This window comes from Bacillus sp. CPT56D-587-MTF, from assembly GCF_058792335.1.
Genome location: NZ_JBYTEF010000001.1, coordinates 4,290,550 through 4,348,220 on the forward strand (window position 1 = coordinate 4,290,550; position 57,671 = coordinate 4,348,220).

The 57,671-nt window shown below is 36.8% G+C and carries 57 protein-coding genes, 4 pseudogenes and 1 other annotated feature (2 of these 62 only partly in view); of the genes and pseudogenes, 19 read left to right on the forward strand and 42 right to left on the reverse strand.

The features are described from left to right. A protein-coding gene (gene refZ, locus AC3WVZ_RS22115; RefSeq protein ID WP_000814923.1) for a forespore capture DNA-binding protein RefZ crosses the window boundary here: on the reverse strand, positions 1-277 show its start. The gene continues 362 nt to the left of window position 1, outside the view; the window shows 277 of its 639 coding nt (coding positions 1-277); the start codon lies at positions 275-277; its stop codon lies off the left edge, out of view. Between the two features lie 147 nt (positions 278-424). Between refZ and AC3WVZ_RS22120 the strand changes: the two genes are divergently transcribed. Then, a complete protein-coding gene (locus AC3WVZ_RS22120; RefSeq protein WP_000494340.1) occupies positions 425-904 on the forward strand; it encodes a GAF domain-containing protein in 480 nt (159 codons plus the stop codon). Between the two features lie 62 nt (positions 905-966). Here the strand turns inward: AC3WVZ_RS22120 and megL are convergent, their stop codons facing one another. After that, entirely contained in the window at positions 967-2,142 is a 1,176-nt protein-coding gene (gene megL / locus AC3WVZ_RS22125) for a methionine gamma-lyase (RefSeq protein WP_063220471.1), read from the reverse strand. Between the two features lie 399 nt (positions 2,143-2,541). Here megL and rpsD point away from each other — a divergent pair, with 399 nt between their 5' ends. From rpsD to AC3WVZ_RS22145, 4 genes are all read left to right on the forward strand, one after another. Beyond that, positions 2,542-3,144: a 30S ribosomal protein S4 gene (gene rpsD, locus AC3WVZ_RS22130; protein ID WP_000135312.1), complete on the forward strand. Its 603-nt coding sequence runs from the start codon at positions 2,542-2,544 to the stop codon at positions 3,142-3,144. 474 nt (positions 3,145-3,618) lie between these two features. Continuing rightward, complete coding sequence (locus tag AC3WVZ_RS22135; RefSeq protein WP_063220457.1) at positions 3,619-5,043, forward strand: T7SS effector LXG polymorphic toxin; 1,425 nt, start codon at positions 3,619-3,621, stop codon at positions 5,041-5,043. A 15-nt stretch (positions 5,044-5,058) separates the two neighbouring features. Next, positions 5,059-5,739, forward strand: a complete 681-nt coding sequence (locus AC3WVZ_RS22140; RefSeq protein ID WP_000650400.1) for a hypothetical protein — start codon at positions 5,059-5,061, stop codon at positions 5,737-5,739. 164 nt (positions 5,740-5,903) lie between these two features. After that, positions 5,904-6,368: a hypothetical protein gene (locus AC3WVZ_RS22145; protein WP_065381853.1), complete on the forward strand. Its 465-nt coding sequence runs from the start codon at positions 5,904-5,906 to the stop codon at positions 6,366-6,368. A 65-nt stretch (positions 6,369-6,433) separates the two neighbouring features. Here the strand turns inward: AC3WVZ_RS22145 and AC3WVZ_RS22150 are convergent, their stop codons facing one another. From AC3WVZ_RS22150 to acsA, 4 genes are all read right to left on the reverse strand, one after another. Continuing rightward, complete coding sequence (locus tag AC3WVZ_RS22150) at positions 6,434-6,562, reverse strand: hypothetical protein (protein WP_000050940.1); 129 nt, start codon at positions 6,560-6,562, stop codon at positions 6,434-6,436. Between the two features lie 127 nt (positions 6,563-6,689). Further along, positions 6,690-7,946, reverse strand: a complete 1,257-nt coding sequence (gene tyrS / locus AC3WVZ_RS22155; RefSeq protein ID WP_000512086.1) for a tyrosine--tRNA ligase — start codon at positions 7,944-7,946, stop codon at positions 6,690-6,692. Positions 7,947-8,016: 70 nt separating this feature from the next. Continuing rightward, positions 8,017-8,246, reverse strand: a binding site (T-box leader). A 176-nt stretch (positions 8,247-8,422) separates the two neighbouring features. Further along, entirely contained in the window at positions 8,423-8,983 is a 561-nt protein-coding gene (locus AC3WVZ_RS22160) for a maltose acetyltransferase domain-containing protein (protein WP_002026426.1), read from the reverse strand. 84 nt (positions 8,984-9,067) lie between these two features. After that, positions 9,068-10,786: an acetate--CoA ligase gene (gene acsA, locus AC3WVZ_RS22165; protein WP_000862049.1), complete on the reverse strand. Its 1,719-nt coding sequence runs from the start codon at positions 10,784-10,786 to the stop codon at positions 9,068-9,070. 176 nt (positions 10,787-10,962) lie between these two features. On the opposite strand from acsA, the gene acuA reads away from it, so the two are divergent. The 4 genes from acuA to AC3WVZ_RS22185 all read left to right on the forward strand — a co-directional run bounded on the left by acuA (position 10,963) and on the right by AC3WVZ_RS22185 (position 14,463). Beyond that, entirely contained in the window at positions 10,963-11,595 is a 633-nt protein-coding gene (gene acuA / locus AC3WVZ_RS22170; RefSeq protein ID WP_000581388.1) for an acetoin utilization protein acetyltransferase AcuA, read from the forward strand. Between the two features lie 17 nt (positions 11,596-11,612). Next, complete coding sequence (locus AC3WVZ_RS22175; protein WP_000634583.1) at positions 11,613-12,257, forward strand: acetoin utilization AcuB family protein; 645 nt, start codon at positions 11,613-11,615, stop codon at positions 12,255-12,257. After that, positions 12,254-13,420, forward strand: coding sequence for an acetoin utilization protein AcuC (acuC, locus tag AC3WVZ_RS22180; RefSeq protein ID WP_000092832.1), 1,167 nt, complete (start codon positions 12,254-12,256; stop codon positions 13,418-13,420). The genes AC3WVZ_RS22175 and acuC overlap by 4 nt, the downstream gene beginning before the upstream one ends. Positions 13,421-13,575: 155 nt before the next feature. Continuing rightward, positions 13,576-14,463: an alpha/beta fold hydrolase gene (locus AC3WVZ_RS22185; RefSeq protein WP_233935408.1), complete on the forward strand. Its 888-nt coding sequence runs from the start codon at positions 13,576-13,578 to the stop codon at positions 14,461-14,463. Positions 14,464-14,501: 38 nt separating this feature from the next. Here the strand turns inward: AC3WVZ_RS22185 and AC3WVZ_RS22190 are convergent. The 4 genes and pseudogenes from AC3WVZ_RS22190 to AC3WVZ_RS22205 form a co-directional block, all read right to left on the reverse strand. Beyond that, positions 14,502-14,702: pseudogene (locus tag AC3WVZ_RS22190) on the reverse strand (hypothetical protein); the annotation flags it as partial. Positions 14,703-14,819: 117 nt separating this feature from the next. Continuing rightward, entirely contained in the window at positions 14,820-16,223 is a 1,404-nt protein-coding gene (gene tnpC / locus AC3WVZ_RS22195; protein WP_233935410.1) for an IS66 family transposase, read from the reverse strand. A 321-nt stretch (positions 16,224-16,544) separates the two neighbouring features. Further along, on the reverse strand, positions 16,545-17,234 hold the full coding sequence (locus AC3WVZ_RS22200) for a response regulator transcription factor (protein WP_001986686.1): 690 nt from the start codon (positions 17,232-17,234) through the stop codon (positions 16,545-16,547). Position 17,235: 1 nt separating this feature from the next. After that, positions 17,236-18,690 carry a sensor histidine kinase gene (locus tag AC3WVZ_RS22205; RefSeq protein ID WP_233935412.1) on the reverse strand — a complete coding sequence of 485 codons (1,455 nt, stop codon included), beginning with the start codon at positions 18,688-18,690 and terminating at the stop codon, positions 17,236-17,238. Positions 18,691-18,991: 301 nt separating this feature from the next. Between AC3WVZ_RS22205 and AC3WVZ_RS22210 the strand changes: the two genes are divergently transcribed. The 3 genes from AC3WVZ_RS22210 to mscL all read left to right on the forward strand — a co-directional run bounded on the left by AC3WVZ_RS22210 (position 18,992) and on the right by mscL (position 21,205). Next, positions 18,992-19,672 (forward strand): ankyrin repeat domain-containing protein, encoded by a 681-nt coding sequence (locus tag AC3WVZ_RS22210; protein WP_065381852.1) that lies wholly within the window; start codon positions 18,992-18,994, stop codon positions 19,670-19,672. Positions 19,673-19,751: 79 nt separating this feature from the next. Next, positions 19,752-20,678 (forward strand): Gfo/Idh/MocA family protein, encoded by a 927-nt coding sequence (locus AC3WVZ_RS22215; RefSeq protein WP_001039694.1) that lies wholly within the window; start codon positions 19,752-19,754, stop codon positions 20,676-20,678. Between the two features lie 128 nt (positions 20,679-20,806). Next, positions 20,807-21,205 (forward strand): large conductance mechanosensitive channel protein MscL, encoded by a 399-nt coding sequence (gene mscL, locus AC3WVZ_RS22220; protein WP_000267011.1) that lies wholly within the window; start codon positions 20,807-20,809, stop codon positions 21,203-21,205. 49 nt (positions 21,206-21,254) lie between these two features. Here the strand turns inward: mscL and AC3WVZ_RS22225 are convergent, their stop codons facing one another. After that, entirely contained in the window at positions 21,255-21,527 is a 273-nt protein-coding gene (locus AC3WVZ_RS22225) for a DUF3917 domain-containing protein (RefSeq protein WP_000636589.1), read from the reverse strand. Positions 21,528-21,679: 152 nt separating this feature from the next. Between AC3WVZ_RS22225 and dhp61 the strand changes: the two genes are divergently transcribed. The 3 genes from dhp61 (at position 21,680) to AC3WVZ_RS22240 (ending at position 22,658) form a co-directional block, all read left to right on the forward strand. Continuing rightward, on the forward strand, positions 21,680-21,976 hold the full coding sequence (gene dhp61 / locus AC3WVZ_RS22230) for a protein Dhp61 (RefSeq protein WP_016125924.1): 297 nt from the start codon (positions 21,680-21,682) through the stop codon (positions 21,974-21,976). A gap of 81 nt (positions 21,977-22,057) precedes the next feature. After that, entirely contained in the window at positions 22,058-22,294 is a 237-nt protein-coding gene (locus tag AC3WVZ_RS22235) for a DUF3949 domain-containing protein (protein ID WP_000637902.1), read from the forward strand. A 1-nt stretch (position 22,295) separates the two neighbouring features. Then, a complete protein-coding gene (locus AC3WVZ_RS22240) occupies positions 22,296-22,658 on the forward strand; it encodes a DUF4288 domain-containing protein (RefSeq protein ID WP_033693599.1) in 363 nt (120 codons plus the stop codon). A gap of 34 nt (positions 22,659-22,692) precedes the next feature. Here AC3WVZ_RS22240 and ccpA read toward each other — a convergent pair whose 3' ends face one another. From ccpA to AC3WVZ_RS22275, 7 genes and pseudogenes are all read right to left on the reverse strand, one after another. Next, positions 22,693-23,691: a catabolite control protein A gene (ccpA, locus tag AC3WVZ_RS22245; protein WP_001103297.1), complete on the reverse strand. Its 999-nt coding sequence runs from the start codon at positions 23,689-23,691 to the stop codon at positions 22,693-22,695. A gap of 492 nt (positions 23,692-24,183) precedes the next feature. After that, positions 24,184-24,297: pseudogene (locus tag AC3WVZ_RS22250) on the reverse strand (bifunctional 3-deoxy-7-phosphoheptulonate synthase/chorismate mutase); the annotation flags it as partial. Between the two features lie 65 nt (positions 24,298-24,362). Next, positions 24,363-25,070, reverse strand: coding sequence for an IS6 family transposase (locus AC3WVZ_RS22255; protein ID WP_233935413.1), 708 nt, complete (start codon positions 25,068-25,070; stop codon positions 24,363-24,365). A 91-nt stretch (positions 25,071-25,161) separates the two neighbouring features. After that, positions 25,162-25,623 (reverse strand): annotated as a pseudogene (gene aroA / locus AC3WVZ_RS22260) (chorismate mutase); the annotation flags it as partial. Between the two features lie 166 nt (positions 25,624-25,789). After that, the gene (locus AC3WVZ_RS22265) at positions 25,790-26,812 is read right to left on the reverse strand and encodes a CamS family sex pheromone protein (protein WP_233935415.1); all 1,023 of its coding nucleotides are present in this window, start codon (positions 26,810-26,812) and stop codon (positions 25,790-25,792) included. A 118-nt stretch (positions 26,813-26,930) separates the two neighbouring features. Beyond that, positions 26,931-27,257, reverse strand: a complete 327-nt coding sequence (gene ytxJ / locus AC3WVZ_RS22270; protein WP_001057469.1) for a bacillithiol system redox-active protein YtxJ — start codon at positions 27,255-27,257, stop codon at positions 26,931-26,933. Continuing rightward, positions 27,257-27,769, reverse strand: a complete 513-nt coding sequence (locus tag AC3WVZ_RS22275) for a DUF948 domain-containing protein (protein WP_001197720.1) — start codon at positions 27,767-27,769, stop codon at positions 27,257-27,259. Before AC3WVZ_RS22275 ends, ytxJ begins: the two co-directional genes overlap by 1 nt. 187 nt (positions 27,770-27,956) lie before the next feature. Here AC3WVZ_RS22275 and AC3WVZ_RS22280 point away from each other — a divergent pair, with 187 nt between their 5' ends. Beyond that, the gene (locus tag AC3WVZ_RS22280; RefSeq protein ID WP_000654727.1) at positions 27,957-29,072 is read left to right on the forward strand and encodes an aminopeptidase; all 1,116 of its coding nucleotides are present in this window, start codon (positions 27,957-27,959) and stop codon (positions 29,070-29,072) included. 39 nt (positions 29,073-29,111) lie between these two features. Here the strand turns inward: AC3WVZ_RS22280 and AC3WVZ_RS22285 are convergent, their stop codons facing one another. From AC3WVZ_RS22285 to AC3WVZ_RS22365, 17 genes and pseudogenes are all read right to left on the reverse strand, one after another. Then, entirely contained in the window at positions 29,112-29,546 is a 435-nt protein-coding gene (locus AC3WVZ_RS22285; protein ID WP_000709855.1) for a hypothetical protein, read from the reverse strand. Between the two features lie 15 nt (positions 29,547-29,561). Then, positions 29,562-29,744, reverse strand: coding sequence for a hypothetical protein (locus AC3WVZ_RS22290; protein WP_000878355.1), 183 nt, complete (start codon positions 29,742-29,744; stop codon positions 29,562-29,564). Further along, positions 29,741-30,145 carry a PH domain-containing protein gene (locus AC3WVZ_RS22295; protein WP_001010641.1) on the reverse strand — a complete coding sequence of 135 codons (405 nt, stop codon included), beginning with the start codon at positions 30,143-30,145 and terminating at the stop codon, positions 29,741-29,743. The genes AC3WVZ_RS22290 and AC3WVZ_RS22295 overlap by 4 nt, the downstream gene beginning before the upstream one ends. A 77-nt stretch (positions 30,146-30,222) precedes the next feature. Then, entirely contained in the window at positions 30,223-30,714 is a 492-nt protein-coding gene (locus AC3WVZ_RS22300) for a GNAT family N-acetyltransferase (protein WP_074047999.1), read from the reverse strand. Beyond that, positions 30,711-31,277, reverse strand: a complete 567-nt coding sequence (locus tag AC3WVZ_RS22305) for a GNAT family N-acetyltransferase (RefSeq protein ID WP_233935417.1) — start codon at positions 31,275-31,277, stop codon at positions 30,711-30,713. The genes AC3WVZ_RS22300 and AC3WVZ_RS22305 overlap by 4 nt, the downstream gene beginning before the upstream one ends. A 54-nt stretch (positions 31,278-31,331) precedes the next feature. Beyond that, complete coding sequence (gene tnpC, locus AC3WVZ_RS22310; RefSeq protein WP_233935200.1) at positions 31,332-32,735, reverse strand: IS66 family transposase; 1,404 nt, start codon at positions 32,733-32,735, stop codon at positions 31,332-31,334. A gap of 337 nt (positions 32,736-33,072) precedes the next feature. Beyond that, on the reverse strand, positions 33,073-34,383 hold the full coding sequence (murC, locus tag AC3WVZ_RS22315) for a UDP-N-acetylmuramate--L-alanine ligase (RefSeq protein WP_000219468.1): 1,311 nt from the start codon (positions 34,381-34,383) through the stop codon (positions 33,073-33,075). Between the two features lie 252 nt (positions 34,384-34,635). Further along, positions 34,636-35,754 carry a nicotinate phosphoribosyltransferase gene (locus AC3WVZ_RS22320; protein WP_000658370.1) on the reverse strand — a complete coding sequence of 373 codons (1,119 nt, stop codon included), beginning with the start codon at positions 35,752-35,754 and terminating at the stop codon, positions 34,636-34,638. A 61-nt stretch (positions 35,755-35,815) separates the two neighbouring features. Beyond that, a complete protein-coding gene (locus AC3WVZ_RS22325; protein WP_233935419.1) occupies positions 35,816-39,886 on the reverse strand; it encodes a DNA translocase FtsK in 4,071 nt (1,356 codons plus the stop codon). Positions 39,887-40,136: 250 nt separating this feature from the next. Beyond that, positions 40,137-41,506, reverse strand: a pseudogene (locus AC3WVZ_RS22330) (IS1182-like element ISBth7 family transposase); the annotation flags it as partial. 127 nt (positions 41,507-41,633) lie between these two features. Next, entirely contained in the window at positions 41,634-42,587 is a 954-nt protein-coding gene (locus tag AC3WVZ_RS22335; RefSeq protein ID WP_139020061.1) for an N-acetylmuramoyl-L-alanine amidase, read from the reverse strand. Positions 42,588-42,627: 40 nt separating this feature from the next. Further along, positions 42,628-42,972, reverse strand: a complete 345-nt coding sequence (locus AC3WVZ_RS22340) for a hypothetical protein (RefSeq protein ID WP_000813340.1) — start codon at positions 42,970-42,972, stop codon at positions 42,628-42,630. Between the two features lie 433 nt (positions 42,973-43,405). Beyond that, on the reverse strand, positions 43,406-44,020 hold the full coding sequence (ytpR, locus tag AC3WVZ_RS22345) for a YtpR family tRNA-binding protein (protein ID WP_001006770.1): 615 nt from the start codon (positions 44,018-44,020) through the stop codon (positions 43,406-43,408). Further along, a complete protein-coding gene (locus tag AC3WVZ_RS22350; RefSeq protein WP_000784588.1) occupies positions 44,017-44,829 on the reverse strand; it encodes a DUF1444 domain-containing protein in 813 nt (270 codons plus the stop codon). Before AC3WVZ_RS22350 ends, ytpR begins: the two co-directional genes overlap by 4 nt. Positions 44,830-44,908: 79 nt before the next feature. Further along, the gene (locus AC3WVZ_RS22355; protein WP_233935421.1) at positions 44,909-45,223 is read right to left on the reverse strand and encodes a thioredoxin family protein; all 315 of its coding nucleotides are present in this window, start codon (positions 45,221-45,223) and stop codon (positions 44,909-44,911) included. Between the two features lie 82 nt (positions 45,224-45,305). Beyond that, complete coding sequence (locus tag AC3WVZ_RS22360) at positions 45,306-45,815, reverse strand: DUF84 family protein (RefSeq protein ID WP_000869940.1); 510 nt, start codon at positions 45,813-45,815, stop codon at positions 45,306-45,308. Positions 45,816-46,251: 436 nt separating this feature from the next. Then, complete coding sequence (locus AC3WVZ_RS22365) at positions 46,252-47,325, reverse strand: M42 family metallopeptidase (protein ID WP_001031514.1); 1,074 nt, start codon at positions 47,323-47,325, stop codon at positions 46,252-46,254. Positions 47,326-47,459: 134 nt separating this feature from the next. Between AC3WVZ_RS22365 and AC3WVZ_RS22370 the strand changes: the two genes are divergently transcribed. After that, a protein-coding gene (locus AC3WVZ_RS22370) for an IS5 family transposase (RefSeq protein ID WP_425594293.1) occupies positions 47,460-48,232 on the forward strand; the annotation gives its coding sequence in 2 pieces (ribosomal slippage) (positions 47,460-47,790 and positions 47,790-48,232; 774 coding nt in all). A 103-nt stretch (positions 48,233-48,335) separates the two neighbouring features. Continuing rightward, positions 48,336-48,647, forward strand: coding sequence for a PepSY domain-containing protein (locus AC3WVZ_RS22375; protein WP_000118541.1), 312 nt, complete (start codon positions 48,336-48,338; stop codon positions 48,645-48,647). Between the two features lie 158 nt (positions 48,648-48,805). On the opposite strand, the gene AC3WVZ_RS22380 is transcribed toward AC3WVZ_RS22375, so the two are convergent. Both AC3WVZ_RS22380 and trmB read right to left on the reverse strand, forming a co-directional pair. Further along, positions 48,806-49,660, reverse strand: coding sequence for a YtnP family quorum-quenching lactonase (locus AC3WVZ_RS22380; protein ID WP_000436848.1), 855 nt, complete (start codon positions 49,658-49,660; stop codon positions 48,806-48,808). Positions 49,661-49,730: 70 nt separating this feature from the next. Then, positions 49,731-50,384, reverse strand: coding sequence for a tRNA (guanosine(46)-N7)-methyltransferase TrmB (trmB, locus tag AC3WVZ_RS22385; protein WP_001239385.1), 654 nt, complete (start codon positions 50,382-50,384; stop codon positions 49,731-49,733). Between the two features lie 228 nt (positions 50,385-50,612). On the opposite strand from trmB, the gene AC3WVZ_RS22390 reads away from it, so the two are divergent. Beyond that, the gene (locus AC3WVZ_RS22390) at positions 50,613-50,891 is read left to right on the forward strand and encodes a YtzH-like family protein (RefSeq protein WP_001122235.1); all 279 of its coding nucleotides are present in this window, start codon (positions 50,613-50,615) and stop codon (positions 50,889-50,891) included. Between the two features lie 3 nt (positions 50,892-50,894). Here the strand turns inward: AC3WVZ_RS22390 and AC3WVZ_RS22395 are convergent, their stop codons facing one another. From AC3WVZ_RS22395 to tnpC (AC3WVZ_RS22415), 5 genes are all read right to left on the reverse strand, one after another. After that, on the reverse strand, positions 50,895-51,692 hold the full coding sequence (locus AC3WVZ_RS22395; protein WP_001986674.1) for a phosphotransferase family protein: 798 nt from the start codon (positions 51,690-51,692) through the stop codon (positions 50,895-50,897). A gap of 227 nt (positions 51,693-51,919) precedes the next feature. Next, positions 51,920-54,061 carry a type I pullulanase gene (pulA, locus tag AC3WVZ_RS22400; RefSeq protein ID WP_233935422.1) on the reverse strand — a complete coding sequence of 714 codons (2,142 nt, stop codon included), beginning with the start codon at positions 54,059-54,061 and terminating at the stop codon, positions 51,920-51,922. A gap of 211 nt (positions 54,062-54,272) precedes the next feature. Then, complete coding sequence (gene thpR, locus AC3WVZ_RS22405) at positions 54,273-54,818, reverse strand: RNA 2',3'-cyclic phosphodiesterase (protein WP_000418986.1); 546 nt, start codon at positions 54,816-54,818, stop codon at positions 54,273-54,275. 104 nt (positions 54,819-54,922) lie between these two features. Continuing rightward, entirely contained in the window at positions 54,923-56,329 is a 1,407-nt protein-coding gene (gene pepV / locus AC3WVZ_RS22410; protein ID WP_139020062.1) for a dipeptidase PepV, read from the reverse strand. A gap of 238 nt (positions 56,330-56,567) precedes the next feature. Continuing rightward, positions 56,568-57,671 carry the 3' portion of an IS66 family transposase gene (gene tnpC, locus AC3WVZ_RS22415; RefSeq protein WP_100910632.1) on the reverse strand. 300 nt of this gene lie beyond the right edge of the window, so 1,104 of the gene's 1,404 nt are visible here — the last part of the coding sequence; its start codon lies beyond the right edge, outside the window; it ends in the stop codon at positions 56,568-56,570.

Below are 57,671 nucleotides of genomic sequence, written 5' to 3' on the forward strand. Positions count from 1 at the left end.
GATATCGTAAAATCCCGCGCACCATTTGCACCATTACATCTTTAGCCGACAAATACTCTCTCTGTTCAAACGACATTTCAATCACATGAATATATCCTTCTAAAAAATCAGTAATAAGCTGTTCTAATAAACCTTGCTTCCCAGCAAAATAATATGAAATATTCGCTACATTCACATCCGCTCGCTTTGCAATGTCTCGCACCGACGTTCCATCATAACCTTTCGTATTAAACAACGATATTGCCGCATCAATTACTTTTTGTTTCGTCTGCTTCATGCGCTCACTTCCCCTCACTGAACAGCTATAGTTTAAATTTCTTGACTTTTAAGACAAATTCCTTTAATTTTCTATCGACAAAGTCATGTGAAATACATCGTATTTTGCTAATATTTTACACATCTCGATAAAAAAGGAGCTGTTTCCATGTTTACTAAAGAAAGTTATGCAGGATCTCGCGTGCAGCAATATGAGACAGTAATTAAACAACTGGATGCGTTATTAACTGGCGAATCAAACGTAGTCGCAAACTTATCAAATGCGTCCGCATTATTAAACCAATTTTTAGATCGCGTTAATTGGGTTGGCTTTTACGTAACAGAAGGAAATCAGCTTGTCCTTGGACCGTTCCAAGGAATGCCTGCTTGCGTACGCATTCCATTTGGACGAGGCGTTTGCGGCGTAGCAGCTGAAACGAAAACAACACAGCTTGTAGCAGACGTTCACCAATTCCCAGGTCACATCGCTTGCGATAGTGCTTCTAATTCAGAAATCGTTGTACCGATTGTGAAAGAAGGAGCTGTCATTGGTGTACTTGACATTGATAGTCCTGAAAAGAATCGTTTTGATGAAGTAGATCAGCGCTATTTAGAAAAGTTTGTGGAAACACTCCTAAAACATATGTAAAAAGAAAAGAGCGAGTTATCGATTTAGTACGCCCTGTACAAAACCGATAGCTCACTCTTTTTTCATTGATTTACAGTAGATATTTTCTTTAATGCCTGCTCTAAATCAGAAACGATATCCTCCCACGATTCTAAACCGACTGATAAGCGTATTAAATTATCGAAAATGCCCATTTCTTTTCTTAGTTCAGCTGGAATCGCAGCGTGCGTCATCGTTGCTGGATGCTGAATTAACGTTTCTGTATCTCCTAAACTCACCGCAATTGTAATAAAGTGAAGATCATTAATAAACGCTTGCGTCTCTTCTTTTCCGCCTTTTACTGAAAAAGAAATAACACCGCCCCCGCGTTTCATTTGACGAGATGCTAACTCCCCTTCTGGATACCAAACACCTTCTACCGCATCATGTTTTCTTAGGAACGATACAATTTTTTCTGCATTATCACAATGACGATCCATTCTTACTGCTAACGTCTTTAACCCGCGTAATAATAACCACGCATCAAACGGTGCCATAATACCACCGATATCCTTTCGCATCGGGCGAATCTTTTCAGCTAATGCTTTCGTTTTACAAATTGTTACGCCTGCTACAACGTCACCGTGACCACCAATATATTTTGTCGCACTATGCACAACAGCGTCACAGCCAAGCTCAAGCGGCCTTTGTAAATAAGGTGAACAAAATGTATTATCAACAATAACAAGTAAGCCATTTCGCTTTGCAACCCGAATCACTTGTTTTAAATCAATTAATTTCATTGTCGGATTAATCGGTGTTTCAACGAAAATAAGCTTTGTATTTGGGCGAATTTTATTTTCAATATCAACCTCTGTCTCCATATCACAAAACGAATGCGTAATCATAAATTTTTCTTCTAACACTTCTAAAAAACCGTACGTGCATCCGTATAATCCATTTGAACAAATAATATGATCTCCAGCCTTTAAAAAACCGATTAAAGTCGCTGAAATAGCTGCCATACCAGATCCGAAGGCAAGTGCCTCTTCTCCTCCTTCTAACACCGCCATACGTTCTTCAAATAATTTCACAGTTGGATTTCCAAGCCGTGAGTAAATATAAGATGGATCCACTCCCGCAAAACTCGCCTCTCCTTGCTGCGCAGTCTCAAATGTAAATGTAGAAGTTTGAAATAAAGGTGGTGTTAAACTTCCTTTATGTTCCTCAGGTTTATAACCGTGATGAATTAACGCTGTCTCCATATGCTTCTTTTTCATAAAAACATCCCCCTTATGTTTTTATTGCCGCATATTCATCCATAAAAATTTGATGAACGTTTTCCTTCATTTTATGTAAGCGTTTTATTTGTGTTTCTATCTCTTCTTCTATATTGTTTTAAATTCCTTCTTATATTAATTTCCAAAATTTATATGCATAAAACAAAAACGTACTCGCTTGACGAAACTCTGGGTAAAAGATATAATAGCGTTTGTGTAAAATAAAAAGGCAGCCTTGTAATGTGAGTTTATCGTTTGTATTTTGTTCCTCTACGGAGGTGTATCTCGTAACTCCCTGCTGCTGGAGCGAAGGTACATGAAAACAAAATGCCCGTAAATATCGATTACGTCTGTTTTTATTTTACGTAAATAAAAACATTTTTAAAGGAGGAGTCAACTATGGCTCGTTATACAGGTCCAGCTTGGAAACTGTCTCGTCGTCTTGGAATCTCTCTAAGCGGCACAGGAAAAGAATTAGAAAAACGCCCTTACGCACCAGGTCCTCACGGTCCTAACCAACGTAAGAAACTTTCAGAATACGGTTTACAATTACAAGAGAAACAAAAACTTCGTCACATGTACGGCATGACTGAGCGTCAATTCCGTCGCACATTTGACCAAGCAGGTAAAATGCCTGGTAAGCACGGCGAAAACTTCATGATCCTTCTTGAAGCTCGTCTTGACAACTTAGTTTACCGTATGGGCTTAGCTCGCACTCGTCGTGCAGCTCGCCAATTAGTAAACCACGGTCACATCATGGTTGATGGCGCTCGCGTAGATATCCCATCTTACCGTGTAAAACCTGGTCAAACTATCAGCGTTCGCGAAAAATCTAACAACCTTGTTGTTGTTAAAGAAGCGATCGAAGTTAACAACTTCGTACCAGAATACTTAACTTTCGATGCTGACAAATTAGAAGCTACTTACACTCGTCACGCTGAGCGTTCTGAGTTACCAGCTGAAATCAACGAAGCATTAATCGTAGAGTTCTACTCTCGTTAATCTCGGTACTCTGCAAAGAGTATTATTAAAAGCCTTAGGAACCTTGTTTATCAAGGGGCCTGGGCTTTTTTTATTGAATATAGCCGATTATATGTATAAAAACAAAACAATGTAACAAAATAAAACTTAACCCTCTCTCTAGAATTTCATCCATTTTTTATCCACATTAATAAAAACCTCCCCCCTTCTTCTAACACTAAAAAAACACTACATTCTACCCCACAACTCATTTTTCTTTGCTGTACTCTCCTTTTGTTAACATGATTTTTACAACGTATTTATTTGTACATAATCTATACCTTCCCTTTTTCTATTTACATTCAACTTAAAAACCTCTTCATCACCCGAGCATCTGAATAAGATTAAAAAAACTTAATGAACAAGTATCTCTTTAACCGCAGAATTATCAGAATATTACATTTACATCCCCTTCCTTAAATTGGTATTATTTTCTTGTAAGAGGAGGGAAAGTTCATGTCTTTAAATATGTATCTCGGTGAAGTACAAGCTCAAACAGAAAGTATGAACTCTTTCTGTACCACTACTATTCAAGGTATGGAACAAATTATTCATTCTATTGATGCTTTTGCATTGGATACTGTTCTACAAGGACAAACATATAGCAGTGCAAAAGCATATTTCTTACAAACCTTTCGTCCGTTAGCACAAGGAATCATTTACTTATGCGAAGAATTAATCCGTCAAAATGATGCTTTTCCAAGAGACTTTCAATCACAGGTCGCTTCTACAGATGTTATCGAACAGGAGATATTAGAACAAATTCGAGAAATTGACCGAATGATAGCAAGTACGGAAGCAATCAATCAAGCTATGCCTATCTCGGGCATGGCTGCTATAGTAAATCTATTTGCTGACATGAGGCGTAAACTTCAAGAAAAGCTAGAGCACCTATATGAATTTAATCAAACATCTAGTGATAACTATAATACAGCGATTCAATTAGCCGCTAGTATCACGACAGGTTTAGCTGAAGTACAAAGCGGAAAAGGTTTTAGTCCCGTCAGTGGTACATTTAGTACACAAAGGTTGAATATGGAATGGATAGCCTCTATTCAAAAAATTGCAGAGGAAAGAGTTCAAGAAGCCGAAATAAAAAAAGAAATTGAAGAAAAAATGGCTTTGCAGGAACAAGAAGCTAATAGACCATGGTACCAAAAAACAGCTATTGGCGCTTGGGAATTCTTCCAAGGAATTTGTAATTCAGCTGCTGAAAACTTTACAGGCGTAGAATTACCAATGGGCAATGAATTAGAAAACAAAACAACCTTTCAAGTCGGAAATCTTGTGGGGAATTTTGTATCAGGGGTAGGATCTATTTTTGAAATTTTGGGCGGTATAGCTATTGTAACAGGATCAAATGTTGGAACCGTATTGTTAGAAGGAGTAACTTTCGGGGCAGCATCACCAATTGTTATCCCAGCTGATTTAGCTCTTACAACCGCTGGAGCAGGTGTTGCTACACATGGTGCATTTGTATGGTATAATACCGTTCAAAATAGTATCGATACTTTGCAAAGGTTTCAGTATTCTTTTGGTAAGTCTGGCGAAAGAGTTATGCAGACAGTAAAACCTAACTACAAAGACTATGTAAAAGCAGAGAAAGGACAAAGACCGCCAAATTTTACTCCTAAAGGAGCTAAGAGAGGTGGAGCTTTCAACGAAGCTAAGAGAGCAAGCGGTATTCCTGTTAATGAACAGCCAACTAAGGTGACACCAGCTGTAGATAAAAGAGGGAACCCTATTCCTGGAAGAGACTATCATTTCAAAGATGGTAAGATTATAAGAGAGCATTCAGGCGGTCATACTTATCCAGATGATCCATCTCAAAATAGAGGATCACATTTCAATGATATACATGGGAATCATTATGACTATTAAAATTGAGGTGGTAAAATGAAGTGTTGGAATGAAGTAGAAGAAGATGCATTCTCATACTACAAATGGTTTAGTAAGGATGAAGCAATCAAAAGAGTCGGGAATTTACCAAATTTAAGTTTATTCAGTGTTAATGGCTCCATGTTATTTAGCTCAGATGAAAAAAAACAATTCAAAGAAGTATGTGGCACTGAAATCAAGCAAGTATTTATGAAACATGATTTGACTAATGTCTACAAATTCTACTTGCTTGCAGCTATTGAAATCAAAGACAAAAACTCTAAAATTGAAAAATACCGAAAGGTATGGAAAGCTCTTCAAACCAAATGGAAACTTGAGGGATTTAATAAGGGTCCAGAAGTTGAAATGGAAACTGGAGGAACAACTTTCTACTCAAGTATTGCAGAGTTTTGTCTTGAGAAACTTCCAGATGCCATTGAAATAGTTTCTAGTAATCCTAAAAGATTTACAATCATTGCAAGTAAAAATAATGATATAATTGCGGAAGAAAATGTTAGAAAAATCTTCAAAAAAGCATTTAATGAATATAACAAATGGAAAGATGAAATAGATTATTTTAACCTTTCCATTCATCTCTGCCCAAAAGATGATATAGTTTTTAGATGGGGAGATTCATTAGAGGAAGCGGAAATAGCTGCTATATTTAAAGGAGATATACTTACACTTTTAAATAGCTAACTGCAAAATCTTTCTAAAAATAACTACATTTTAATTAACAATTATAATATTTGAATAGAATTAAAATAAGAAAAATCCGACTCACAAAAGACGGATTTCTTCATGTATCTAAAATGTATACTGCTTTATTTGATCTAATACTAAAAATTAGGGAGGAGTAATTTTTGGCGTATTCATTAAAACCTGAAATACAAGCCAGTCTTACAAAAATTGATTTTATTAAGAGATATAAAGCCTTATCAGAAAAATTTTCTGATAGAGAAAATACATTTGAAAACTATGAAAATGAAAAAGCAATTGAAGTATTTGAGTCTCTTGGCTATAAAGCTCGTTTTATGAAAAAAGAAAACTTTTTTAGAGTAGGAGAAGTAAAAAACAAAGATATCTATACTTTCAGGTTCAATATTAGCTTGAAATATGGACTCGTTGAATTTATTTGGGAGGCATGGCACACTGGTGAAGTTAGAACTGGAACATCTTGGGCTATGTTTGTAGACGTATTATCCAATGATACAGAAAAAATACTTCGTCCATGCTTCCACAGTTACGATGAACTCAAAGAAATCATGAAAATTGCCTTTGAAATGTACGAAGATTTTAAGCGAAAATTAATTCCTATTTATTCATAATTTAAAAAGCTACCGAAGACACCAAAACAGTTACTTCGAGTAGCTTTTATTTATATATATTAAAGTTATTTATTTTCCTCTTTTTGAACATATACATAAGCATCTTTCTGCTCTTTATGTATATCAACCTTCGAATTCTCTGCAAGTTGACCCGCGTTTAGCAAAGAAAAAATAATCAAAGCTTCTAGTGACATTTCGTTTTACCACTCCTTTCTAATTGTTATACGTTTATCATACCGCTTACATGTGATTTCCGTATGAACTCGAAAAGGAGATTAAAACAAAAAAGCTTTGAGGAATTTCCTCAAAGCTTTTTATTTATTAGTAACGAATTAAGAAATATTTCTTCTTACCGCGGCGAATGATTGTGAATTTACCTTCGATGCGGTCGTTTTCTGTTACAACGTAGTCTAATGCTTGTGTACGCTCACCGTTTACGTAGATTGCGCCGTTCGTTACATCTTCACGTGCTTGACGTTTTGATGGAGAGATTTTGCTTTCTACAAGTAAGTCGATTAATACTGTATCTTCTGCAGTACGTTCTACAGATGGTACGTCTTTGAATCCTTGTTCGATTTCGCTTGCAGTTAGTTCTGCTACAGAACCGCTGAATAATGCAGCTGAAATTTTAATCGCTTGTTCTAATGCTTCTTCGCCGTGAACAAGTTTTGTCATTTCTGCACCTAATGCTTTTTGTGCTGCACGTTTTTCTGGCGCTTCAGCTACTTGCTTTTCAAGCTCAAGAATTTCTTCATGAGATAAGAATGTGAAGTATTTTAAGTATTTAACAACATCACGGTCATCTGTGTTAATCCAGAATTGGTAGAATTCATAAGGAGTTGTTTTCTCTGGGTCTAACCAAATTGCGCCGCCTTCTGTTTTACCAAACTTCGTACCGTCAGATTTAGTAACAAGTGGAATTGTTAAACCGAATGCTTTCGCATCTTCTTCTGATTTACGGATTAATTCAAGACCAGCTGTAATGTTACCCCATTGGTCACTACCACCGATTTGTAGACGGCAATTATGTTGTTGGTATAAGTTTAAGAAGTCGTATGATTGTAAAATCATGTAACTGAACTCAGTGAATGAAATACCAGTTTCTAAACGAGATGCTACTGTATCTTTTGCTAACATATAGTTTAAACCGAAGTTTTTACCGATATCGCGTAAGAATGAAATTACATCTAAGCTACCAAGCCAGTCGTAGTTGTTAGCCATCGTTGCTGGGTTGTCCACGTTTTCAAACTCTAAGAAGTTTGAAAGTTGGTTTTTAATGCTTTCTGTGTAGTAAGCAACTGTATCTTTCGTATTTAATGTACGCTCTGCTTTTTTACCACTTGGATCACCGATCATACCAGTACCACCGCCAACAAGTGCGATTGGTTGGTGACCAGCTAATTGGAAACGACGTAACATTAATACTGGTAACATATGACCAATGTGTAAGCTATCTGCTGTCGGGTCGAAACCACAGTATAATTTAACGCTTTCTTTTTCTAATAATTGCTCAAGGCCCTCAGCATCTGTTTGCTGATTAATTAGACCGCGAAATTCAAGATCTTGTAAAATACCCATATCCTACATACTCTCCTTTAAGTTCATTACTGGCGTGAAGGTTGAAAACATAAAAAAATCGCCCCTTCAAATAAGGGACGATTTTGATTATCGCGTTACCACCCTAGTTGCAAGCAAAAAAAAGCCTACCACCTTATTTACATAACGGCTTAGCACCGTCTTTTCCCTTTTGAATACAATTCAATCGAAAAAAGATGCTCTAGGGGCGTAATTCGCGATCATCTATGTGCTGATTTTCACCGGCCATCAGCTCTCTAAAACAGGGAAATGATCACTACTTCTCCCTTTCCACGCTCAATTATTCATATACTTTTCTTTATACCATCATTTATATAGGCGTGTCAAATAGAGGTCAGGTTTCCCTTCTTGTCAATCCTTTACAACGTCGCAAGAAGTAATTTATTAGACATATAAAAGCCTCCCTCATCTATTCTTTTATAACTGTATACAGACGAGGAAGGCACTTCGTTCAAATATTATTTTAGTTTTTTTATAATCTTTGCAGGATTCCCGCCAACTACTACATTATTAGGCACATCTTTCGTTACGACAGCACCAGATGCGATCACCGCATTGTCTCCAATTGTTACACCTGGATTAATAATTGCTCTTCCGCCAATCCATACGTTATCGCCAATTGTAACTGGTTTTCCGTATTCTGATCCGCTTATACGCTCTACTGGATCAAGCGGGTGCGTTGCTGTATAAATGTGAACACCTGGAGCTAACATACAGTTCACTCCGATTGTTACCGGGCATACGTCTAAAATCGTACAGTCAAAGTTCGCGTAAAAATTTTCACCGACATGAATGTTATAGCCGTAATCACATCTAAAAGAAGATTCAAGATGAATATTATCTCCTGTCGTTCCAAATAATTCTTTTACGATTTCGCTACGCTCTTTCAATTGTTCTTCTGGCGTATCATTTAATTTTCTCGTTAATATACGTGCTTGCTCTCTTTCTTGTACTAAAACTGGATCAGCCGGTATGTACATTTCTCCTAGTATCATCTTTTCCTTTTCTGTTTTCATCATACTATCCCCTTTAACTTATATATACAAGTTCATGATATCATAAAAAAGAAAGGCCTGAACATTTTTCGTTCAGACCTTTCCCTCTTAATCTTCCATCGTTGATAAGTCACCTGTTGGTAAATTCAGCTCCCACGCTTTTAATACGCGGCGCATAATTTTACCACTTCTCGTTTTCGGTAATTTATCTCTAAATTCAATTTGTCGTGGCGCTGCATGAGCTGCTAGGCCTTTCTTTACAAATTGACGAATTTCTTCTTTTAATTCATCAGATGGTTCGTATCCTGCTCGAAGTGCGATAAATGCTTTAATAATTTCGCCGCGCACCGGATCAGGAATACCAATTACACCAGCTTCTGCAACAGCAGCATGCTCGATTAATTTACTTTCTACTTCAAACGGACCAACGCGCTCACCTGACGTCATAATTACATCGTCGATACGTCCTTGGAACCAGAAGTATCCATCTTCATCCATATAGGCAGAGTCACCTGATACGTACCAATCTCCCGGCATGAAATAAGATTCATATTTTTGCTGGTTATTCCAGATCCCGCGCATCATAGATGGCCAACCTTTCGCAATTGCTAAGTTACCCATTGTGTAAGGAGGCACTTCATTTCCTTCATTATCAACAATCGCTGCTTTCACACCTGGAATTGGTTTACCCATTGAACCTGGACGGATTTCCATACAAGGGTAGTTACAAATTACTTGTCCACCTGTTTCTGTCATCCACCACGTATCATGAATACGAAGTCCAAATGCATTCATACCCCAGCGAATTACTTCTGGATTTAACGGCTCACCAACGCTTAATACGTGACGAACTTGTGATAAGTCATATTTTTTAATTGCGTCTTGTCCAGCTCCCATTAACATACGGAATGCTGTTGGTGCGCTGTACCAAACCGTCACACCGTAATCTTGCAGTGCTTCATACCAAGCTTCCGGACTAAAGCGTCCACCTAAAATAACATTTGACGCTCCAACTAACCACGGTGCGAAAATACCGTAAGCTGTTCCAGTTACCCAGCCCGGGTCAGCAGTACACCAATATACATCGTCTTCTTTTAAATCTAATACCCACTTCGCCGTTTGATAGTGCTGAACCATTGCGTTTTGCGCATGAAGCACACCTTTTGGCTTACCAGTAGAACCAGACGTGTAATGTAGAATCAAACCGTCTTCACGGCCTAACCATTCAATATGTAATTCTTTTGAAGCTTGTTCAAATAACGGATTGAACGCTACCGTTTTACCGCCTTCTTCTACATTATCTCCAACAAGGAAAACTGTTTTTAAAGCCGGTAAATCATTTAATGGTACGCGCTCTAATAATTCAGGCGTTGTAATTAACACCTTTGCTTCGCTATCTTCTAAGCGATCGCGAACTGCGCCTTCCATAAATGCTTCAAATAGCGGTCCAACAATTGCTCCTAATTTCACTGCACCTAAAAGTGCGAAATATAACTCTGGAGAACGTGGCATAAAAATAAAAACGCGATCGCCTTTTTCTACATCGCCATAATTCTTAAGGACGTTTCCTGCTTTATTAGAAAAATCCTTCATTTCCTTAAATGTATATTTCTCTTTTCGCGATCCATCTTGATAATAAAGAGCTACTTTATTCTTTCGATCGGATTTCGCATGCTTATCAATTGCCTCATACGCCATATTTACTCGGCCTGTTTCATTCCAAGTAAAGTTTTTATTAACCTCTTCCCAGTTAAAATTCGCGTATGCCTCATCATAATTCGGCAAATTATTTTCTCCTTTAATGACAGGAAGCGTTTCTACTTTCATACTTTACATCCCCCTCCTATGTATTCTATTATCTATTATAATGACATTATTTAAAATTTTCAGTATATTTGTTGATTTTTAGACAAATTTTTAATGACAAATTTCGATTCACATCGCATATATTATAAAGTACGATATTAATAGATTCACAAACCCTCAAGGTGGTGAGCAATACATTGATTCATAAAAAAATATATAATGCTAGAAACTTAAAAACAGCGAAAGGCACTTTAATTATTGAAGGTCCTGTCTCTACACATAACTTAGAAATGTATGAGTTTCATCCAGACTTAATTGCGTTTCGTCCTGCCGAGCAACAATATAAAGCAATTGTCGAAATTTCTAAATTACCAGAAGCTCGTCTCATTATTGCTAGACATGACCAAACAATTGTTGGATATGTTACATACTTGTATCCTGATCCACTTGAACGATGGTCAGAAGGAAAAATGGAAAACTTAATTGAGCTTGGGGCAATTGAAGTAGTCCCAGCCTTCCGCGGGAGTTCTGTCGGAAAGAACTTACTAGAGGTTTCTATGATGGACGATTATATGGAAGATTACATTATATTGACGACTGAATATTATTGGCACTGGGATTTGAAACAAACAGGATTGAATGTGTGGGAATACCGAAAAGTAATGGAGAAGATGATGAATGCTGGCGGGTTACAATGGATGGCTACAGACGATCCTGAAATTTGTTCACATCCTGCCAACTGTTTAATGGTCCGCATCGGTAAACGCGTTGATACGGATTCTATTCAAGCTTTTGATCGTCTACGTTTTCACAATCGTTTTATGTATTAATAAAGGGGGCAACTGGAATGATTGTAGAAGAAATTATGAATCAAAATGTAGTTACATTACATCCAAACGATACAATCGAAACAGCAATCCGAACGATACGCACGAAAGGCATTCGGCACATTCCAATTGTCGATCAAAATAATCACGTCGTAGGCATTATTTCTGATCGGGATGTAAGGGATGCAAGTCCGTCTATTCTAGATGAACAAGTTTCACTCGATATGCTACAGCAACCGCTCGAACTTATTATGAAACATCCTGTTATGACTTGCCATCCTCTCGATTTCGTTGAGGAAATTGCTACTTTATTTTTTGAAAATAAAATTGGCTGTCTTCCTGTTACAAAGGCCGGGAAGTTAGTTGGAATCATTTCTGAATCTACAGTATTACACACGTTAGTAAAATTAACAGGAGCACATCAACCAAGTTCGCAAATTGAAATTCAAGTAAAAAACGAACCTGGTATTCTTGGAAAAGTCGTTGCTATTTTTAGTGATTTACAAATAAATATCGTGAGCGTTCTCGTCTATCCAGCAAAAGATGAGAATGATAAAGTACTCGTTTTCCGCATTCAAACGATGAATCCTCTAAAAGTGATTGATGCACTTGAAGCAGAAGGCTACCGCGTATTATGGCCAAACATCATGGGGATGCAGGCATGAGTAGCGCGTTTATTTATTCGGATGACTTCCGGGGCTATTCATTTAGCCCTGATCATCCTTTTAACCAACTGCGCGTCACACTTACGTATGATTTATTACAAAAGGGCGGTTTCATCTCTCCCTCTCAAATCATCTCACCACGGACGGCTACAGATGAAGAAATCGCCTACGTTCATACAGAGGAGTACATAAATGCGGTAAAACGTGCTGGAGAAGGAAAGTTAGAAAAATCAATTGCAATGACATATGGACTCGGAACAGAAGATACACCGATGTTCCCAAATATGCACGAAGCAAGCGCATTGCTCGTTGGTGGTACATTAACAGCTGTCGATGCTGTTCTTTCCGGAAAAGTAAAACACGCACTTAATTTGGGCGGCGGCTTACATCACGGCTTTCGCGGCAAAGCATCTGGCTTTTGTATTTATAACGACAGTTCTATCGCAATGAAATATATTCAAAAGAAATACGGTTTACGCGTCTTATATATTGATACAGATGCTCATCACGGTGATGGCGTACAGTGGTCGTTTTATGATGACCCTAACGTATGCACCATTTCACTACATGAAACTGGTCGCTATTTATTTCCTGGAACTGGCGCTGTAAATGAACGCGGACAAGGTAATGGCTATAGTTATTCTTTTAACGTTCCACTCGATGCTTTTACAGAAGATGAATCGTTCTTAAAATCATATCGAACTGTTGTAAAAGAAGTTGCAGCGTACTTTAAACCGGATATTATTTTAACGCAAAATGGTGCTGACGCACATTATTATGACCCACTTACGCATCTTTGTGCGACAATGAATATTTACCGCGAAATACCGAAGCTCGCTCGTGAAATTGCTAATGAATATTGCGACGGTCGCTGGATCGCTGTCGGTGGCGGTGGCTATGATCACTGGCGCGTCGTTCCAAGAGCTTGGGCACTCATTTGGCTCGAAATGAACAACATCCAAAACATCTCAGGTTATCTCCCTCCAGAATGGATTGAAGCTTGGAAAGGACAAGCAGAAACAGAACTTCCCCTCACATGGGAAGATCCAGACAACATGTATAAACCTATCCCCCGTAAACCAGAAATTGAAGAAAAAAACGCATTAACTGTAGCGAAATCCCTTGAAATTATTCGGAATAATATGACAAAATCTTTATACTAAACGAAAAGGAGGCTCGTTTTTGAATAGCCTCCTTTTATTTAAAGCTTGCTATTATTGTCGTTTTCTGTCGGTAAGTCGATATATTTTAATAATCGCTAATGTATTTCGAGATGCGCCGATATATTTTCATTTCATAACAGCCTGGCCCAACTTTTATGAGAAAAGGTAGTGATATTATGTGGAAACGACAAATGATCCACACGAAACGTGGTACATTTGAACTCTTTACAAAAGGAGATGGCGAATCGCTTTGTATTACACATCACTATTCACAATTTAATGAAACTGGTGATTCCTTTGCGGATGTTTTTACTGCTACGCATCGTGTATTTCTCATTAATTTACGAGACGCTGGTAACTCGTTAAAAGCCAATTCAGAAAAAGAATTAAGCATGATTGAAACAATCCACGACTTGGAAGCCATACGAGAAGCATTACAACTTCCAACATGGCATTTCGCTGGCCATTCAACAGGTGGTATGCTTGGACTTTTATATGCAATTACATATCCACATTCCTTACAATCATTAGTCGTAGCAGGAGCTGCAGCAAGTAACTATACCGAAACACCATTCTGCATTTATCACCCAGCACATCCACAGTTTCATTATATGCAAAAACTCATCGAAAACTTAAAAAGCCCTCACCTTACAAATGAAGAACGGAAAGAACTATCTACTAAGAGAACAAAATTATCATTGTATAAACCAGAAAACTACAACTCTTATTTTTGTAAACCAATCAATAAAACAATGTCCATTAGCCGGATGAATGCTTTCGCCAATGAATATCCTTCATTTGATTTAAGAGAGAATTTACCTTCCATCCAAACAAAGACACTTATTATATGCGGAAGATATGATGTACAGTGCCCAATTCAATATTCTATCGAGATACATGATGGGATACGTAATTCTATCTTCATTCCATTCGAAAACAGCAACCATTATCCTTTTTTAGAAGAAGCTGCTCAGTTTACTTCTACTACTCAAACATTTTATAAATCGTTATTACCATTATTATTAAGAAAACCTAAACACTGACAAAAAGCTCATAGCCTCTATACGACTATGAGCTTTTTTCAAATGAAATATTTCACACTAAAAACAACTAAAAAAACAAAAGAAATAACAACTAAACCCACATCAAGTAATACCGACTTTTTATCTCTATCTTTTAAACTTACCTTAGAGCTAGAAATGCTTTTAATTACCCAAAAGATCGCAAAAAAGAACCAATCGAAATGATCATTCGTAGAATCTTCATCATAAAACATTTGTAGTAACTACTCAGCTTAGTTAGGAAAAAGGGCATACCAAATACATGTTTTCCATTCGAAAACATGAAAAAGAAAATACTTCAATAAGAAAAAGAATCTAGATCAAATAGAGAAATTCTCTTATAAAGTCATGCGATTCCAAGGAATCGTTCCGGTTTCTATAACCTGGCCTATCGCTTGTAAGACAGATTGTTTTTGTTTTTTCATGGTACTCATAAAGCTTCGTATCTGACAAAAAGATTCTGCGCCTTTTTTACTTCGGAAAGTTCCAGACACTTTCTGTTTTACTTTCGTCATTCGGATATCCCGTTCCGCTTGATTGTTATCAAATGGAATGTCTGGATGTTCTAAGAATGCTAAAATTCTGTCAGCATATTTGACGAAGCGATTCCATAAATTTTGAGCAGGCGTCTGCTTTCTTTTCTTTTTTAATTCTGCAGAAAAGACTGGTTGTTCTTTCAATATGGATTGATAAACGATAAATAGATTCTGTTGCTCCGATTTTGGCAGACTTCCTTTGTATTGCTTTTTCAGCGTGAAAGCCTGCGTTAGAAATTTCTGCATCTGTTGTGCCCATTTTTGTCCGGTACTATCTATAATTCCTTGCAAATCTCGCAAGAGATGGGCATTACATAATACATGACGACAATCTGTATACGCATCATACGATTTCCAACCATCATGCATTGCAATTCCAGAAAAAGACGGTAAAATTTCTCCCGCATTCATTGCTTCCTTTCCGCGTTTTTGATGAATATGTTGCAATGTCACCTCCGGTGTACTAGCAGTATGTAACCATTGTGTTTTATTTTCTACTCGCATACCGGTTTCATCAAAATGGACAACAGGAGACTGAAGAATCTTGTCTTTTACTTCTTGGAGAAAGGGCTGTAATTGAGCCGAAAAACTGTTTGTATGATTTATCAAAGTTCCTTCACTAATCGAATGTCCAAAACAATCTTGAAAGAATTCTTTTGTGCGTTTCAAAGAAAGACACTGATAATGTGTTAAATAAGGAACCAGTCTTTTTATATTTGGACCATATTGGACAGGACGAGAGACGGTAGAAGGAAACAGGGCTCCTTGGATGGCATGGCAATGTGGGCATTCTTTTTGTGACACTTTATGTTCCGTCACTTCTATCTGGATAGGTGGTAAATCATACACTTGGCGAATGCGGTATCCTTTTACAGGTTCTTGGTGTAAGGACGTGTTACAACAAGTACAATATGTAGGAGAATACGTAATTGTATGGTCTGGAGTCGCTGTCAAACCAAGAGTATGTCCTTTGTGGCCCAACTGGCCACCAGTTTGACGATGAGACGATTTGCGTAAACTTTTTGTAACAGGCTTACGCAAACCATCTGTAGAAGGTGGTTTATGACTATTTGTAGAGTTTTTTTTTGAAGCATTTTCTAGTTCGAGTATCCGTTTTTCTAACTTAGAAAATGTTTCTTCAAATAAAGAAATAACAGCTTCAGGTCCTTTTTTATATGCATCTAAAATGATTTTTCGATCGACCATCCTATTCACCTCCCTCGTTTGATATACTCAGTATTTACAAATAGGAGGCATATGAAACTAGTAAAATTTAAAAAAACACCAAAAGGTAGCTGAGTAGTTACCATTTGTATTGCACCAATAATCAATAAGATAAGTACGATATTAGTTCCAATCTTTAAAGTCTTATTTGATTTATTATCTTTTAATATATCCCCCAACATATAGCTCGCTCCCTATGCTCTCCTCTGTTTTGTTTCTCTTTACATTTTAACACAAATTACCTATTTCTTCCTTTTCATTCGAATAACATACAAAAAACCTGCCAATTACTCGGCAGGTATATTACACGTTAAAACGATAACCAGCTCCCCATACTGTTTCAATATATTGCGGGTGAGCAGGATCTCTTTCAATTTTTTCACGTAGTTTTCTAATGTGAACAACAACAGTAGCTAAATCACCAGCTGAGTCTAGTCCCCAAATGCGTTCAAATAACTGTTCTTTATTTAATACTTGGTTTGGATGTGTTACAAAGAATGTTAATAAATCAAATTCCTTCGTTGTAAATGCCACTTCTTCATTGTTTATAAAAACTTTTCTCGCTCGTTGATCGATAGAAATTCCGTGAATATATAACGTATCACGTTGCTTACTTACATTTCCTAATAATCTTTCATAACGGGCAATATGCGCTTTTACTCTTGCGACTAATTCACTCGGACTAAACGGTTTCGTTATATAATCATCCGCTCCTAATCCGAGTCCGCGAATTTTATCTATATCTTCTTTTTTTGCTGAAACAAGTAGAATCGGAATATCTTTTACAGCACGTATTTGTTTACAAATTTCGAATCCGTTCATTTTCGGAAGCATAATATCTAAAATAATTAAATCATAGTCTTCTTGCAAGGCTGTTTGTAAACCTATTTCTCCTGAATGCTCTACATCAACTTGGAAATCATTAATTTCTAAATAATCTCGCTGTAATTCTGCAATACTTACTTCATCTTCTATTAGTAAAATTCTTTTCAATTTACTCACCACATTCCTCTACTTTTTCCAATGAGAAGAAAATGCTTGTGCCTTTACCAAGCTCGCTTTCCGCCCAAATTTTCCCGCCATGTTCTTCAACAATTTGCTTCGCTATTGCTAAACCAAGTCCACTTCCACCTGTGCTAGAATTCCGCGATTGTTCTGCACGATAAAAACGTTCAAAGATATAAGGTAGCGTATCAGATTCTATACCTGATCCATTGTCCATCACTTTCACAATAACTTTATTATTATTACTCGATACTGTTACAGTAATTTTCTTCTCTTCTTTATCCATGTATTTCACACTATTATGAATTAAATTTGATATAGCTCTATTTATCTTTTCGCAATCAGCCGTTACATATAGTGGTGATGTATGTAATTGCAAGTTAACTTCTATACCTTCTTTACTTAAATCCATTTGCATCTCTTCGATTAACTCTTGCATAAACGTATTCAATTCAACCGTTTCAAACTGAAAGGGAACTCGATTCAAATCGAGCTTTGAGAATAAAAATAATTCATCAATAAGTGTATCCATATGTCTTGCTTTCGTATGGATAGTTGTTAAATACTTATCCATTTTTTCTGGCGTATTTGCTACTCCGTCCTTTATTCCTTCTACATATCCGATAATTGATGTAATCGGTGTTTTTAAATCATGAGAGATGTTTGAAATAAGCTCTTTTCGATTTTCTTCATACTGCGTTTGCATCTCTATCGATTCTTTTAATCTCTTCCTCATTTCCTCAAATCCTTGATTTAATTGCCCTATTTCATCGTGTGATGTAACTGGTATTTGAAAATCTAAATTTCCTTCTTTAATTTTCTCCGTTGCGCCTTTCAATACAAAAATTGGTTTTATTACACTTCTTGAAACGAGGTAACTTAATAATCCAATGAGTAAAATGGCTAGTAGTAAGAGCGCTACGAATAAGATTGGAAATAATTTTTGTGTAAGATCTACAAATGAACTTTGCTTTTTTAATACAAATATACTTCCCTCTTCTTCCTGAGGAAAATAAAAATCAAACTTTACATATCGATAAAATGTATCGCCTAGTTCCGTTGTACCACGACTATTAATATTTGCTGATTCAAATTTCGGAAGGGCTTCTTTTAAAGATACACTTTCAAATACGTTTGAAGCATATGAAAGTGTTTCTCCTTTTCTTACTACTATTTTCACACCCTCTTTTTCTATTGCTGAGACAAACGACTCATCTAACAATTGAGATTGATGCTGTTTAGCTGCTGACTTCAACTCAAGATAGGCATTCTCTTCTTCTGGTGTAAGCGGCTTTTGAATGTAAGAACTTTTATAGAAATTTTTCACTGCTTCCAAGTCACCTGTTATCGAAAAAACGATTAAAAATCCCGCGACTAATATAAGCGTAATGGAAACGAGGATAACAGCAATATAAGAAAATAAAAACCTTGTTTTAATAGACATATCTTAAATCCTCACTTTACCCCGCATTAACGGGCAGTAAAATCCCGACCTCAAAATTCAGAGAAAGCAAAGAAGTTAAGTGGGGGATCAACTGCCCATAAAAGCCCGATTGGTTCAACTAATAATCAGTGGGGGATGAACAAAACCCCCACTGATTAAAGTTTCACTTTATCAAACCTTATTATTTATAAGCATAAAAATATATGTTCAATTACTCAAGCGATTTTATAGTAATTTTAGCGTCAGTTTATAAAAATTTAATGTTCCTATTTTACAGTTGAAATTAGGAGGTTGAAATTCCATGTTCAAAAAAACATTCAATATGATATGTTGCGTAATTTTTTTACAAGGATGCTCGCAAGAACAAGAAGTAAAAAAGGAGATGACAAACATGGAGACTGCACTACTAGCAGCTACTGAAAAAAATGAAACGAATACTGTTATATCTTTACTAAAACAAGGCGCAAATATAAATGCGACGGATAGTCAAGGACGCACTCCGCTTATGATTGCTACATACAAAAATGATGTAAAAACCGCAAAGGCGCTTATCAAAGCCGGTGCTGACGTAAATATTCAAGATGACATGAAAAATAATCCCTTTCTATACGCCGGTGCGGAAGGTTACTTAGACATTTTAAAACTAACAATTGATGCTGGTGCAGATCCTACGATTACAAATCGTTACGGCGGAACAGCTCTTATCCCAGCTTCAGAACATGGCTATATTGACGTCATAAAAGAACTCCTCACTCGAACAAATATTGATGTAAATCATGTAAATAACCTGGGATGGACAGCTTTAATGGAAGCCATCGTACTAAGTAACGGAAACGAAACACAGCAACAAGTCATTCGCCTTCTTATTGAGCACGGTGCAGATGTAAATATTCCAGACAATGATGGTGTTACCCCGCTAGAGCATGCTCGCGCTCATCACTTTGAGGAGATAGAGAAGATTTTGTTAGAAGGCCGTAAGTAAAAAGCTAATTTTTGCCTTCCTCCCCCACCCTATGCTACATTTAAGCCGTTACATTAATATTAATAGGGTGGGAATAAACATGAACAAACCTAAAATTGGGATGATTGGACTTGGAAGTATTGCGCAAAAGGCCTATCTTCCAACACTTACAAAAGAAACTGATTGGAATTTTGTAGGGGCGTTTACACCTAACGCAGAGAAAAGAAAACAAGTTTGCCAGCAATACCGAATTCAAGACTTTCATTCTATTGAAATGTTAGCTTCGGAATGCGATGCAATCTTCGTTCATAGTTCAACTGCATCGCATTATGAAATCGTTTCTGAACTTCTAAAAAAAGGGATCGACGTTTATGTTGATAAACCGCTAGCAGCTACAGTGGAACAAGCTGAGCAACTAGTCGAGTTAAGCGAGAAGTATAACCGAAAATTAATGGTCGGATTTAATCGCAGATTCGTTCCTATGTATGTCGCTGCCAAAGAACAGGCTAATGATATTTCATGGATTCGAATTGAAAAGCATCGTACAAATAAAGTCGGGCCATATACGTACGACTTCACTATGTTAGATGATTATTTACACATTGTAGATACCGCTCGCTGGTTAGCTAATGATGACCTTAACGCCGTTCACAATATGATGCAAATCAATGAAAAGAATGAACTTCTTTACGGACATCATACATATACAACTCCAAGTGGACTGTTACTTTCTACTGCAATGCATCGCCATGCCGGTACAAATTTAGAACAAATTGAACTTGTAACGCCAGGGAAAATCATTCGCGTAAAAAATATGAATACATTTGAAATTGAACAGGAAAACTCAGTTTCACAAAGTGGTTCCCCATCATGGGATACGACGTTAAAACAACGTGGTTTTGAAGATGCTGTTCATCATTTTATTAAGTGTGTACAAGGCGATACAAAGCCTGTTGTAGATGGATTAGAAGGATTAAAAACGCAACAAATGCTACAATCTTTACTAGATGATGTAAACAAAAATTAAAACGGATACATTTTTCAGAATTTACTTTCATTCCCATTCCCTCTTTATTTCTCTCGTAAATTTCTATAGAATATGTTGATAGGAATTATAAATTTCATAATGAATCGTGGAAAGGATGGGATTAACACATGTGGAACGAGTTTAAAAAATTCGCTTTCAAAGGGAATGTCGTTGATTTAGCTGTCGGGGTTGTAATCGGTGCTGCATTCGGTAAAATCGTTAGTTCTTTAGTAAAAGATATCATCACACCATTACTTGGTATGGTATTAGGTGGCGTTGACTTTACAAGTTTACACTTTGGATACGGTAAATCTGCTGTTATGTATGGTAACTTCATCCAAACAATTTTTGACTTCTTAATTATCGCAGCTTCTATCTTTATGTTTGTTAAAGTTTTCAACAAACTAACATCTAAAAAAGAAGAAGAAAAAGAGGAAGAAATTCCAGAACCAACAAAAGAAGAAGAACTTCTTGGCGAAATTCGCGACTTACTAAAACAGCAAAACTCTTCTAAAGATAGAGCATAATTGAACGGATAAAAAGGCATGTCCCCTCGGGACATGCCTTTTCTATATGCTATAACGTTTCCGAATTCATATGAATAAATAAAATAATACCAGCAACCATAAGTACCATAATGCTACCTGCAAATAGTGTAATACCAATAAACATTAAACTTGTGCTCATATCTACTGATACACTTTCAATAAAAATAGAAATTACATACGTGATAAGGGCAATTCCTGCAAGAATACTTCCTGGAACAAATCGCTTTAAACCATTTTGTTTTAACGTCATATATGCAAAAATAGCAGTCATACAAAGCGTAATTATCCAAAGAACGATCATCTCTTTTCCCCCCTCACAAGCCTTTTCTTTCTATTATACATGACATTGCCCTATAATAGTTAAATTTGCACTTATGTGACATATAACAAGGAATAGCCCCATCTATAGCGAAGGCATTATAACATACACTTATACAATAAGGAGGCTTTCATTTGGAATATACTACTACATATAAATTAGAGCTATCCGAACGATTCGATTATGTTACGATTGACTTAGACAAACAGTTTTTTTACATCGAAGTTGTAAATTTACAAAGTAATATAACTGTACTAAAAATATCAATTAACTTACAAAAAGACGAAACGATGGTAGAGGGAAATATAATTCATTATGATACTTTTCACGTAGATGCATTATTACAAGGATTGAAATATGTTGCTCGAACATGTATTAATCACAATTTAAAAAACCAAAAGGAACTGTTTGCATTTTTAGAAGAAAATTAGCTCCAACAAAAAAATGGTTATTTTTTCTTTTTATTGATATAATTGTTATATAGAAATATTCTTTATAAGGGAGTGTTCATAATGATTTGGATTTCACTAATCGTATTAGCTTATTTTATCATTCTCGTCCCAATACAGTACAACTACATTAAAATGCTCAAAGAAAAACAGAAAAAAATGAGTGTCTCACAAAACGAACTATATGACAACATGTCTTATGAAGAATCCCAAGTACATTACCATTATCAAAGTAACGTATTTACAATACCTGCTTCGCTTGTCGCAAGTATTATTTATAAAGTGAAACATGCAGCATAATCTGTACGCTGTAAAATTATTATTTGAGTCTGTTCATTCTGGTGAGACTGATTCTACGAAAATTGATGAGTATTATGAAGAGAATCACGATACACTTTTTGAAGAAAGTATTATTCTTGTTAAAGCAAACAGTTTGGAAAAAGCTCATGCACTAGGCGAACAAATCGCTATACAGTCTGAGCATACGTACGATAATAAGTACGGCCAGCAAATAACATGGACGTTTCGAAAACTATTGCATGTGTTTGAATTAGACGATACCCCATTTGAAACCGGAAAAGAATTGTATGCAAGATTTTTACACGTTAAGAAAGACGAAATGGTAAATGCAGTCGTACAAAAATACTATCCTGAATACGAATAAAAGCTCACAGCAATCGCTGTGAGCTTTTTTATACTTACTTCGTTGAATCTCTAAATTGGATACGGTGAGGTAAGATAACAGTGTGATCTTCCACTTTTTCTTTGTTCATATACTTTGTTAATAGACGCATTGCTACTGCACCGATATCATACATCGGTTGAACAACTGTTGAAAGCTGCGGACGAACCATTAATGCAAGGCGTGTATTATCGAAACCAAGTACTTCTACGTCAGTTGGTACGTTTAATCCAGCGTCTTGTGCTGCATGGATTACACCTAGTGCCATTTCATCAGAAGATACGAAGATTGCTGTTGGCTTTTCATCATTGCTCCAAAGCTTTTCGAATGCTTCGATACCTGAGTCATATGTGTAATCTCCATCGATTACAAGATTTTCATCATATGAAATACCTGCTTCTTCTAAAGCTTTTTTATAACCTTGTAACTTCTTCGCGCTTCCCGCTTTATCAATGAAAGGACCAGAGACGAAACCGATACGTTTATGTCCTTGCTCGATAAAGTGCTTCATTGCATCATAAGCTGCTTGTGTATAATCAATATTTACTGATGGCGTTTCATTTTGCTCATCAAATGATGCTGCTAATACAATTGGTACTGGAGATTTTTTAAATTCTTCAATGTGAATATCTGTAATATCTTCACCCATGAAAACAATTCCGTCCACTTGTTTTCCAAGCATCGTATTTAATAAATGGAACTCTTTCTCTTTGTTTTGGTCAGAGTTACTTAAAATGATGTTATATTTGTACATTGTTGCGATATCTTCAATTCCACGAGCTAGTTCTGCATAAAACGTATTTGAGATATCAGGAATAATAACACCTACTGTAGTTGTCTTCTTACTTGCTAGTCCACGTGCTACCGCATTTGGGCGGTATCCTAAACGATCAATTGCTTCTAATACTTTCTTTCTTGTTGTAGGCTTTACATTTGGGTTACCGTTCACAACGCGTGATACGGTAGCCATTGAAACGTTCGCTTCACGCGCTACATCATATATTGTTACGTTCATCTCATCGCACACTCCTTCTATTTTTGTTATCTATTTTTATGTATCGGTTACTTGAATGAAAAAAAGACATCAACTCTATTTGCAGATGCCACCAATCGTCCCGAGTTCTTCCTTTTACTAATGATACGATAAAAACGCAGGCTCATACAATATTTTCCCGCAAAAGTTTCGAAAAAATTCGCTTCTTTTCTCGTATTTTCGTATTTTTTATGAAAAAAGGGCATTTTTTGTAAAAAAATAGATGTTTCCTTAGTAGAAATCTTATTTTAAGCAGTACGATAGTAAATGAAATTTATATCGGCGATTTTTCGAATATATCGACTGTAACTCGAAATATATCAGCGATTTTCCAAATATATCGACCGCAACTCTAATTATATCAGCGATTTTTTAAATATATCAACTTACCAACAAAAATCGACAATGACAGTCGCTATACAATAGGAGAAAGCTGTTCCAAAATGCCTTTTTGGAACAGCTCATTAAAAGTTTTTATAATTTACTTCCAAATGATTTTAATTCATTCATAAAATCATTGAACTGCGGTATATTCATTTGTTGCGCTGCATCAGATAAAGCTACAGCTGGATCTGGATGTACTTCAGCCGGTTCTGGTGCAAAGAAAGGATACGTTCCCAAGAAATAATGAGGATTCCTATTGGAATCATTCTTTACGCTGTTAATCCAAATAATTGATGAATAAATTCTTTTTGATTTTGAACAGACTGATCCCGTAAATCAACCTGTTCTTTTTTTATCATATGCATGGCTTCTACTCCTGCAAGTATACATGTAGCGGTGCCAAAAGATTTAAACCCTAACATAGAGCGTACACGTTTTTTAATGAATCGATGGTCTTGCTCCACTACGTTATTTAGATATTTTATCTGCCGAATTTGAGTGCCTAACGGCACTTTTTTCTCGCTCTTTAATTTAGTGATGGCAACTGGATAAGCAGGATTTTTATCAATTGTGATTGTACGAGGTTTTGAGACATGAAAAGACTGCAAAGCCTTTTTAAAGAATCGCTTTGCAGCCTTATGATTTCTAGTTTTACTGAGATAGAAGTCAATCGTATTTCCTTCAGAATCAACCGCACGGTATAAATACATCCATTGCCCTTTTACTTTTATATACGTTTCATCCACTCGCCATGAATCATTTGTTTGTTTAAGATGACGTCGGATCCGTTGATCCAGTTCCGGTCCGTATTGATGGACCCAGCGCATAATCGTTGTATGAGCTAAAGATAATCCTCTTTCTTCCATCATTTCCACCAAATCTCGAAAACTTAGATTGTACCGTAGGTACCAACGTACAGTTAATAAAATTATATCTGGTTGGTAATGCTTCCATTTAAACAAATTGTCCTTTTTCATACTGATCACATCCCTTTTGTAGAGTAATCGTATCAGTATGTCCAAAATTAGAAGATTACTTGCAATTAACCTAATTTTTTGCACCAGAACCAAACGCACCACCACGCATTAATTTCAGACCTTGCCCTTTCATTGCTTCAGCAACTTGACGTACTTGTTCATAACTTTCCACTGCACACGGTCCCATAATAAAATGCTGATTTCCGTCACCAATTTTTTCACCATTAATTTCAACAATCGTATCTTCTATTTTTTTCTTACGAGAAACAAGTAATGCTTTACGATGATCGTCTTCTTGTAATTCTAAACCAGCTTGAAAAATTTGTTTGAAAATATGTTGTAAAGTCGAAGTTTCAAATGGACCATTATTATTCTCTGCAATTAAATCCAGCATATTTCTTTCACGTACAGGATCAAAACGTTTCACACCTTGTACTTCTTTTAAATTACCAACTTCTTGTACGAGACGACCTCTTTCGTTTAGTAACTCTAATATTTGTAAATTAAGTTGATCAATTTCAGAACGTAAACGACCTAATTGTTGTGATGCCATAAGAAAGCCACCTCTTTCAAATTCCTATATGTTACTTTTTTAAGATAATTTATTATAGCTGATACATATACGATTGTCACACGATATACAGCAAGGAATTACTATCAAAAAACATTATATATTTTCATTTAAAATAAAAAAAAGACAGTTTACATACTGTCTTTTTTTACAAGAAGGAAACAAACGGTTTATCACTGTTTTTCTCTTTTATAATAACGGCCTCAATTTTACTCTCGGACTTGATCTGTAATTGTACTTTCGCATCTTTAGGCAATTTGTCTAACATGCCTTGAGCAGCCAATTGGGTAAGAGCCATTAATTCTGTTTTACCGTTATATTTAATAACAATATTCATATTTAATGTATCCATTTGATCTTTCTTATAAGAAACTTTAGCGTTGACTGGAATAAAATCTCCATTAGAAAAACCTTTTATTTCCTTAGCAAAGTTATTTATTTTTGTATTATCTTCTCCATGTGCTTGTGTAAATTCATCAGAAGGATATGAATACGACTTTTCATCGATCGTACTCCAATTTCCAAGGTTCGTATCATTCTTTTGAACAGTAGCACTAGCAATATACGTACCATTTTTTAAAGAACTTGTACTTTCTTGCTTAAAGATAGCAAACGTAATTGGAGATTTGTTATATTTATCATTTTTGTTAATAGCTTCAATAAGTTGTTTAGCAACTTCAGTCCCTTTAGACATAGCCTCTTCATTCGATACACTTGAAGACATAGCTAAGCCAATCATAACACCAGATAAACTTAATTCATTTGAATTCTGTTTTCCGAAATAATCTTGTTCTATAATATTTGTCAAAACTGGCGCTTCTACTTTCGCAACTAGTTCATCAATTTGTTTCTCTGGAATATACTGGTTTAATTGCAGTACGTGACTCTCTGTATCAAATTGCTGCGTTGCAATATTTATTAAACCATTTTCATACTCTGCTAAATCTAATTTAGAATTTGTTTTTATATTAGCTGTATTAATAACCTTTTGTTCTTTTAAAGGAATAACAGTTCTATAATAATCTTTAGAAACAGCAGTTCTCGGAATCATACTTTTTTCTTTTGTATCTTTTTGTATAACTTCATCCTTCTTACTAATCGTATTACTATTGTTACTACAAGCTCCCAGTAATAAACTTACGACTGCGAAGGATAATGCCATTTTCTTCATTACTTAAAACCTACTTTCAACAATCTAGTTATTTAGTTTGAACTATTAATAGTGTACCACTAAATATATTTCAACAAAAACAAAAAAAAAGAAGCAAGCACCTTTAGCTTGCTTCTTTTTACTTTATATTCTCTTCTAAAGCATCTTTTTTAATATTCCAATGAGATGTATTCCATACTACCATCCCATCTTTTATGTATAACACTTGCGGTGATTCATGTCTAATACTGTATTGTTCTGCAACACGATTTGACACATCTCTCGCATCTTGTACGTATAAGTAATACGCTGGCACTTCTCTTTCTTCGCTGCAATACGCTTGAAATTCTGTGTATGCACCGTGACTAATTGGGCATGTCGTACTGTGTTTAAAAAGAACATACGGCTCGTTCTTTTCTACTAAGACTTCAAGCTCTTCAATTGTTTCAAGTTTTGTCATATTCATCACGATTCACCTCTCATACGAAATCTAGAGCGTTTCTCTTTCTTTTCAGCTTTTTTCTCAATTCTTTCTAATTTACGCTCTTCTTTTTCAACCTTCTTCTCTTGTCTCGACGCACGGTAATGATTGTATACTTCAATCGCCGCACTGCTCCACTGTACAACTTGCGCTACTTTATCAGCGTTATTTTCAATTTCGTCCGTTACAGAGTCTGATACATTACGAAGCTTCGTATTTAAAGATTGGATTGTCGTTCCAATCCCATCTACACCCGCTACCACTTTATTTAATGACTGTGACTTCTGTTGAATATCATCAGCTAACGCATTCGTTTTATGTAATAATTGCTCTGTCTCTACGCTAATTCCTTGCATTTGTTTTTCTAAACCTTCTAACGTGCTTGCAACGTTTTCTAACGTCTTCTGAACCGATAACAACGTTCTACATACATACACTACTAATACTGCGAAAGCAACCGCGATAATAGCCGCACTTACATATAAAAGAACTTGCATTTCATCACTTCCTTTATCTTTTTCATACTTTCCCCTATTATACAATCATTTTCCGTTTCATTCTAATCCCTATCTCATCATTAGAATTTTCATACTTATTCGTTAACTGTAACATAAATCATTCAACAAATTCCACTAAGTAGGTTACAATAGGAGAGGATACATAATTAGTAGGGAGGCTTTACATATGAAAGATCCACGTATTGAAAAGTTAGCATACAATTTAATTAACTACTCTATCCGCTTACAAAAAGGTGAAAAAGTATTAATTGAAAACTTTGGCTTACAAAAAGAACTTGTAACTGCACTTGTAAAAGAAGCATATGCAGCTGGTGGTTTCCCATTCGTCTCTTTAAAAGATCATCAAGTAGATCGCTCTTTATTAATGGGTGCTACTGAAGAACATTTCGAACAAATCGCTGCATATGAAGCAAGCGTAATGAAAGACATGGACGCTTATATCGGCCTTCGCTCTGGCGATAATATTAATGAACAAGCTGACGTTCCAAGTGAGCGTATGAAAGTTCATGGCCAAACAGTTGGTAAAAAAGTTCATAGAGACATTCGCGTTCCAAAAACACGCTGGGTTGTTCTTCGCTACCCAAATGCTTCTATGGCACAGCTTGCTAAAATGAGTACAGAAGCTTTCGAAGACTTCTACTTTGAAGTATGTAACTTAGACTACGGTAAAATGGATAAGGCGATGGACAGCCTTGTTACATTAATGAATAAAACAGATAAAGTTCGTTTAACTGGTCCTGGAACTGACTTAACATTCTCTATTAAAGACATTCCAGCAATTAAATGCTCCGGTCATTTAAACATTCCAGACGGTGAAGTATACTCTGCACCAGTTCGTGATTCTGTTAACGGTACAGTTTCTTACAACACACCATCTCCTTACAACGGTTATACATTTGAAAATGTACAACTTAAGTTCGAGAACGGCCAAATCGTTGAAGCAACTGCAAACGATTCAGAACGCATTAACAAAATCTTCGATACAGACGAAGGCGCACGCTACGTTGGTGAGTTCGCAATCGGCGTAAACCCATACATCTTACATCCAATGGGAGACATCCTATTCGATGAAAAAATCGATGGCAGCTTCCACTTCACTCCTGGACAAGCTTACGACGATGCATGGAACGGTAACAACTCGAACATTCACTGGGATTTAGTATGTATCCAACGCCCTGAATACGGCGGCGGCGAAATTTACTTCGACGACGTACTCATCCGTAAAGACGGACGCTTCGTTGTAGCTGAATTAGAAGCTTTAAATCCAGAGAACTTAAAATAATAAAAAAAACGCTCGGGATGTTTCCGAGCGTTTTTTTTATTAATACTTTAATAACTCTTTCGCCACATCTTCTGGCACTTTAAAACTCATTTTCTTATTTTTCATTTCAACTTCGACATAAGGGACATCTTTATATACTGTCATCGTACCAATTTCATGTAACTCTTTTTTATCTTTACTCGAATCCAATAATTTCGGTGTATCCTCTTGATACATTGTAAATGTTTTCCCTTGCGGAGTATCTAAAGGAGCCGATTGCATTTTCCACTTATCCATTTTCATGACTTCAAACAGCTTTTCAATTTTTTTCTTATCGGTAATTACTTTTTTCTCACTTGAATCAGTAAGTGATTCAATTTCAACTTTTTGTGCCTTTTCTAAGTTCATATCAGCCTTTTCCTTCTTCGCACTACACCCTATTAAAAGAAAGGATGCAGTTAACAGAAGTAAAAATAACATAAGGGCTTTTTTCATTTCTAATCCCCCTAACTACATAGTGCTACTTTTCTCACTTTTTGTTTGCTGAAAATGAAAATAATATAAAAGCGCCACTGCAATAGTACTTATTAATATTGGTATATATAAGGGCAAATCCCATTTCATATATACTCTAGTGCAAATAGCAAGCACCAGTAATATTTCTAAGCAAAACAAAGGTTTTACATATTTCATTTCTTACCCACCATTTCTATTTTCACATGTGGATTTTCTTTTTCGATAAGCGCCAAAAATTCATTCATATCTTGCGGCATCGCAACCATATGTACTTTATATGCATTCGTCGTAATTTCAAGAGACTTTCCGACCTGACGTATAATTCTCACATCTTTTAATACAATATCATCATTTAAAATACCGTACTTTAATACGCCATTTTCTACTTTATGTTTTTTAATAAATACTTCCCAAACGAGTGGTACATTTACAATGAAGCATAAACCCATCCCAATCAACGCTGACATCCAATGCGCTTTATTAGTGAAAAGCATGACAATTGGATATATAAACATAAAAACTAACGTAAGGCAAACGAAAATGACTACTGACTTACTTCTTTGAATTGGAAAGTTCATACCTACACCCCCCTAATCCAAATTATACCACTATTTCCATTTTAGTTCATAGAAAAAGGCCATTTCTAAATGACCTTTTACACAATGTACCTATAAAATTTCTTATCTACCTGTAGCACCGGAAAGTTTTTCGGCAACTCGTCTATACTCACACTTTGAAAACCATTCTTTTCATAAAAGCGATGCGCCGCTAAAAATTTCACTGTCGTTCCTAAGTAAATATCTTTCAGCTTTTTATTCTCAGCCCATGAAATTGCTGTTTGGAGCAACTTATGTGATGCACCCCACTCTTTTCCGCGAAATTCTTTTTTTACGAACATTTTTCTTAACGCTACTTGATGATTCCCAATATCTAATAAAGCTACTGTTCCAACTACTTTACCATCATAATTTGCTACCCAAAAGTTTCCATGATTCCTTTGATAAAATGTTTCTATTTCAAGCAGGTCTGGCTGCTCTTCTTTCGCAATGGGGACATTGTACTCTTTTTGCTGAATATGAACGATAAGATTTACTACTTCGTCTTGAAATTTACTTTCATACGGAACAATATGAATCTTCTCGTTCATCGAATCTCTTTCCATTCTGAAGCTAGTAAACTATATACAGCGATATCATGAAAATGATCATATAGCCATTCTTCATCTCGTAAAATACCATCTAACTTAAATCCTAAACGTTCTGGAATTGCGCGGCTTTTCGCATTTCCAACACCGCACCGAATTTCAATTTTATTCAGCTTTAAATTTTCAAATGCATAGTGAAGTACAGCCTTTACGCTACGCGTCATAATACCTTTCCCGCCAGCATCTTCTGCAAGATAATACCCAAGACTCGTCGCTTTCTTCCCCCAGCTCACTGGATGAATGCCTACCATCCCAACGAGCTTTCCTTTGTAACGTATACCACTTTCAAAACCGTCTCCCTCTGCAAACTTCTTTAACCACATCGGAAAAATTTCATCATAAGCATCAGCAGATTTTGTCCCACCTACCCAAGGGAGCCATTTCCGTAAATGATTACGGTTTTGATCTAATAATTGATATAATTCCTCTTTATGATGTTTTTCGTAACTACTCAGCTTCTTCAAATAAAAAAACAGGCCAAATACATGTTTCCGATTCGAAAACATGAAAAGAAAATACTCCAATCAGAGAAAGAATCTATGCCAAATAGAGAAATTCTCTTATGAAGTCGTGTTATTCCAAGGAACCGTTCTAGTTTCTATGACTTGGTTTATCGCTTGTAAGACCGATTGTTTTTGTTTTTTCATGGTACTCATAAAGCTTCGTATCTGACAAAAAGATTCTGCGCCTTTCTTACTTCGGAAAGTCCCAGACACTTTCTGTTTTACTTTCGTCATCCGAATATCCCGTTCTGCTTGATTGTTATCAAATGGAATGGCTGGATGTTCTAAAAACCCTAGAATTCTGTCAGAATACTTGACGAAGCGATTCCATAAATTTTGAGAAGGCGTCTGCTTTCCTTTCTTCTTTTGTTTCGTGGAAAGAATCTGTTGTTCTTTCAATATGGATTGATACATAATAAACAGATTCTTTTGCGTCGCTTTTGGCATGGTACCTTCGGATTGCTTTTTCATCGTCAACGCTTGCGTTAGAAATTTCTGCATCTGTTGTGCCCATTGTTCTCCAGTACTATCTATAATTCCTTGTAAATCTCGTAAGAGATGGGCATTACATAAAACGTGACGACAATCTGTATACGCATCATACGATTTCCAACCATCATGCATCGCAATTCCAGAAAAAGATGGCAAGATTTCTCCAGCATCCATTGCTTCTTTTCCACGTTTTTGATGAATATGTTGCAATGTCACCTCCGGTGTACTGGCAGTATGTAACCATTGTGTTTTGTTTTCTACACGCATACCAGTTTCATCAAAATGGACAACAGGAGACTGCAGAATCTTTTCCTTTACTTCTTTTATGAATGGCTGCAATTGAGAAGCGAAAGCCTGTGTATGATTTACCAGGGTTCCTTCGCTTATAGAATGTCCAAAACAATCCTGAAAGAATTCTTTTGTTCGCTTCAAAGAAATGCATTGATAATGCGTTAAATAGGGAATCAGTCTTTTTATATTTGGACCATATTGAACAGGACGAGATACTGTCGAAGGAAATTGGGCTTCTTGGATAGAATGGCAATGTGGGCATTCTTTCTGTTCTACTTTATGTTCTGTCACTTCGATCTGAATAGGTGGTAAGTCATACACTTGGCGAATGCGATACCCTTTTACAGGCTCGTGGTTCAAGGAAGTATGACAACAAGTACAATATGTAGGAGAATGTGTAATCGTATGATCTGGAGTCGCTGTCAAACCAAGAGTATGTCCCTTGTGGCCCAACTGGCCACCCGTTTGACGATGAGACGGTTTGCGCAAACTTTTTGTAACGGGCTTACCCAAACCATCTGTAGAAGGTGGCTTATGACTATTTTTGGAGTTTTTTTTTGAAGCATTTTCTAGTTCTTGTATACGTTTTTCTAACTTAGAAAATGTTTCTTCAAATAAAGAAATAACAGCTTCAGGTCCTTTTTTATATGTATCTAAAATAATTTTTCGATCGACCATAAGATTCACCTCCCCTGTTTGATATACTCAGTATTTACAAATGGGAGGCATATGAAACTAGTAAAATTTAAAAAAGACACCGAAAGGTGGCTGAGTAGTTACTGTTTTTCTAGTAATTGTAGTTCGATTTCGTCATCTACTCGGAGTGTGAACATGTTTTTTAGTCCCCTTTTTAGTTTTCTTATTATTCTAACATTTATATTTCAAAACGCGTACCAATATATCAACGATTTTTGAAACATATCGAACACAACTCCATATATATCGACGTTTCAACATTAATGCACAACCACGACAACATAAAAAAGACGCACAGCCAAGCTATGCGTCTTTTCTATTATTTCTCTGCAACTTGAACTTCTTTTACGTAAGCCGCTTCGAATTTTTGGATGTCACCTGCGCCCATGAAAATTAGAACGCCGTTTTTATGTTTCTTTAATACATCCGTTGTTGTATCTGTAATTAATTCTGCACCGTCAATACGCTTTTGCAGATCTTCGATTGTTAATTCACCTTTGTTTTCACGTGCTGATCCGAAAATATCACATAAGTATACTTGGTCAGCTTTGCTTAGGCTTTCTGCGAACTCATCTAAGAACTTTTCTGTACGTGAGAATGTATGTGGCTGGAATACAGCGACAATTTCACGCTCTGGATGTTTTTGACGAGCAGCTTCAATCGTTGCATTAATCTCTGTCGGATGGTGTGCGTAGTCATCGATGATTACTTGCTCTCCCATCGGCTTTTCATTAAAGCGACGTTTTACGCCTTCAAAAGTTGTTAATTGATGTTTTACTGCTTCTACATCAACATTTTCATAATGACAAAGCGCGATTACTGCTAACGCATTTAATACGCTGTGATTGCCGTATCCTGTAATTTTGAACGTATCATAGTACGTGTTACGAACGAATACATCAAATATCGTACCATCTGTTCTCTTTTGAATGTTGCGTGCTTGGAAATCATTATCTTCTCCAAATCCATAGAAAATAACAGGTACTTTCGCTTGAATTTTTTGAAGTTCTTCATCATCTCCACATGCAATAATGCCTTTTTTCACTTGCAATGCCATCTCTTGGAATGCACTGAATACATCATTGATGTCTGCAAAATAATCTGGATGATCAAAATCAATATTCGTCATAATTGCATAGTCTGGATTATAAGACAAGAAATGACGACGATACTCACAAGCTTCAAATACAAAATACTTACTATTTTCTACCCCATGCCCTGTTCCATCTCCAATAAGGTAAGATGTTGGGTGTGCACCTTGCATTACATGGGCTAACAAACCTGTTGTTGATGTTTTTCCGTGTGCACCAGTTACAGCAACACTTGTGTATTGGCTCATCAGGTCACCTAAGAAATGATGGTAACGATGGACTGGGATGTTTAATTCTTTTGCTGCTACGATTTCTTCATGCGTATCAGGAAATGCATTTCCTGCAATAATCACTTGTCCTTCTTCTACATTATTCTTATCAAAAGGAAGGATCGAGATACTACGCTTTTCCAACGCTGTTTGTGTAAAGAAACGCTTTTCATAATCAGACCCTTGAACAGTATGCTTCATATCATGAAGAATTTGCGCTAATGAACTCATTCCTGTTCCTTTAATTCCTACAAAATGGTAAACTGTCATCTTAAAGAACCTCCAACATTTCGAACTAATACAACGGCCTATCTATAAGACAGTATATGAATCTTTTCTTATTTTGGTAATCATCATACATTTTTGATGTAGTGAAGTTATTCTTTCCCTTCACTTATCAGGATAAACTCGTACGTACTTCTTTATATGTCCATAATAAGTCCATTATAGCAAAAAAGAAGCCGCTATACTATGATAACAGAAAAACTGATAGGGTCAATCACCTATCAGTTTTTCTCTCTTTTACATCTCTTCTCTTTTTTCTAATTGAACACGCTCTAAACGTGGGTTTGGACGATATTTACGACCAGCTTTTGCTTCTGGTTTCCCATTTAGTTCTACATTATCACCAGTAAAGCCAATATTCATTTTTAATAAGCTACTTCCTACCCCGTATATGTCAACAGGTACGTTTTGAGCTTCAAATTCACGAATACGCTTCTCATCAAATCCACCAGTTACAACGATGTCTACATGCTGGAATCCTTCTTCATCAAGTGCTTTACGAAGTGCGAATACAAGCGATGGGTTTACACCACGTGGATCGAATGTTCCAAGTACTTCTGGATGGCGAATAAAGTATTGATCAATCATCGTGCGGGACGTATCTACACGTACACCTTTTAATGTTGATCCAAATTCACGCGCTACGCGAAGTGCATCTGTAATGACATCATTGTTGTAATCAATTAATACAACTAATTCATCTTCTGGGAATTTCTTATGATATGCTTTTGCCGCTTCCACAACATCACCATTAAACATTTGAATTAATGCGTGAGGCATCGTCCCCATACCACTTTTGCCCCACCATTCATTCATCGCATGCGTCGCTTGTGCGCTCATACCTCCGATGTATGCTGCATAACCGTCACCAGCTTGTTGTGTATAATGATCATCACGATCTCCCATGAAAATAACTGGTTTTTCTTTATCTACGCTACGCGCAGCTTGGACAACGTTATATACGTTTGTCGCAACCGATGTACGACGAGCTAAAATCCCATCAATGACACCTTCTAAAAATCCGAAATTTTCATAAGGACCATGAATTGTTAACACTGTTTCAAATGGACTAATTTTATCGCCATCTTTTAAAGAGTTAATTTCAAGTTCCTCAGGATTTTTAGCGAATGTTTGTAGCAATGCAATTACTTCATCCGTTCCGCAAAGAACTGCATTTTCCTTTTGGAAAAATTGCATCGTTACAACACTTTTCGGGCGAAATTCTTCGATGATTTCTCTAGTCTTTAAAAAGTAAACGGCAGAGAACCAACCTTCTCCAACACGTTCGTCAAATTTAAATGTTTTATTTGTTAGTCTATTTATTTCACCTTTTAATTTTAATTCAATTTCTTTCATGTCGCTTTACTCCCTACTTTACTATCCAACATTTTCTCTTAGTATACAGCAAAACCGTTTACTATACATTTGTTTCCTGCATAGCGGCAAATTCATCCTCAGAAATAAGGACATCTCTCGGTTTCGTTCCTCTACCTTCAGAAATAATTCCTTGCGATTCCATCTCTTCAATGAGACGTGCCGCGCGATTATAACCGATGCGGAATTTTCGCTGTACAGAAGATGTGGACGCTCCCCCTTGTTCTACAACAAATTGACATGCATCAAGGAACAATTCGTCTTCCGACTCAGCTTGTTCTGTTTTCGCTAATAAATCCTCTTGCTTAAATAAGTAATTCGGCTTCATTTGCTTTTTCACATGATCAACTGTTTTTTCAATCTCATCATCCGATACGTATACACCTTGTACACGAACTGGTTTAGATGTACCGTTCCCTAAGAATAACATATCACCACGGCCAAGTAATTTCTCCGCGCCCCCAATATCAATAATCGTACGCGAATCAACTTGAGATGATACAGTAAACGCAATACGCGTTGGAATGTTTGACTTAATTAAACCTGTAATAACATCTACAGATGGACGCTGCGTCGCTACTAATAAATGAATACCACAAGCACGTGCTTTTTGCGCAATACGACAAATCGCTTCCTCAACATCACCAGGTGCTACCATCATTAAATCGGCTAACTCGTCAATGACAATAACGATATAAGGTAATGTCTCTCCTGGAATTTCTCGCTCACTTACAATCGTATTGTAGCGAGTTAAATCACGAGCACCTGCGTGTGCAAACAATTCATAACGGCGTTCCATTTCCTCAACTGCCCATTTTAATGCAGCTGTCGCTGCTTTTACATCCGTAATAACAGGTGCTACAAGATGCGGAACAGAATTGTATGGTGCAAGCTCAACCATCTTCGGATCAATTAACATTAACTTCACTTCATGTGGTTTCGCTTTATATAAAATACTCGTTAAAATCGCGTTAATACACACACTTTTACCTGAACCCGTTGCACCCGCAATAAGTCCGTGCGGCATTTTTCGAATATCCGTTACAATTGGGTCCCCTGAAATATCAAGTCCAAGCGCAACAGTAAGCGGTGATTCACTCTTTGTGAATACAGGACTTCTTAAAATTTCGCGAAGAAATACTGGCTTGCTTTCTTTATTTGGAACTTCAATTCCAATTGCACTCTTCCCTGGAATCGGCGCTTCAATACGAATATCTTTCGCAGCTAAACTTAACTTAATATCATCACTTAAGTTTGTAATTTTATTTACTTTCACACCTGGGTCTGGCTGTACTTCAAAACGAGTTACCGCTGGCCCTTGCGATACATTAATAACATGTGCGCCAACGTGAAAATTATTAAACGTTGTATCTAATAATTCTTTCTGCTCCTCTAACCATTCTGTATTATCTAACGCTGATTGCTGTGGAATCGACAACAGCGCTAATGGTGGAACAGTATATGTCGGTGGTGTATGCAATACATTTCGCATATCGTTCTCTCTTTGATTTACAACATATGCTTTCTCTTGTACTTCCGTACTTGAAATTGGCTTTTGTACTTGCTCTTCCACTACTTGCTGCATTGGTTGCTCTTCCACTTGTGGTTCTACTACCACCTGCTGCACTGGGCGCTCTTCCACTTGTGGTTCTACTACCACCTGCTGCACTGGGCGCTCTTCCACTTGTGGTTCTACTACCACCTGCTGCACTGGACGTTCTTCCACTTGTGGTTCTACTACCACCTGCTGCATTGGGTTTTCTTCCACTTGTGGTTCTGCTACTACTTGCTGCACTGGGCGTTCTTCCACTTGTGGTTCTGCTACTACTTGCTGCACTGGGCGTTCTTCCACTTGTGGTTCTGCTACTACTTGCTGCACTGGGCGTTCTTCCACTTGTGGTTCTGCTGCCTCTTGTTGTACTGGCTTATTCTCTACTCGTACATTAGCAGAAGGCTGCATTGCATTTGCTCTAGCTGCATGTCTTTCCATTAATCGTGTTCTATCTTGTTTCAACATAACAACATTAAATGGTACATGGCGTTTTTTCTCACGTTTTGGTTCTTCTTTTTGTACAACTGGTTGCTCTTCTGCGATTGGTGTTTCTTCTACAACTCGTTGCTCTTCTACGACTGGCGCTTCTTCTACAACTCGTTGCTCTTCTGCGACCTGTGCTTCTTCTACAACTCGTCTATTTTCCTCTGTTTCTGCAATTAAAACATTCGCAAAGCTTTGAACATCTTTCTTCGTTTGTTCATCAGCCTCAGCAACATGTATGAATTCACTCTTTTGTTCAATTGCTTCATCTTCTTGCTGAATTTCCTCAAGTGCTACAAATGTCTCTACTACAGGCGCTTTTGTTTCTGCAATCACTTCTGTTTCTTCTGCTTCCGCAATTACTTCCACTTCTTCTGACTCTTCTGTTTCTGCAATCACTTCTACTTCTTCTGCTTCCGCAATTACTTCCACTTCTTCTAACTCTTCTGCTTTCGCAATTACTTCAGCTTCTTCTGACTCTTCTGCTTCCGCAATTACTTCCACTTCTTCTGACTCTTCTGTTTCTGCAATTACTTCAGCTTCTTCTGACTCTTCTGCTTCCGCAATTACTTCCACTTCTTCTGACTCTTCCGTTTCTGCAATTACTTCCACTTCTTCTGACTCTTCTGTTTCTGTAATTACTTCCACTTCTTCTAGCTCTTCTGTTTCCGCAATTACTTCTACTTCTTCTAGCTCTTCTGTTTCTGTAATTACTTCTACTTCTTCTGACTCTTCCGCTTCTGCAATTACTTCCACTTCTTCTGACTCTTCTGCTTCCGCAATTACTTCAGCTTCTTCTAGCTCTTCTGTTTCTGTAATTACTTCTACTTCTTCTGACTCTTCCGCTTCTGCAATTACTTCCACTTCTTCTGACTCTTCTGCTTCCGCAATTACTTCAGCTTCTTCTGACTCTTCTGTTTCTGTAATTACTTCCACTTCTTCAGGTGCCTCTATTTCCATAACTACTTCTTCAAACTCTTCCGTTTCTGCAATTACTTCTACTTTTGACACTTCTTCTGGTATTTCCACAATGATTGTTTCTTCAAGTTTTTCTTCTGCTTTGACAATCACTGATTCTTCTGGAGCTTGCTTTTCTACTTCAATAGTAGGTTGTTTTATTTCTGTATTACGTTTAATTTCTTCTGATAATATTGTATCCTCGTGCTCTACTTTAGAAGCTACTAATTCTTCTTGTAGATTGTTTTCGTTTAACACCACTACATCTTTTTCTAGCTTAGCACTTTCCATCTGCTCAGCTACTGTTTTATGAAGTAATTCATCCGCTGAAACTTCCTGCGGTGTACTCATTTCTTGAATCACTTCTTTTTCTTCTACTAAAGGCACTTGGCGTTCAATTTCATAACCGTTTTTCTCTAGCCATTGATCAACTACTGACTTTTCTTCCTTTTTATTCTCTTCAGATTGTTGCTCTCCTTGCTGGTTAGCAGCTCTATGACTAGAAGAAGTTGGTACTTGTCCTTCTGAGAAATCAGATAATTTATATCCTTTTTTCTCTAACCATGCATCAACGACTGATTTACCCTCTACAGATATTTCAAGATCTTCTCTTTCTTTTACTTCCTCCTGCTTTTCAACCTTTTTCTCTACTGAAGGACGATTATATCCATAAATTGGCGAAATCATTTCTGTTGGACGAAATGGTCTACGGTTACTCTCTTGCGAAGGTGCAGATGCCTTTTTAACGACAGACTCCCGCACCGGTTCATATTGCACTTCCGGTTCTTCATATGTAGAAACAACCTTTTCCACATACGGTCGTCTGCTTCTTTCCACCTTTATTCCTCTTTGGGCAGTCGGTTCTTCATATGCTACTCCTTGAACAGGTTGTTCTTCAAAGCGATTTACTTCGCTTTCATCCTCTTCATCGAACCCATTATCCGGTACTAAAGGAAAACGGCATTTACCTGCATTCCTACTTGCCATTTGTGCTTCTCTTGCTTCAGTGTAGTGGTTTACACGAGGAATTTTCGGCTGACTTTCAATTTGCTTTGGTACTTCTTTATTCATCGCTGTTTGTTCTTCCTCTTTGTTAAACAGCTTTTTCATCCAATCTAACATGCTTACCACTCTTTCTACTAAATAGTAACATCCTTTATTGTATCAGCATTCGGCAAAAAGTGCAGGTAAAATTAAGCATGTCATATTTATCCACAATATTCTAATTTACGAGTGTTTTCATATGGAAAAACGCAGTCTTACATGTAAGACTGCGTTTACAGAGTGTTGGGAAACCCTTTAGGGTTCCCAACACTCTGGAATCTTTTTTGATTTTAGCGAATAAAAACAACATAAAATAATAGAATTTTAAAAAATAGCCCTCCACCTGACCCTTTTTGGTCAGGTGGAGGGCTATTTTTTTCATGTTTTGACAAGCTGCGGTGAGATAAGCTTGCATTTGGACAGACTTCAGCCCTCGAAACCGGGCATAGCGGTAGCCATGTAGTTCTTTGGCGTCTGCAAAGCTTCGCTCTATAGTGGAACAGCGTACTTTATACAACCTTTTCCCTGTAGCTGTTAGCTTGTTTTTTCTAGCAATATCCTTATATTTCTCCCACACATGATGAGTGATAACTTTTTGTTTTTGTTTCTTTGAAAAGCACACCTCACGTAACGGACAAACAGCGCAGTCTTCTGGATTCGATTTGTATTGACGGTATCCTTCACGATCAGTTGTTACATATTCTAGAATACATCCCATCGGACAAGCGAAAACATTCATTTCTTCTACATATTTAAATTGGCTTTTCGGTACTTCTTTATTCCGTTTTCCAAATCGGCGATACCCCATCACCATAAATATATTCCGTTCTGATAGTTTCTTACAGATATATCCTGTAAAATAGCCAGCATCAAGGGCAACAGCTTCTACTTTGAAGTCGAATTTATCAATCTGAGCTTGGAGGCGTGCTAAATACGGCTCGGAATCTGCCATATTTCCAGCCGTTACATAGGTATCTGTAATAATATTGTACTTCGCATCAGTCGTACGATGATCCAAGAAATGAAAACCATTTGGTTTTCCATCTCTCATTAAAAATCCACTATCTGGATCCGTTGTACTTATACGAGTTTTTTTGGTAGGGGTATCACTTTCCTTTCTAGGTTTTAATTCTTTTTTCCATGTACCTCACGATCTTCGATTACCGCAGCTTCTAGCTCGTCTATATAAAACTTTGCTTTTTCTTTTTTATATTTATGTACAAATTTATTTTTATTGGCATTGGCCTTAATATGTGTAGAATCTGTCATCAGTGCACGTCCTCCTACCATCCGGTGCTCCGTCGCTTGTCTCACAATCTCATCAAAAATTTCTTCGAAAATATTTGTATGAATAAAACGAGTACGACGATTCCAACTGATTGTAGAGTGATCCGGAATAGTATCCGATAGAGAAAACCCTAAAAACCAACGGTAGGCAATATTCGTTTTAATTTCCTTTTCCAATTGACGCTCAGAACGAATACCGTAAAAATATCCAATAAACATCATCTTAAATAAAACAATAGGATGAATGGACGGGCGTCCATTGTTTTCACAGTAATAAGGGCGTAACTTCTCTTCAATAAAATCAAAACTAATTGTCGCTTCAATTGCACGAAGGAAATGATCTTGTGGAACCAACTCTTCTACAGAAACAGATACACGCTCATCACGATGATTTTTTAAAGCACCCATCATAAAAAATCTCTCCTTTTCCTCTTTTTTATCAGTGTTGACACATAAAAAGAGGTTCAGACACAAAAACAGGCTGTGGAGAAGACTTTCTCCACAGCCTGAAAACGCAGTCTTACATGTAAGACTGCGTTTAAGCTTTACTCTTCCGATATTCATCTACACTATCCGTTACACTTTGCAATAAAGAATTTACATACTGCGGGTCAGATAATTTTTTATCTTCTTCATAGTTTGACATAAACCCAAGTTCTAATAGTACGCCAGGTACTTTGGACCAATTGAATCCCGAAAGGTCATCCCTGAATTTAATTCCATTTACTTTCACTTGCTGATTTTCTCTCATTTTTTTTACTATCGTTTGAGAGATTTGAAGACTTTCCGCATAAATCTCTTTCGTATACGGACTTCCTTCTGCCGGCGTCAATACAGCGAATCCACTTTGATTCGGATTTTCAGAACCATCTGCATGAAGACGTAAAAATAAATTCGCCTTATGATCATTCGCCAATGTCGCACGTTCTTTATTGCTTATATCAACATCTTGTGACGTTCTCGTCATCAATACTTGCATTCCCTTTGCTTCTAACTTTTCTTTTAATACGAAAGCCATTTCTAATACAAGAACAGCCTCTCTTTTTTTCGTCACAACACCAGTTGTACCATCTGTCACTTTATATTTTTGCGTCGTTGCTCCTGGCCCAATCGGCTCTAAATTTAAATTTGCTTTTTGTTGGTGTCCCGGATCAATAACAACGAGAAACTTTCCTTGTTTTTCATTACTCTCTACTTTTTGTTCATTATTTTGCACCGGTTGCTCTGCTGGCTGTACTGGCGTAGTTTCTTCTTTCTTTTCCTCAGATGATACTTCCTCTTGCTTATGTTCTACTTGCTCATTCGTTTGAATTGCTTGCAATTCTTCGTTTATTTCTTGTTCTTGCTGTTTTTCTACCGGTGCGTCTTCTTTGGTATCTTTGTTTTTCTCTTGTATAGAAGATTTAGTTTCTTTTTTCGGCTGCTCTTGTGAACAACCGGCCATATATATTCCAATGAATGCAATCATGCTCATTATTTTTATATACTTCATACTTCTCTCCCATCACTTTGCACCGGATTCAAAATTTTTCTTATAATTGCCCTATAATCTCATCCATATTTCCAATATAAACTGGCTGCCATTTTTCTGTACCACGTTCTGCAGTATAAACCGGATAAGCGTCATCATCTATATTTACGAAAACTGGATTGCCCATATCCGTTTCATATCCAATTGTAATCCATCCTTCTTGCCACTTTCCGTTTTCTTCACTTATTAATGAATTTTTATGTTTATCGTATCGGTAACCGATTTGTCCTTTTTCTAATTCACTTTCACTAAACACATATATTTCATAAGTACCTAGCTCAATATCTTGCTGTTTTGAAGTTTCAATTCGTTTCAGAAGTTCTGCGATTTTTGGTTGTTGTTTCATAAGTCTATCCCCTTCTATTTTTCTAAATTTTAACTAGATTGTTTATAAAATACAATATAGATTTTGTGAAAAAGGTGACATCCTTATAATATGAATGATTTTTTGAATATATCTGTCAAAACTCTCAATATATCAACAATTTTTCAAATATATCTATCGTAACTCTACATATATCAACGATTTTTCAAATATATCTATCGTAACTCTACATATATCAACGATTTTTCAAATATATCTATCGTAACTCTACATATATCAACGATTTTTCAAATATATCTATCGTAACTCTACATATATCAACGATTTTTCAAATATATCTATCGTAACTCTACATATATCAACGATTCGACACGGAATATCGACTTACCAACAAAAAATGACAAAACAAAAAGAGAGGCTGCCCAAAAGGACAACCTCTCTTTTCTTATATCAATTAAAATTTAAACTCTTGTCCAACTTCAAAGCTATCTTCTAATACAAGAATACCTTTTTCTTGTGGAGCATCTGGAAGCTCTAATTCACGTGCAGAGCAGATCATTCCAGAAGAAGGAACACCGCGAAGTTCTGCTGGTTTAATTAACATACCACTTGGCATTACAGCACCAATTTTTGCAACGACAACTTTTTGTCCTGCATCAACGTTTGGTGCACCACATACGATTTGTAATGTTTCTGTACCGATTTCTACTTTACAGATGTTTAGCTTGTCAGCATTTGGATGCTTTTCTTTTTCAGCTACATAGCCTACAACAAATTTCGGAGAAAGATCTGCTTCTACTGTTTCTTCAAAGCCATTCTTCGCTAAAATTTCGTTGATTTTCTCTACAAGCTCTTTCGTTAATGTAAGGTTGCCTGTTTCTTTTACTTCTAAGTAAGAAGATGCATTAAAGATGTTGAATCCTGCTGTTACATTGCTTTCACGATCATATACGCGTGCAACATCTCCTTTGCGATCAAAAGTACGGTTCTCTAAAGTAATATCTTGTAAGGCAACAATTAAAGTGTCACCAATTCCTTCAAGGTTGTAAAAAACGTTCACTTCGTTCATCCTTTCTCTTTTCCATCTGTCTTCTTCCGATTTTTCGCTAAAATAAAGATTGGTTCAAATTCTCCATCTTCATATACGAATGAAAGTGATGTAATCGGAACATGCCCTTCGGCAAAAAATTTCATTGTCATTTGTGCAATAATATCATAACCGATTTCGTTGACGATATCAGCAATAATTAATACATCTTGGTGAGGAACAGCAACAACCATGTCACCAGAAATCTTTTCACGCATCGATTGTAGTAACGATTCGTTTAAAATACGAGTCGCGTCATACCCATCATTTGTGTTTAAAAAGTAGAATGTATTACCCGCTACTGTGTCTTGTTTAAATTCATAACCTAATGAGCGTGCGTTGAATAATGCCATTTCACGCACTTGCTGTTCTGTAAGTTCTAATTTTTGTAATAGACGCTCATCAATTAGTCGATACGTTTTATTCGAATCTAGCGCGTAGTAAATACGTGTTTCCGCCGTATGATCCGTCATAATAAACGGATTTCCTTCTTCTGCTTGTTTCGGGAAAGAAGTAGAGCGAATAACAGGTAAAATTTTCGCTCCGCTATTTTCTTCTTTATGCATCGCAATTAGCGCTTCTTGTACGTAATAAGCAACTTCTTCAATTGCCTTTTCCTTGTTCACTTCCCATTTTGCCACAACTCCTGGAAGCGATACGTTAATACCTTTTTTGGAGTCTTTTTGTTCAATACGTAAAACTTCTTTCTCACTATCATACTGAAAGTCCCATTCTGGGCGAGATAATTTCTTTATTAACTCATCTTTCATCTTTTTACTTGTCATCTTCATCTCTTTTTTCCTCCCTTCCAAAAAAATAACCTCCCCCGCGAAGGTAGAGGTTGTTTTACAATTCAATTGGCAAATTGCCTTATTTTAAACCTTCAATGAACTCTTCGATTTGTTCTTGTGTTTTACGATCTTTGTTTACATAGCGACCAGTTTCTTCACCTTTATTGTACGCTACAAAGCTCGGAATGCCAAATACGTCTAATTTTACACATAGATCAATAAACTCATCACAATCTACATAGTAAAATGAGAAATCACTATATTTCTCTTCTACTTCTGGCATAAATGGATCTACAAAGCGGCAGTCTGGGCACCATTCTGCTGAGAACATAAAGACTACATTCTCTTCATTTTTTAACTGTTGGAATTGCTCCATGCTTTCTAATGACTTCATCTATATTTCCTCCTCTAACGGGTGCATTTTTCATGTTATAATCTTTCTTTTATACTACCATACATCGCGCACGGTGCAAGGTTTATGCTTGCTTTTTGTCATACTTATATTGCCCAACTAACAACTTAACAACGTGTACAAATAATTCCGTGCGGTCGACATAATCATCTGTAAAAATACCGATAGCACCTTCGTGACTACGAATATCTTTTCGCTGCACAAACTCTTCCATCACTTCGCTTAATTCCTTACCATCTTCAAGAGGTGCTAAAAAATCGTCTGGTAACGTAATACGCGCTCCTCCGGCCACAAATACTTTCCCATCCATTGTTGCTAGCGCGCCCCAGTTACACATAAATAAACCGTGCTCCGTTTTCATTACGCCGCCTTCTAGCCCAATACCAATTGGAGCTTCTCCTTCCTCTAGCGCTCGCTTCGCTCTATTAATCGCTCCTTGCATCGTCTCTTCATCTGAGAAAGGCTGAGCTGATACTCCTGACGGAACAGAAAGAGATGTAATTTCAGCATCTTTCCAAACCTTCTCCACAGCGCCAACCTTCGTTTTATTCTTTGATCCTACTACTACTTTCATTTCGTTCACCTCTATAAAAATTCATCATTCTATTCTAATATCCCTATCAGATACGAATTAAGCATCAACCACTACCACATATCACCAAGTCATCTATTCAGCCTAAAAAAGAAGGTTTTTTCTAGCAACATTACCGTCTTCAAAAACAAAAACAGCCTTCCTCTCACTTCCTACTTGGGGTCTTCATACATCATTCGAACACCAATTAAGCACTGACCATTCCCACTCATGGATGGGTCATCTATTCAATCTAAAAAAAGAAGGTTTTTTCTAACAACATTACCGTCTTCAAAAACAAAAACAGCCTTCCTCTCTTTTCCTATCCAGGGTCTTAATACACCATTCGAGCACCAATCAGGCACTGACCGCTCCCACTCATCGCTGGGTCATCTATTCAAGCCAAAAAAAGAAAGGCCTCTTCAGCCCTTCTTCCTCTCTACGCGTTATTCTTAATTGTCTCTAACGTCGTTTTATCTGTTGTTCTTACAAGCTTCGTAATTAATTCTTTCGCCGCTGCATAATCATCAACATGTAAAATTGAAGCATGTGTATGAACGTAGCGCGCACAAACACCAATTACTGCTGATGGGATACCAGAGTTACTTGTATGTACACGGCCCGCATCTGTACCACCTTGTGAAATAAAGTATTGGTACGGAATGTTGTTTGTTTCTGCTGTATCTAAAATGAATTCGCGTATTCCTCTATGTGTTACCATCGTGCGATCGTAAATACGAAGAAGAGCACCTTTTCCTAATTGACCGAACTGTGTTTTGTCACCAGATGCATCGTTTGCTGGACTTGCATCAAGCGCATAGAAAATGTCTGGTTGAATCATATTTGCAGCGGTTTGCGCTCCGCGAAGACCTACTTCTTCTTGTACAGTAGCACCAGAATATAATGTATTTGGTAATGTTTCGTCTTTTAATTCTTTTAACAATTCGATTGCAAGACCACATCCGTAACGGTTGTCCCAAGCTTTCGCCATAATTTTCTTCTCATTTGCCATCGGTGTAAACGGGCAGATCGGCACGATTTGTTGTCCTGGTTTTACACCAATTTCAATCGCATCTTCATAACTATCTGCACCTATATCAATTAACATATTTTTTATATCCATCGGTTTTGCACGTTGCGCGTCACTTAATAAATGAGGAGGAATAGAACCAACAACCCCAATAACAGGACCATTCTTCGTCATAACTTGTACACGCTGTGCTAATAAAACTTGGCTCCACCAGCCGCCTAACGTTTGAAAACGAAGCATTCCGTTTTTCGTAATTTGCGTAACCATGAAACCTACTTCATCCATATGACCTGCTACAAGAACACGTGGGCCAGTTTCGTCCCCTTTTTTCAGACCAAATACGCTACCTAAACCGTCTTGTACAATTTCATCCGCATATTTGCTTAATTCTTGTTTCATAAAACGGCGTACATCATGTTCAAAACCTGATGCACCTTGTAATTCTGTTAACGTACGAAATAATTGTAATGTCTCTTTATTCACGAAGTCCCCTTCTTTCAAACCTTAGTAGAATACCTCTTTTATTGTAACGAAATTTTCGAAATGTTTCTAGGGTGTGTCTAAAAACTATTTCTATGGTAGGATTACCTCAAACCATTTAGAGAGAGGTATTTTCTATGACGCCACGCCGCTACGAACTTACAAATGAACAATGGGAACAAATCAAAGACTTTTTCCCACCGTATTCTACTGGTCGTCCGCCTAAAAGAAGTAATCGTGAAATGTTCAATGCTATTTTATGGATAGCTAGGAGCGGCGCTCCCTGGCGTGATTTGCCGGACCATTACGGCTTATGGAAAACCGTGTATGCTCGCTTCTGCAAATGGCGTGATGAAGGTGTCCTACTGACCATTTTTCAAGAATTAAATGCTGAACCGGATTTTGAAAATCTCAGCATAGATTCAACCAGTATCAAAGCGCATCAACATAGTGCTGGTGCAAAAAAAAGGCCATAAATCATGAGTTTCATCAGCATATTGGCATGAGTCGCGGTGGAAAAACTACCAAAATCCATACAATTGTTGATGGTTTAGGCAACCCCATTTTATTTCATTTGACTGGCGGAAATATTTTTGATAGCACTCCAGTTTGCGAGCTTTTGGATGAAATACCAATTAAGGGCAGCAATATTCTTGGTGACAAAGCCTATGGTTCTCATACGATTCGTAACTATATTACCAATCATGAAGCAACCTATACCATTCCACCCAGATCAAATGCGAAAGCTCCTTGGAATGTGGATTGGTATTTATATAAAGAACGCCATTTAGTGGAGTGTTTTTTCAATAAAATCAAGCATTTCCGTAGAATCGCAACACGGTATGATAAGCTGGCATCTTCTTTTTTAGCCTTTGTGTATATCGCTGCCATTTTTCGATTAACACAATGAACAACAGTTTTTAGACACACCCTAGTTTCTTCTTTTTTAGCTGTATTTGCTTTATAATTATTATCGGTACACTATTTTTATTTTATAGAATTGAGGTGAATATATGAGCTGGAAAGGTTTAGTAGCAGGTCTTGGCGTTGGGTTCGCAGCTGGTTATCTCGTTGCAAACAAAGTACAAGAACAATCCCATATTTCTTCAGAAAAAGCATTGAAAATGGTGAAACAAGCATTAAGTCATAAAGGTGAAATTACTGGCTCTTGGGTACATATGGTTCCAGAGACATTTGAAAAATATGATGTCGCATATGAAGTTTATCGCGGCGGTCTTACAACAATGTTAGATGATATACAAGAACGATTTGAATTTTTAGTTGATGCTAAAACAGGTACTGTTTTAGAGGTTATAGCAGCATAAAACGGAGGGTTCCCATTAGGTGAACCTCTTATTTTTTTGAAATTGCGGGTATTGATTAAAATTATATCAGCGATTTTTTAAATATATCGACTTACCGACAAAACCCGACAATAAAAAAGAAGCTGCTCCAATAAATATGATGGAACAACCTCCTATTTTTATGCTTCTATACTCGTTTTCCGTTCTATTTTTTCTACGATATGACCTTCCTCATTCCACTTCACAGCTCGATAATATGCGTCATGGTAAAACGTAAACCATGCCTCTTTTTCAGCACCATACTTCATCCACTTTTGCTTATTTTCAATCGAGGTCATCGGATAATCATCGTATGACATTACCCATAATACATTTTGATGCGCGTGCGTCGGCAATAGGTCTGCTAAATGAAGCATCGTTTCTCCTTGGCTTTCTAAAGCAATAACTGCATGTCCATCACTATGCCCACCCGTATGTGCCATCTTGATTTCATCTGTAATTTCTATTTCTTGCTGGAACGTAACAACTTGATCTACAATTGGCTCCCAATTTTCCTTCCAATATGTATTACGTGATCTAATGTTTGGATTCCTCATTTCATTCCATTCTGTTTCACTTACGTAAACTTTCGCATTTGGAAATGCCGGTACAAGGTGATCATCTTCCCATTTTGTTAGACCAGATGCATGATCAAAATGAAGATGTGTCATCAAGACGTAGTCGATATCTTCAGGCTTTAATCCTAATTTTTCTAATGATTCATAAACCGATGATTCTTCTGTTACACCTTGATTGCGTTTCATCTTCTCATTCAACTTACCGTTTCCTATCCCGGAATCAATGAGCATATTTCCATCTTTTGTTTGCAAAAGTAACGGATCTGTTCGTAAATAAATATGATTTGTATCATTATGTTTATATTTACGTGACCAAAGTACTTTCGGCACGACTCCAAACATTGCTCCTCCATCTAAATGTGTATTCCCGCCTTTTAACCACGTTACTTTTATATCTCCAATTTGTAACTGTTCCATTACACATCCCCCTTTTTAATTAATCTTAACATAAAATTCTGATTATTTTAGGTGTAAAAAAACCTACGCATTACTGCATAGGCTCTGTACGATATTTTGCTTCAACTCGGTAAATACGATGACCTTTACTAGAGAATTTCTCTTCGTATTCAGTCATGATGTTACCTTCAAAGTCGCTGTTATGAAGATCTAAGCTTAAGTACGTTAGTAACATACCATACTCAGCCATACTCATAAGAGAATATTCAAATAAACCTTGGTTATCTGTTTTGAAATGAATTTCTCCGCCTTCTACTAACACTTCTTCGTAATTACGTAAAAATGTTTTATACGTTAAACGACGCTTCGTATGACGTTTCTTTGGCCATGGATCTGAGAAGTTTAAATAAACGCGATCAATTTCACCTTTCGCAAAGAAAACTGTTAAATCTTCAGCATCTTTATTAATTAACTTTAAGTTTGGTAATTCTTCTTCAATTAATTTATCAAGTGCATCTACAACAACACTTGTGAATTTTTCAATTCCAATATAATTAATATGTGGATTCGCTTTCGCCATATCATACATGAAGCGGCCACGACCTGTACCTACTTCAATGTGAATTGGTTGTTCGTTTCCAAATACTTCTTTCCAGCTACCAGCGCGCTCCTCTGGGTTTCCGATTACGATATGTGAATATTCATTAATTCGATCCATTGCATACGGTTTATGTCTTAAACGCATAGATGTTTCCCTCTCTTTACATAGCTATTTTAAAGGAATAATTCCTTCTTTCTTTTTTAATCAATCTACCAAACAAAAAACCAAGTACGTACGAGCACTCGGTCCGTTTCTTTCAAGTATAAGATGTACCATTTTGATAAAAACTACATACAGCATTAAACATTCCATGACGAAACAGCTTTTTCTCTTACATTTGAAGAGAAAAACAATCGAAAGGATGATCCGTTCATGCCAATTAATCAACAACATCAATTAGAAGTGCTGAAAGATATTTTAGTCAACCACCAAAGTGATTGCTGCGGGACAGTTTCAGAATGCGAGCAATTAGAGCGCCTCATTCAATCGTTACTCGCAAACGATAATATAAGTAGTGACGCTAAAACAATGCTAAACGATGTATATTCTTATAGTCAATCGGGTAAATCTTCCTCTAATTTGGACAACCATATTTCCAATAATCAAGAACAACTTACTCAGTGGATTGCTGGAATGGACAATTTTTCTTAAGTATCATTCTGAAGCAAGTAGTTGCTGTAAATATTGATGCCAATATTCAGCTTCTGCTTGCTGTTTTTTTGTTGTATGCCATTGAATAGACAAAATCGTTTGTGCTATCACATACCATCTCATACGCCTAAGCAGCGATTCATCCATTTCAATATCATAGTAACCGAGCCACTCACTCCATTCCTGGCGCGGAATGTACCAATATAATAACATACCGAGGTCTAGAGCTGGGTCAGCAATTACAGCTCCATCCCAATCAATTAAAAACAATTCATCTTCATCCGACAATAGCCAGTTGTTATGATTTACATCACAATGGCATACAACGAATTCATTGTATTCAATAGCTTTTAATGAATCCATTAAATATTGAAGGCCTTGCTGAATTGTTTCATCATCCCTTATATCTCCTCTTAAAACGAGTTGCAGTTGTTGTAATAACTCTTGTGCGTGAAGCGGCTGCTTCCCAAGTCTTTGAATCATCTGTACAAGCGCTTTAGAGGAGTGTATTTTCTTCAACAGTTTCGCAACACGTTCTAGTTTCATATCCTCTGGCTCTAGCTTCTGTCCCGGAAGCCATTTTTGAGCAGAAATTACATCACCATTCGTTACCCTTCTTGTCCAAAGTAATTTTGGAACAATTCCTTCTGCTGACAATACCGCTAAAAAGGGCGATGTATTCCGCTTTAAAAATAACTTCTGTTGTCCGTTTTGCGCAATATATGCATCGCCCGTTACTCCACCAGCCGGTACAAGACTCCACTCTTTTCCTAATAATTGTTCCAACCATTCCATATTCATTACCCGTTAACAAATCCTTATCTTTTATAGTTATGAAAAGAAAAACCGCAACATTTCTACACATGTTGTGGATTCATATATTTTACTGTAAATGAAAAGAAAAATTAGCCTAAGCCAAAAATCCTCTATTTTATTTTACAAAACCTGTCATAGAATGACAACTTATCAAAATCGTCACCTTTGTCAATTCTACATTTATTACATTCTCATCGTCAAGTAGCGATTTGTCACATTATCGTCAATATATACGTGCTAATTGGAGCGAGCTTAAGTTCCTTTCCTCTAAATGAAGAAATTGGCTCTATTTTCGCTTCGTTTTCGTTTACTAACACATGCCACGTTGCTTCTTTCGGAAGTTGCACAGTTTTAGCTTCTAAACCGCTATTAAATAAGACGATAATCTCTTTCCATGGCCCAAACGTTTCTACATGCTCTAGGTGATATGCAAGTATTTCTGTAGATGTTTGTAAAAAAGTCATATGTTTTTTTATAAGGTCTGCGCTTTGTAATCGGAATGCCCCATGCTCTTTACGAATCGCAATTAAACCTTTTATATAGTTAACGGTCTCTATCTCTTTCTCTTTTTGATCCCAATCTAATTGATTGATCTCATCATTTGCATTATAACTATTTTCATTTCCTTTCTTCGTACGATAAAACTCTTGCCCTGCGTGTAAGAAAGGGATGCCTTGTGAAAGAATAACCATTGCGCTCGCTAACAGGTGACGTTTTTTCAAAATCGTTTCTGATTCTTCATTACTGCGCACTAGTTTATCCCACATCGTCATATTATCATGACATTCTACATAGTTAATGCTTTGCGCTGGCTCTAGAAACAGCCCTGTTTCTTTCATACTTAAAAGACTTCCTGCTGCAATATACTGCAAATGATTACAGTCTACATGCCCACCAAATGCAAAACCACACTTATTTATATGAAATGTACTCCCTTTTATCCCATCACGAAATTGATCATTAAACTGCGCGATATGTGGCATTTTCTTCGCATTATTTAACGTTGCTTTTTCTTTGGCAGGAAGCGGTGTTTGTAAATCCCATCCTTCTCCTAATAACAAAGCATCTCGTTTTATGTTTCGCACTTCTTTTTCTATCATATTCATTGTATCAACATCTAAAATTCCCATTAAGTCGAATCGGAATCCATCGACATTGTATTCAGTAAGCCAATATAAAATAGACTCTACAATGAATTTCCTCATCATTTTCCGTTCAGACGCTATATCATTTCCGACTCCCGTCCCATTAGAAGGCATACCATCTTCACCATGACGAAAATAGTATCCTGGAACAAGCTTTTCAAATGATGATAGCTCTCTTTCATAAACATGATTATAGACAACATCTATAATCATCCTAATACCTTGTTCATGAAATGTTTCAATTAGTTGTTTGCACTCAACTATCCTGTTATACGGATCAGAGGGGTTTGTAGCATAATATCCTGTTGGTGCATTGTAATATAATGGATTATATCCCCAATTATAGGCGGACGAAGGATTCGCCTCATCTACACCACCGAAACAATATAAAGGTAATAGTTCAACATGTGTAACACCTAAATCTTTTATATGAGACAACCCTGTTAATGTCCCATTCCGTCCTGTTGTTCCCTCTTCCATCAATCCTTTATATGTTCCCTTTTGAATTACTCCACTATTTGGATGTATAGTCGCATCACGAATATGCAGTTCATACAATATGGCATCTGTCATTGATTGTAATGTTGGTAATCCCTCTCGTCTTGTTACATTCGTTTTTTCTAAATTGATAACAACACCATGTTTTCCATTTACCGTCACCGACTTTGCATAAGGATCCACAGCTTCGTTCCATATTAAATTAATACAAACAAGAAATGTATAGCGTGCTCCGTCTAAATCACCTTGTAATGTTTGAATCCAAACTCCGTTTTCTCCCCTGTACATTTCATGATCGGTATATTCTTTATCGCTCTTATAAATTCTTACTTTCGCAAGCCTTGCAGTTGGGGCCCATACTTTAAATGTCGTTTCTTCTTTTTGATAAACAGCACCTAAATCTGTACCTTCGTAATAATACTTTTCATCGAAACTTTTTGTTCGAATAACAGCACCTATTTGTAAATCAGTTTCTTCATTCCGTTCATCTCGTACTGTATAATACTTCCCCACATCTAGCGGCTCTTCTATAAAGCACTCATACTTCGTTGCATCTGGAAGCGCAATAGTATGAGCAATCGGTAAATCTTTCACATTACTTCCTTCTTGCAAACGAAATGTCCGACTTGTTCCATACGCATGTGGGAGCAAAATTGTAATTTTATTCATTTCATCTAAATAGGCATCAAATGGACGTTTTACTTTCAACATAAAAAAATCACCATCATTCTCAAAGTTAAAATAAAGTGAAACTTTAATGAGCGAGAAAATTTCTCCATCCTCACTTATTATTAGCCTTCACCAATTAGGCGAGATAAAATGAGCTGCAAATGATAAGGCTTTTCTTATCAACAAGACTCTATACAGTAACTCCATTCTTCTCTATAGTATATTCACCTGCATAAAAAACGTTTTCAACATTCTATTTTTGTAATTTTATTTCAGCAATCGATTTATACTTCGGGGTTTCTTTCACGTGGGATTCGTATAAAGTAATTGTATCTGCTTGAAATGATATTTCAGGCACTTCTTTTATACTTTCTAAACGAAACTTTTCTTCTCCTATCCATTTACGAGCAACAGTAATATGCGGGTGATATGGGCGTGTTTCTAGAGAAAATCCATTTTCTTCACAAATGGCATGTATTTGCTTTTGCAACTGAAACAAATCGTGATTCTCACTTACCTTCGCCCAAAAAATACGAGGCTGATCTTCCCTACCAAACGTTGAAAAACCTTGTAATGTGAACGATAGTTCTTTTGTTTCTGCAATTGTTTTTAATCCATTCTTTATTCCCTCTAATTGTTCCCCCGTTGCACTCCCTAAAAATGAAAGGGTAATATGATAGTCTTCTTTATGTACCCATGAACGAAATTGTAATTCCTCTTGCATATCCTCTTTATAGTTAGACAGCATTTCTTTTATATGATTCGGTAACGTAATTGCGACAAAATAATGCAGTTCCATGTACATCTTCTCCTTCTTTTCTATTGTTGCTTTTCTTTCTTATCTCATTCAGGTAAAAAGAAGCCGCTCTCTAAAATAGAGAGCGGACATTATTTATATATCCATTACTTCGCTAATTCATGAATTGCTTGCGCGTAAATTGCTGTTGCTTTCAATAAGTCTTCAATTTCGATATACTCATCTTTTTGATGCGCAAGTTCTTCTTTTCCAGGGAATAGCGGGCCAAATGCCACACCAGCTTTTAATGAACGAGCATAAGTACCGCCGCCGATTGCTAATAGTTCTGCTTTTTCACCTGTTTGTTCTTCATACACACGTTGTAACGTACGGATTAATACGTGATCTTTATCGACGTGATGTGGGCGAGAATTAGAATAGTCAGCCACTTCAAAACCATGCGTACCAACATATTCTTTCAACTTCACAATTGTTTCTTCAAAGTTAGTTGTAACTGGGTAACGTACGTTTAGCCCTAAGTTACCACCGTTTTCTTTCGTATAAGAAATGCGACCGACATTCACTGTTAACGGACCGCTAATTTCATCTTTGTAAGCAATAGTAGCTTTTTCACCAAAAATATCACCAGTAAATGTTTCTGTTGCAAATGTCGCAAATGCAGTTGCTTTTCCATCAAGTGAAACTGTAGTTAAGAAGTTTGCTAATAATAAACCTGCATTTTCTCCTTTTTCAGGAGTAGATCCGTGCGCTGAAATTCCTTCTATTTGCAACGTCACTGTATTTCCTTCTATAGTCGATTCCCCTATTTTTTTAGCAGTTTGTAAATACTCTTCATATGCTACTGTAAGTGCATTTACATCTTCTCCTGTGATAACTGCTTCTGCAAAATCAGGAACCATATTTAAACGGCGCCCTGAATCAAATGAAACAAGTTCATATGTACCTTTTTTCTCTTCACTACCATTTTGCACAACTTGTATATCAGAAATTCCTTTTTCTGCATTAATAATTGGAAAGTCTGCATCCGGTGCAAAACCAATTGTTGGCATTTCTTCATTTTTAAAGTAGTGATCTACACATTTCCAATTGCTTTCCTCATCTGTTCCTATAATCATACGAACACGTTTTGAAAGAGGTAAGCCTAATTCTTTCACAATTTTCATTGCATAATATGCTGCCATCGTTGGGCCTTTATCGTCAATTGCACCACGTGCAAAAATCTTTCCATCGCGAATATCCGCACTATATGCGGGAGTCGTCCAGCCATCTCCTTCTGGTACAACGTCAACGTGACAAAGAATACCTACTAATTCTTCTCCTTGTCCCATTTCAAGATGACCTGCATATCCTTCTAAATTTTTAGAAGCAAAACCTTCAGCTTCTCCTTTATGTAACATGAAAGATAGAGCTTTTTCTACACCTTCACCGAATGGTGCGCCCTCTTTCGCAGATTCTTCTTCCCATACACTTTTAATTTGTAAAAATTGTTGTGTATCACGAATTAAATCATCTTTTCGTTTTGCAACTTCTTCTGTCCAATTAATCGCTGACATCACGCATCCATCCTTCACTATATTGTTTCTTTCATCATAACAAACAGAAATCTCTTATGCCATACACGAAAACTAAATACCGAACAATTGTAATATTTCAGATATTTCTTATTAGTTTTTCGTAACTACTCAGCTTCTTCAAATAAAAAAACAGGCCAAATACATGTTTCCGATTCGAAAACATGAAAAGAAAATACTCCAATCAGAGAAAGAATCTATGCCAAATAGAGAAATTCTCTTATGAAGTCGTGTTATTCCAAGGAACCGTTCTAGTTTCTATGACTTGGTTTATCGCTTGTAAGACCGATTGTTTTTGTTTTTTCATGGTACTCATAAAGCTTCGTATCTGACAAAAAGATTCTGCGCCTTTCTTACTTCGGAAAGTCCCAGACACTTTCTGTTTTACTTTCGTCATCCGAATATCCCGTTCTGCTTGATTGTTATCAAATGGAATGGCTGGATGTTCTAAAAACGCTAGAATTCTGTCAGAATACTTGACGAAGCGATTCCATAAATTTTGAGAAGGCGTCTGCTTTCCTTTCTTCTTTTGTTTCGTGGAAAGAATCTGTTGTTCTTTCAATATGGATTGATACATAATAAACAGATTCTTTTGCGTCGCTTTTGGCATGGTACCTTCGGATTGCTTTTTCATCGTCAACGCTTGCGTTAGAAATTTCTGCATCTGTTGTGCCCATTGTTCTCCAGTACTATCTATAATTCCTTGTAAATCTCGTAAGAGATGGGCATTACATAAAACGTGACGACAATCTGTATACGCATCATACGATTTCCAACCATCATGCATCGCAATTCCAGAAAAAGATGGCAAGATTTCTCCAGCATCCATTGCTTCTTTTCCACGTTTTTGATGAATATGTTGCAATGTCACCTCCGGTGTACTGGCAGTATGTAACCATTGTGTTTTGTTTTCTACACGCATACCAGTTTCATCAAAATGGACAACAGGAGACTGCAGAATCTTTTCCTTTACTTCTTTTATGAATGGCTGCAATTGAGAAGCGAAAGCCTGTGTATGATTTACCAGGGTTCCTTCGCTTATAGAATGTCCAAAACAATCCTGAAAGAATTCTTTTGTTCGCTTCAAAGAAATGCATTGATAATGCGTTAAATAGGGAATCAGTCTTTTTATATTTGGACCATATTGAACAGGACGAGATACTGTCGAAGGAAATTGGGCTTCTTGGATAGAATGGCAATGTGGGCATTCTTTCTGTTCTACTTTATGTTCTGTCACTTCGATCTGAATAGGTGGTAAGTCATACACTTGGCGAATGCGATACCCTTTTACAGGCTCGTGGTTCAAGGAAGTATGACAACAAGT

Excerpts from the sequence above, each read along its gene's own strand:
- AC3WVZ_RS22120 (WP_000494340.1), top strand. The coding sequence starts at position 425 with ATGTTTACTAAAGAAAGTTATGCAGGATCTCGCGTGCAGCAATATGAG.
- megL (WP_063220471.1), bottom strand. The coding sequence starts at position 2,142 with ATGAAAAAGAAGCATATGGAGACAGCGTTAATTCATCACGGTTATAAA.
- rpsD (WP_000135312.1), top strand. The coding sequence starts at position 2,542 with ATGGCTCGTTATACAGGTCCAGCTTGGAAACTGTCTCGTCGTCTTGGA.
- AC3WVZ_RS22135 (WP_063220457.1), top strand. The coding sequence starts at position 3,619 with ATGTCTTTAAATATGTATCTCGGTGAAGTACAAGCTCAAACAGAAAGT.
- AC3WVZ_RS22140 (WP_000650400.1), top strand. The coding sequence starts at position 5,059 with ATGAAGTGTTGGAATGAAGTAGAAGAAGATGCATTCTCATACTACAAA.
- AC3WVZ_RS22150 (WP_000050940.1), bottom strand. The coding sequence starts at position 6,562 with ATGTCACTAGAAGCTTTGATTATTTTTTCTTTGCTAAACGCGGGTCAA.
- tyrS (WP_000512086.1), bottom strand. The coding sequence starts at position 7,946 with ATGGGTATTTTACAAGATCTTGAATTTCGCGGTCTAATTAATCAGCAA.
- AC3WVZ_RS22160 (WP_002026426.1), bottom strand. The coding sequence starts at position 8,983 with ATGATGAAAACAGAAAAGGAAAAGATGATACTAGGAGAAATGTACATA.
- acsA (WP_000862049.1), bottom strand. The coding sequence starts at position 10,786 with ATGAAAGTAGAAACGCTTCCTGTCATTAAAGGAGAAAATAATTTGCCG.
- AC3WVZ_RS22175 (WP_000634583.1), top strand. The coding sequence starts at position 11,613 with ATGATTGTAGAAGAAATTATGAATCAAAATGTAGTTACATTACATCCA.
- acuC (WP_000092832.1), top strand. The coding sequence starts at position 12,254 with ATGAGTAGCGCGTTTATTTATTCGGATGACTTCCGGGGCTATTCATTT.
- AC3WVZ_RS22185 (WP_233935408.1), top strand. The coding sequence starts at position 13,576 with ATGAGAAAAGGTAGTGATATTATGTGGAAACGACAAATGATCCACACG.
- tnpC (WP_233935410.1), bottom strand. The coding sequence starts at position 16,223 with ATGGTCGATCGAAAAATCATTTTAGATGCATATAAAAAAGGACCTGAA.
- AC3WVZ_RS22205 (WP_233935412.1), bottom strand. The coding sequence starts at position 18,690 with ATGTCTATTAAAACAAGGTTTTTATTTTCTTATATTGCTGTTATCCTC.
- AC3WVZ_RS22210 (WP_065381852.1), top strand. The coding sequence starts at position 18,992 with ATGTTCAAAAAAACATTCAATATGATATGTTGCGTAATTTTTTTACAA.
- AC3WVZ_RS22215 (WP_001039694.1), top strand. The coding sequence starts at position 19,752 with ATGAACAAACCTAAAATTGGGATGATTGGACTTGGAAGTATTGCGCAA.
- mscL (WP_000267011.1), top strand. The coding sequence starts at position 20,807 with ATGTGGAACGAGTTTAAAAAATTCGCTTTCAAAGGGAATGTCGTTGAT.
- AC3WVZ_RS22225 (WP_000636589.1), bottom strand. The coding sequence starts at position 21,527 with ATGATCGTTCTTTGGATAATTACGCTTTGTATGACTGCTATTTTTGCA.
- AC3WVZ_RS22235 (WP_000637902.1), top strand. The coding sequence starts at position 22,058 with ATGATTTGGATTTCACTAATCGTATTAGCTTATTTTATCATTCTCGTC.
- ccpA (WP_001103297.1), bottom strand. The coding sequence starts at position 23,691 with ATGAACGTAACAATATATGATGTAGCGCGTGAAGCGAACGTTTCAATG.
- AC3WVZ_RS22255 (WP_233935413.1), bottom strand. The coding sequence starts at position 25,070 with ATGAAAAAGGACAATTTGTTTAAATGGAAGCATTACCAACCAGATATA.
- AC3WVZ_RS22265 (WP_233935415.1), bottom strand. The coding sequence starts at position 26,812 with ATGAAGAAAATGGCATTATCCTTCGCAGTCGTAAGTTTATTACTGGGA.
- ytxJ (WP_001057469.1), bottom strand. The coding sequence starts at position 27,257 with ATGAATATGACAAAACTTGAAACAATTGAAGAGCTTGAAGTCTTAGTA.
- AC3WVZ_RS22275 (WP_001197720.1), bottom strand. The coding sequence starts at position 27,769 with ATGCAAGTTCTTTTATATGTAAGTGCGGCTATTATCGCGGTTGCTTTC.
- AC3WVZ_RS22280 (WP_000654727.1), top strand. The coding sequence starts at position 27,957 with ATGAAAGATCCACGTATTGAAAAGTTAGCATACAATTTAATTAACTAC.
- AC3WVZ_RS22285 (WP_000709855.1), bottom strand. The coding sequence starts at position 29,546 with ATGAAAAAAGCCCTTATGTTATTTTTACTTCTGTTAACTGCATCCTTT.
- AC3WVZ_RS22290 (WP_000878355.1), bottom strand. The coding sequence starts at position 29,744 with ATGAAATATGTAAAACCTTTGTTTTGCTTAGAAATATTACTGGTGCTT.
- AC3WVZ_RS22295 (WP_001010641.1), bottom strand. The coding sequence starts at position 30,145 with ATGAACTTTCCAATTCAAAGAAGTAAGTCAGTAGTCATTTTCGTTTGC.
- AC3WVZ_RS22300 (WP_074047999.1), bottom strand. The coding sequence starts at position 30,714 with ATGAACGAGAAGATTCATATTGTTCCGTATGAAAGTAAATTTCAAGAC.
- AC3WVZ_RS22305 (WP_233935417.1), bottom strand. The coding sequence starts at position 31,277 with ATGTTTTCGAATCGGAAACATGTATTTGGCCTGTTTTTTTATTTGAAG.
- tnpC (WP_233935200.1), bottom strand. The coding sequence starts at position 32,735 with ATGGTCGATCGAAAAATTATTTTAGATACATATAAAAAAGGACCTGAA.
- murC (WP_000219468.1), bottom strand. The coding sequence starts at position 34,383 with ATGACAGTTTACCATTTTGTAGGAATTAAAGGAACAGGAATGAGTTCA.
- AC3WVZ_RS22320 (WP_000658370.1), bottom strand. The coding sequence starts at position 35,754 with ATGAAAGAAATTGAATTAAAATTAAAAGGTGAAATAAATAGACTAACA.
- AC3WVZ_RS22325 (WP_233935419.1), bottom strand. The coding sequence starts at position 39,886 with ATGTTAGATTGGATGAAAAAGCTGTTTAACAAAGAGGAAGAACAAACA.
- AC3WVZ_RS22335 (WP_139020061.1), bottom strand. The coding sequence starts at position 42,587 with ATGAAGTATATAAAAATAATGAGCATGATTGCATTCATTGGAATATAT.
- AC3WVZ_RS22340 (WP_000813340.1), bottom strand. The coding sequence starts at position 42,972 with ATGAAACAACAACCAAAAATCGCAGAACTTCTGAAACGAATTGAAACT.
- ytpR (WP_001006770.1), bottom strand. The coding sequence starts at position 44,020 with ATGAACGAAGTGAACGTTTTTTACAACCTTGAAGGAATTGGTGACACT.
- AC3WVZ_RS22350 (WP_000784588.1), bottom strand. The coding sequence starts at position 44,829 with ATGAAGATGACAAGTAAAAAGATGAAAGATGAGTTAATAAAGAAATTA.
- AC3WVZ_RS22355 (WP_233935421.1), bottom strand. The coding sequence starts at position 45,223 with ATGAAGTCATTAGAAAGCATGGAGCAATTCCAACAGTTAAAAAATGAA.
- AC3WVZ_RS22360 (WP_000869940.1), bottom strand. The coding sequence starts at position 45,815 with ATGAAAGTAGTAGTAGGATCAAAGAATAAAACGAAGGTTGGCGCTGTG.
- AC3WVZ_RS22375 (WP_000118541.1), top strand. The coding sequence starts at position 48,336 with ATGAGCTGGAAAGGTTTAGTAGCAGGTCTTGGCGTTGGGTTCGCAGCT.
- AC3WVZ_RS22380 (WP_000436848.1), bottom strand. The coding sequence starts at position 49,660 with ATGGAACAGTTACAAATTGGAGATATAAAAGTAACGTGGTTAAAAGGC.
- trmB (WP_001239385.1), bottom strand. The coding sequence starts at position 50,384 with ATGCGTTTAAGACATAAACCGTATGCAATGGATCGAATTAATGAATAT.
- AC3WVZ_RS22390 (WP_001122235.1), top strand. The coding sequence starts at position 50,613 with ATGCCAATTAATCAACAACATCAATTAGAAGTGCTGAAAGATATTTTA.
- AC3WVZ_RS22395 (WP_001986674.1), bottom strand. The coding sequence starts at position 51,692 with ATGAATATGGAATGGTTGGAACAATTATTAGGAAAAGAGTGGAGTCTT.
- pulA (WP_233935422.1), bottom strand. The coding sequence starts at position 54,061 with ATGTTGAAAGTAAAACGTCCATTTGATGCCTATTTAGATGAAATGAAT.
- thpR (WP_000418986.1), bottom strand. The coding sequence starts at position 54,818 with ATGGAACTGCATTATTTTGTCGCAATTACGTTACCGAATCATATAAAA.
- pepV (WP_139020062.1), bottom strand. The coding sequence starts at position 56,329 with ATGTCAGCGATTAATTGGACAGAAGAAGTTGCAAAACGAAAAGATGAT.